This is a genomic window from Aeromonas sp. FDAARGOS 1404, from assembly GCF_019047085.1.
Taxonomy (GTDB): domain Bacteria; phylum Pseudomonadota; class Gammaproteobacteria; order Enterobacterales; family Aeromonadaceae; genus Aeromonas; species Aeromonas veronii.
Window position 1 is genome coordinate 2472501 of record NZ_CP077237.1, and the last position, 57671, is coordinate 2530171.

The 57671-nt window shown below is 60.9% G+C and carries 48 protein-coding genes, 1 tRNA gene and 3 rRNA genes (2 of these 52 cut by a window edge); 36 read left to right on the forward strand and 16 right to left on the reverse strand.

From position 1 onward, the window contains the following. From I6L34_RS11490 to I6L34_RS11540, 11 genes are all read left to right on the forward strand, one after another. Window positions 1–1981 (forward strand): 23S ribosomal RNA (locus I6L34_RS11490); it begins 909 nt to the left of the window's first position. A gap of 109 nt (window positions 1982–2090) precedes the next feature. Next, window positions 2091–2205, forward strand: a 5S ribosomal RNA gene (gene rrf / locus I6L34_RS11495). Window positions 2206–2251: 46 nt separating this feature from the next. After that, window positions 2252–2327: transfer RNA gene (locus tag I6L34_RS11500), tRNA-Thr, on the forward strand. Between the two features lie 27 nt (window positions 2328–2354). Further along, window positions 2355–2469 (forward strand): 5S ribosomal RNA (rrf, locus tag I6L34_RS11505). Between the two features lie 165 nt (window positions 2470–2634). Further along, on the forward strand, window positions 2635–3600 hold the full coding sequence (ebgR, locus tag I6L34_RS11510) for a transcriptional regulator EbgR (protein ID WP_058056272.1): 966 nt from the start codon (window positions 2635–2637) through the stop codon (window positions 3598–3600). 321 nt (window positions 3601–3921) lie between these two features. Beyond that, window positions 3922–6996: a beta-galactosidase subunit alpha gene (gene ebgA, locus I6L34_RS11515; protein ID WP_216954728.1), complete on the forward strand. Its 3075-nt coding sequence runs from the start codon at window positions 3922–3924 to the stop codon at window positions 6994–6996. Further along, window positions 6993–7448, forward strand: a complete 456-nt coding sequence (locus I6L34_RS11520) for a beta-galactosidase subunit beta (RefSeq protein WP_216954729.1) — start codon at window positions 6993–6995, stop codon at window positions 7446–7448. Before ebgA ends, I6L34_RS11520 begins: the two co-directional genes overlap by 4 nt. Before the next feature lie 103 nt (window positions 7449–7551). After that, window positions 7552–8997 (forward strand): amino acid permease, encoded by a 1446-nt coding sequence (locus I6L34_RS11525; protein WP_216954730.1) that lies wholly within the window; start codon window positions 7552–7554, stop codon window positions 8995–8997. 76 nt (window positions 8998–9073) lie between these two features. Then, a complete protein-coding gene (locus tag I6L34_RS11530; protein WP_005342042.1) occupies window positions 9074–9412 on the forward strand; it encodes a tRNA-binding protein in 339 nt (112 codons plus the stop codon). A 166-nt stretch (window positions 9413–9578) separates the two neighbouring features. Further along, window positions 9579–11024: an amino acid permease gene (locus I6L34_RS11535; protein ID WP_216954731.1), complete on the forward strand. Its 1446-nt coding sequence runs from the start codon at window positions 9579–9581 to the stop codon at window positions 11022–11024. Between the two features lie 295 nt (window positions 11025–11319). Beyond that, window positions 11320–12270, forward strand: coding sequence for a bile acid:sodium symporter family protein (locus I6L34_RS11540; protein ID WP_016349038.1), 951 nt, complete (start codon window positions 11320–11322; stop codon window positions 12268–12270). Between the two features lie 79 nt (window positions 12271–12349). Here I6L34_RS11540 and ovoA read toward each other — a convergent pair whose 3' ends face one another. Further along, on the reverse strand, window positions 12350–14500 hold the full coding sequence (ovoA, locus tag I6L34_RS11545; RefSeq protein WP_216954732.1) for a 5-histidylcysteine sulfoxide synthase: 2151 nt from the start codon (window positions 14498–14500) through the stop codon (window positions 12350–12352). A gap of 366 nt (window positions 14501–14866) precedes the next feature. Between ovoA and I6L34_RS11550 the strand changes: the two genes are divergently transcribed. Continuing rightward, complete coding sequence (locus I6L34_RS11550; RefSeq protein ID WP_216954733.1) at window positions 14867–15589, forward strand: head GIN domain-containing protein; 723 nt, start codon at window positions 14867–14869, stop codon at window positions 15587–15589. A 50-nt stretch (window positions 15590–15639) separates the two neighbouring features. On the opposite strand, the gene fghA is transcribed toward I6L34_RS11550, so the two are convergent. Together fghA and I6L34_RS11560 are read right to left on the reverse strand one after the other, a co-directional pair. Then, window positions 15640–16476, reverse strand: a complete 837-nt coding sequence (gene fghA / locus I6L34_RS11555; protein WP_216954734.1) for an S-formylglutathione hydrolase — start codon at window positions 16474–16476, stop codon at window positions 15640–15642. 48 nt (window positions 16477–16524) lie between these two features. Further along, window positions 16525–17652, reverse strand: coding sequence for an S-(hydroxymethyl)glutathione dehydrogenase/class III alcohol dehydrogenase (locus tag I6L34_RS11560; protein ID WP_042072602.1), 1128 nt, complete (start codon window positions 17650–17652; stop codon window positions 16525–16527). A gap of 120 nt (window positions 17653–17772) precedes the next feature. Between I6L34_RS11560 and I6L34_RS11565 the strand changes: the two genes are divergently transcribed. Next, on the forward strand, window positions 17773–18678 hold the full coding sequence (locus tag I6L34_RS11565) for a LysR substrate-binding domain-containing protein (protein WP_216954735.1): 906 nt from the start codon (window positions 17773–17775) through the stop codon (window positions 18676–18678). A 120-nt stretch (window positions 18679–18798) separates the two neighbouring features. Here the strand turns inward: I6L34_RS11565 and I6L34_RS11570 are convergent, their stop codons facing one another. Further along, a complete protein-coding gene (locus I6L34_RS11570) occupies window positions 18799–19662 on the reverse strand; it encodes a YicC/YloC family endoribonuclease (protein WP_005356103.1) in 864 nt (287 codons plus the stop codon). 147 nt (window positions 19663–19809) lie between these two features. On the opposite strand from I6L34_RS11570, the gene rph reads away from it, so the two are divergent. The 9 genes from rph to I6L34_RS11615 all read left to right on the forward strand — a co-directional run bounded on the left by rph (window position 19810) and on the right by I6L34_RS11615 (window position 29288). After that, on the forward strand, window positions 19810–20526 hold the full coding sequence (gene rph, locus I6L34_RS11575) for a ribonuclease PH (protein WP_005339589.1): 717 nt from the start codon (window positions 19810–19812) through the stop codon (window positions 20524–20526). Between the two features lie 75 nt (window positions 20527–20601). After that, window positions 20602–21267, forward strand: a complete 666-nt coding sequence (pyrE, locus tag I6L34_RS11580; protein ID WP_005339591.1) for an orotate phosphoribosyltransferase — start codon at window positions 20602–20604, stop codon at window positions 21265–21267. A 179-nt stretch (window positions 21268–21446) separates the two neighbouring features. Then, window positions 21447–23876 (forward strand): heavy metal translocating P-type ATPase, encoded by a 2430-nt coding sequence (locus I6L34_RS11585; RefSeq protein ID WP_075116068.1) that lies wholly within the window; start codon window positions 21447–21449, stop codon window positions 23874–23876. Further along, the gene (gene cueR, locus I6L34_RS11590; RefSeq protein WP_005356117.1) at window positions 23877–24266 is read left to right on the forward strand and encodes a Cu(I)-responsive transcriptional regulator; all 390 of its coding nucleotides are present in this window, start codon (window positions 23877–23879) and stop codon (window positions 24264–24266) included. 127 nt (window positions 24267–24393) lie between these two features. Beyond that, window positions 24394–25548, forward strand: coding sequence for a GGDEF domain-containing protein (locus I6L34_RS11595; protein ID WP_005339596.1), 1155 nt, complete (start codon window positions 24394–24396; stop codon window positions 25546–25548). A 30-nt stretch (window positions 25549–25578) separates the two neighbouring features. Next, entirely contained in the window at window positions 25579–25842 is a 264-nt protein-coding gene (locus tag I6L34_RS11600; protein ID WP_005339598.1) for a YihD family protein, read from the forward strand. 155 nt (window positions 25843–25997) lie between these two features. Further along, window positions 25998–27449 (forward strand): cytochrome c oxidase accessory protein CcoG, encoded by a 1452-nt coding sequence (ccoG, locus tag I6L34_RS11605; RefSeq protein ID WP_005357450.1) that lies wholly within the window; start codon window positions 25998–26000, stop codon window positions 27447–27449. Window positions 27450–27552: 103 nt separating this feature from the next. After that, a complete protein-coding gene (locus tag I6L34_RS11610) occupies window positions 27553–28542 on the forward strand; it encodes a serine/threonine protein kinase (RefSeq protein WP_216954736.1) in 990 nt (329 codons plus the stop codon). Window positions 28543–28679: 137 nt separating this feature from the next. After that, window positions 28680–29288 (forward strand): thiol:disulfide interchange protein DsbA/DsbL, encoded by a 609-nt coding sequence (locus I6L34_RS11615; RefSeq protein ID WP_005339604.1) that lies wholly within the window; start codon window positions 28680–28682, stop codon window positions 29286–29288. Window positions 29289–29360: 72 nt separating this feature from the next. On the opposite strand, the gene pncB is transcribed toward I6L34_RS11615, so the two are convergent. Further along, complete coding sequence (gene pncB, locus I6L34_RS11620; protein WP_005342020.1) at window positions 29361–30539, reverse strand: nicotinate phosphoribosyltransferase; 1179 nt, start codon at window positions 30537–30539, stop codon at window positions 29361–29363. Window positions 30540–30640: 101 nt separating this feature from the next. Continuing rightward, complete coding sequence (locus tag I6L34_RS11625) at window positions 30641–31276, reverse strand: nicotinamidase (protein WP_005357452.1); 636 nt, start codon at window positions 31274–31276, stop codon at window positions 30641–30643. Between the two features lie 74 nt (window positions 31277–31350). Here I6L34_RS11625 and I6L34_RS11630 point away from each other — a divergent pair, with 74 nt between their 5' ends. Together I6L34_RS11630 and I6L34_RS11635 are read left to right on the forward strand one after the other, a co-directional pair. Further along, window positions 31351–32001: a DNA mismatch repair protein MutT gene (locus I6L34_RS11630; RefSeq protein WP_058056258.1), complete on the forward strand. Its 651-nt coding sequence runs from the start codon at window positions 31351–31353 to the stop codon at window positions 31999–32001. Then, window positions 31998–32513 carry a DUF523 domain-containing protein gene (locus I6L34_RS11635; RefSeq protein WP_216954737.1) on the forward strand — a complete coding sequence of 172 codons (516 nt, stop codon included), beginning with the start codon at window positions 31998–32000 and terminating at the stop codon, window positions 32511–32513. The genes I6L34_RS11630 and I6L34_RS11635 overlap by 4 nt, the downstream gene beginning before the upstream one ends. On the opposite strand, the gene I6L34_RS11640 is transcribed toward I6L34_RS11635, so the two are convergent. The 3 genes from I6L34_RS11640 to I6L34_RS11650 all read right to left on the reverse strand — a co-directional run bounded on the left by I6L34_RS11640 (window position 32429) and on the right by I6L34_RS11650 (window position 35950). Continuing rightward, window positions 32429–33403, reverse strand: a complete 975-nt coding sequence (locus I6L34_RS11640; protein WP_216954738.1) for an acyltransferase — start codon at window positions 33401–33403, stop codon at window positions 32429–32431. The two genes, I6L34_RS11635 and I6L34_RS11640, sit on opposite strands and share 85 nt — an antisense overlap. Before the next feature lie 6 nt (window positions 33404–33409). Further along, on the reverse strand, window positions 33410–34309 hold the full coding sequence (locus I6L34_RS11645) for an acyltransferase (RefSeq protein ID WP_005356150.1): 900 nt from the start codon (window positions 34307–34309) through the stop codon (window positions 33410–33412). Between the two features lie 126 nt (window positions 34310–34435). Continuing rightward, window positions 34436–35950 (reverse strand): YifB family Mg chelatase-like AAA ATPase, encoded by a 1515-nt coding sequence (locus I6L34_RS11650; protein ID WP_058056255.1) that lies wholly within the window; start codon window positions 35948–35950, stop codon window positions 34436–34438. Window positions 35951–36334: 384 nt separating this feature from the next. On the opposite strand from I6L34_RS11650, the gene ilvG reads away from it, so the two are divergent. The 6 genes from ilvG to ompA all read left to right on the forward strand — a co-directional run bounded on the left by ilvG (window position 36335) and on the right by ompA (window position 44119). After that, entirely contained in the window at window positions 36335–37981 is a 1647-nt protein-coding gene (ilvG, locus tag I6L34_RS11655; protein WP_058056254.1) for an acetolactate synthase 2 catalytic subunit, read from the forward strand. Continuing rightward, window positions 37978–38256, forward strand: coding sequence for an acetolactate synthase 2 small subunit (gene ilvM / locus I6L34_RS11660; RefSeq protein ID WP_005342011.1), 279 nt, complete (start codon window positions 37978–37980; stop codon window positions 38254–38256). The genes ilvG and ilvM overlap by 4 nt, the downstream gene beginning before the upstream one ends. A gap of 12 nt (window positions 38257–38268) precedes the next feature. Further along, window positions 38269–39213, forward strand: coding sequence for a branched-chain amino acid transaminase (locus I6L34_RS11665; RefSeq protein ID WP_058056253.1), 945 nt, complete (start codon window positions 38269–38271; stop codon window positions 39211–39213). A gap of 143 nt (window positions 39214–39356) precedes the next feature. Further along, window positions 39357–41198, forward strand: a complete 1842-nt coding sequence (ilvD, locus tag I6L34_RS11670; protein WP_216954739.1) for a dihydroxy-acid dehydratase — start codon at window positions 39357–39359, stop codon at window positions 41196–41198. A 3-nt stretch (window positions 41199–41201) separates the two neighbouring features. Beyond that, the gene (ilvA, locus tag I6L34_RS11675) at window positions 41202–42722 is read left to right on the forward strand and encodes a threonine ammonia-lyase, biosynthetic (RefSeq protein WP_216954740.1); all 1521 of its coding nucleotides are present in this window, start codon (window positions 41202–41204) and stop codon (window positions 42720–42722) included. 302 nt (window positions 42723–43024) lie between these two features. Next, on the forward strand, window positions 43025–44119 hold the full coding sequence (ompA, locus tag I6L34_RS11680; protein WP_058056250.1) for a porin OmpA: 1095 nt from the start codon (window positions 43025–43027) through the stop codon (window positions 44117–44119). Between the two features lie 79 nt (window positions 44120–44198). On the opposite strand, the gene I6L34_RS11685 is transcribed toward ompA, so the two are convergent. The 6 genes from I6L34_RS11685 to I6L34_RS11710 form a co-directional block, all read right to left on the reverse strand. Continuing rightward, window positions 44199–45308 carry a YeeE/YedE thiosulfate transporter family protein gene (locus I6L34_RS11685; protein WP_170872289.1) on the reverse strand — a complete coding sequence of 370 codons (1110 nt, stop codon included), beginning with the start codon at window positions 45306–45308 and terminating at the stop codon, window positions 44199–44201. A gap of 122 nt (window positions 45309–45430) precedes the next feature. Further along, window positions 45431–47050 carry a methyl-accepting chemotaxis protein gene (locus tag I6L34_RS11690; RefSeq protein WP_058058960.1) on the reverse strand — a complete coding sequence of 540 codons (1620 nt, stop codon included), beginning with the start codon at window positions 47048–47050 and terminating at the stop codon, window positions 45431–45433. A 181-nt stretch (window positions 47051–47231) separates the two neighbouring features. After that, complete coding sequence (rarD, locus tag I6L34_RS11695; RefSeq protein ID WP_005356175.1) at window positions 47232–48128, reverse strand: EamA family transporter RarD; 897 nt, start codon at window positions 48126–48128, stop codon at window positions 47232–47234. 125 nt (window positions 48129–48253) lie between these two features. Further along, a complete protein-coding gene (locus I6L34_RS11700) occupies window positions 48254–48424 on the reverse strand; it encodes a hypothetical protein (RefSeq protein WP_005341999.1) in 171 nt (56 codons plus the stop codon). Window positions 48425–48550: 126 nt separating this feature from the next. Next, window positions 48551–50047, reverse strand: coding sequence for an aldehyde dehydrogenase (locus I6L34_RS11705; protein WP_058056246.1), 1497 nt, complete (start codon window positions 50045–50047; stop codon window positions 48551–48553). Between the two features lie 124 nt (window positions 50048–50171). After that, a complete protein-coding gene (locus tag I6L34_RS11710; RefSeq protein ID WP_005339643.1) occupies window positions 50172–50714 on the reverse strand; it encodes a cupin domain-containing protein in 543 nt (180 codons plus the stop codon). Window positions 50715–50900: 186 nt separating this feature from the next. Here I6L34_RS11710 and I6L34_RS11715 point away from each other — a divergent pair, with 186 nt between their 5' ends. The 6 genes from I6L34_RS11715 to I6L34_RS11740 all read left to right on the forward strand — a co-directional run bounded on the left by I6L34_RS11715 (window position 50901) and on the right by I6L34_RS11740 (window position 57492). Beyond that, entirely contained in the window at window positions 50901–52232 is a 1332-nt protein-coding gene (locus tag I6L34_RS11715) for an aspartate aminotransferase family protein (protein WP_058058961.1), read from the forward strand. 81 nt (window positions 52233–52313) lie between these two features. Further along, window positions 52314–53810, forward strand: coding sequence for a CoA-acylating methylmalonate-semialdehyde dehydrogenase (locus tag I6L34_RS11720; protein WP_058058962.1), 1497 nt, complete (start codon window positions 52314–52316; stop codon window positions 53808–53810). Between the two features lie 83 nt (window positions 53811–53893). Beyond that, window positions 53894–54622, forward strand: a complete 729-nt coding sequence (locus tag I6L34_RS11725) for a glutamine amidotransferase (RefSeq protein WP_075116075.1) — start codon at window positions 53894–53896, stop codon at window positions 54620–54622. Window positions 54623–54776: 154 nt separating this feature from the next. After that, a complete protein-coding gene (locus tag I6L34_RS11730) occupies window positions 54777–55748 on the forward strand; it encodes a LysR substrate-binding domain-containing protein (protein ID WP_042012323.1) in 972 nt (323 codons plus the stop codon). A gap of 106 nt (window positions 55749–55854) precedes the next feature. Next, window positions 55855–56694 carry a PfkB family carbohydrate kinase gene (locus I6L34_RS11735; protein ID WP_058058964.1) on the forward strand — a complete coding sequence of 280 codons (840 nt, stop codon included), beginning with the start codon at window positions 55855–55857 and terminating at the stop codon, window positions 56692–56694. 345 nt (window positions 56695–57039) lie between these two features. Further along, a complete protein-coding gene (locus tag I6L34_RS11740; RefSeq protein WP_005339654.1) occupies window positions 57040–57492 on the forward strand; it encodes an Rrf2 family transcriptional regulator in 453 nt (150 codons plus the stop codon). Between the two features lie 72 nt (window positions 57493–57564). On the opposite strand, the gene I6L34_RS11745 is transcribed toward I6L34_RS11740, so the two are convergent. Continuing rightward, window positions 57565–57671: the end of a ferredoxin-type protein NapF gene (locus I6L34_RS11745; RefSeq protein WP_216954741.1), read on the reverse strand. The gene runs 415 nt beyond the window's last position; 107 of the gene's 522 nt are visible here — the last part of the coding sequence; its start codon lies off the right edge, out of view; it ends in the stop codon at window positions 57565–57567.

Sequence of the window (57671 nt, forward strand, 5' to 3'; positions counted from 1 at the left end):
CCAGTAAGTAATATCCGGGAGACACACGGCGGGTGCTAACGTCCGTCGTGAAGAGGGAAACAACCCAGACCGCCGGCTAAGGTCCCAAAGTTCTGGTTAAGTGGGAAACGATGTGGGAAGGCTCAGACAGCTAGGATGTTGGCTTAGAAGCAGCCATCATTTAAAGAAAGCGTAATAGCTCACTAGTCGAGTCGGCCTGCGCGGAAGATGTAACGGGGCTCAAACCAGGCACCGAAGCCGCGGATTCACACTTATGTGTGAGTGGTAGGGGAGCGTTCTGTAAGTCTGCGAAGGTGTATCGAGAGGTATGCTGGAGATATCAGAAGTGCGAATGCTGACGTAAGTAACGATAAAGGGGGTGAAAAGCCTCCTCGCCGGAAGACCAAGGGTTCCTGTCCAACGTTAATCGGGGCAGGGTGAGTCGACCCCTAAGGCGAGGCCGAAAGGCGTAGTCGATGGGAAGCAGGTTAATATTCCTGCACGACTTGTAATTGCGATGGGGGGACGGAGAAGGCTAGGTGGGCCAGGCGACGGTTGTCCTGGTGAAAGTGCGTAGGTGGTGTTTCCAGGCAAATCCGGAGACACAACACTGAGACACGAGACGAACACACTACGGTGTGGAAGCCATTGATGCCCTGCTTCCAGGAAAAGCCTCTAAGCTTCAGATTACAAGTCATCGTACCCCAAACCGACACAGGTGGTCGGGTAGAGAATACCAAGGCGCTTGAGAGAACTCGGGTGAAGGAACTAGGCAAAATAGAACCGTAACTTCGGGAGAAGGTTCGCTCCTGACAGTGAAGTCCCTTGCGGATGGAGCAGTTGGGAGTCGCAGTGACCAGATGGCTGGGACTGTTTATCAAAAACACAGCACTCTGCAAACACGAAAGTGGACGTATAGGGTGTGACACCTGCCCGGTGCCGGAAGGTTAATTGATGGGGTTAGCGCAAGCGAAGCTCTTGATCGAAGCCCCGGTAAACGGCGGCCGTAACTATAACGGTCCTAAGGTAGCGAAATTCCTTGTCGGGTAAGTTCCGACCTGCACGAATGGTGTAACCATGGCCATGCTGTCTCCACCCGAGACTCAGTGAAATCGAATTCGCCGTGAAGATGCGGTGTACCCGCGGCTAGACGGAAAGACCCCGTGAACCTTTACTACAGCTTGGCACTGAACATTGAACCTACATGTGTAGGATAGGTGGGAGGCTTTGAAGGCGTGACGCCAGTTGCGCTGGAGCCGTCCTTGAAATACCACCCTTGTATGTTTGATGTTCTAACGCAGGGCCCTGAATCGGGCTCGCGGACAGTGCCTGGTGGGTAGTTTGACTGGGGCGGTCTCCTCCCAAAGAGTAACGGAGGAGCACGAAGGTTGGCTAATCCTGGTCGGACATCAGGAGGTTAGTGCAATGGCATAAGCCAGCTTAACTGCGAGACGGACAGGTCGAGCAGGTACGAAAGTAGGTCATAGTGATCCGGTGGTTCTGAATGGAAGGGCCATCGCTCAACGGATAAAAGGTACTCCGGGGATAACAGGCTGATACCGCCCAAGAGTTCATATCGACGGCGGTGTTTGGCACCTCGATGTCGGCTCATCACATCCTGGGGCTGAAGTCGGTCCCAAGGGTATGGCTGTTCGCCATTTAAAGTGGTACGCGAGCTGGGTTCAGAACGTCGTGAGACAGTTCGGTCCCTATCTGCCGTGGGCGTTGGATGATTGAAGGGAGTTGCTCCTAGTACGAGAGGACCGGAGTGAACGAACCTCTGGTGTTCGGGTTGTCACGCCAGTGGCACTGCCCGGTAGCTAAGTTCGGAATCGATAACCGCTGAAAGCATCTAAGCGGGAAGCGAGCCCTGAGATGAGTCATCCCTGACCCCTTGAGGGTCCTAAAGGGCCGTTGGAGACCACAACGTTGATAGGTGGGGTGTGTAAGCGCAGTGATGTGTTGAGCTAACCCATACTAATTACCCGTGAGGCTTAACCATACAACACCCAAGAAGTGTTCTAAGGCTTGTAACAGATACCAAGCGAACTACTAATTCAGTGATAATGACCTAGTCGTTATTCACGTCAGCTTTCTAGATTAAGAATTTGCCTGGCGGCCATAGCGCCGTGGAACCACCTGATCCCATGCCGAACTCAGAAGTGAAACGCGGTAGCGCCGATGGTAGTGTGGCATTCGCCATGCGAGAGTAGGACACTGCCAGGCACCCAATTTCAAGATTACGCCCAGCGTGGTCTTTACCGGTTAGTGTGCTGATATGGCTCAGTCGGTAGAGCGCATCCTTGGTAAGGATGAGGTCCCCAGTTCGATTCTGGGTATCAGCACCATTTTCAAGTTAGTTTTAAAAGCTTTTGCCTGACGGCAATAGCGCCGTGGAACCACCTGATCCCATGCCGAACTCAGAAGTGAAACGCGGTAGCGCCGATGGTAGTGTGGCATTCGCCATGCGAGAGTAGGACACTGTCAGGCACCTATTTAGAAGAGGCCTCCCATTCGGGAGGCCTTTTTGCATTTCTGCGTTTAAAAAATCGGCCCTGCTATCGGCATTTTAGTAAAAATGCTGGGCTATCAAGGGATTGCCCGTTACTCTTTAGCCGTTGCCGATTAACACGTGATGCTGCCAGCGAGGTATTGATGGCTACGTTGAAGGAAATTGCACAGGAGGCGGGGGTTTCTCTCGCCACGGTATCCCGGGTACTGAACGAGGATCCCAGCCTGAGCGTCAAGGAAGAGACCAAGCAGCGGATCTTCGAGATTGCCGAACGGCTGGAGTACAAGACCAGCAGCGCCCGCAAGGGGGTACACAAGAGCAAGCTGCACTTTCTGGTGGTCTATGCCTATCCCCAGAGTACCGAGGTCAACGACCCTTACTATCTCGCCATCCGTTATGGTATCGAGACCCAGAGTGCCCGCCTCAATATCGAGCTGACCCATCTCTACAACTGTGGTGAAGGGCGCGAACTGAGCGCCGTGGATGGCATTCTGGTGGTCGGCACCCTCACAGCCGAGCGCCTAGCCCAACTCAGGGCTTGTTCCAGCCAGCTGGTGTTTGTCGACTGCCGTTCACAGGGAGAGTTTGACTCGGTCGATGTGGATCTCGCCCTGATCAGCCAGCAAGTGGTTGATTACTTCATCGCGCAGGGGCATCAGCGCATCGGTTATATCGGTGGCCAGGATGAGAATCCGGATCTGCGTGAATTGGCCTTCCGCGATTATGGCCAGCGGCTGGGGGTGGTGCAGGAGAGCGATCTCTATCGTGGGGACTTCTCCAGCGCTTCCGGCTACCAGTTGGCGAAGGAGATGCTGGCAGGGGATTGGCCCAAGGCGCTGTTCGTTGCCTCCGACTCCATCGCCATTGGCGTGCTGCGTGCCATTCATGAGAAGGGACTGGCGATTCCCCAGCAAATTGAGCTTATCAGCGTCAACGATATTCCAACCGCCAAGTTCACCTTCCCGCCGCTCTCTACAGTGCGGATCCACTCCGAGTTGATGGGCTCCCAGGGAGTCAATCTGTTGGTCGAACGGCTGCGTGACGAGCGTGATATTCCACTTCGGGTGCTGGTGCCGAGCAAGTTGACCCTGCGTGGCACTACTCGCTGATTTTAGTAAAACATTCTGCTTTTTAGTCGCGCCATCTTGCGGTGGTGCGACACCTCTCCCAAGCAAACCTCTTTCCCATATCATCCAGTAACTTCATATCATATTGTTTTATAGTTGATTTTATTGCTAATCAGCCAACTGTTATCAACATCCATGCCACTCATCCATATCTTGCCCTCCTTTATCTCCCGCTTCTGATCTCGCTCACAAAACCATCTGTTCATTGTGATCAGGTTAAAACTTTACCAATCCAAAGCTGATATTTAGTAAATGTTTATCTAGAGTTTACCCAGTTAACGTTGCCTTGTTCCGGGAGGACATGTGAATAACTGGGAAAACGTCCAATTCGTTGGTGAAAACAGGCTGGCCCCGCGCGCCTACTTCTTCTCTTATGCCGACCACGCGCTGGCGGCCACCATGCAGCGCGAGCTGAGCCGCCGTTTTCTGAGCCTTAGCGGCCAGTGGCAGTTCCACTACTTCGACCACCCCCTGCAGGTGCCGGAGGCCTTCTATCACAGCCCCATGAGCGAGTGGGGCCAGATCACCGTGCCCAACATGTGGCAGATGGAAGGACATGGTCAGCTGCAGTACACCGACGAGGGTTTTCCCTTCCCCATTGACGTGCCCTTCGTGCCGACCAACAACCCCACCGGTGCCTATCAGCGCAGCTTCACGCTGAGCCCGGCCTGGGACGGCGAGCAGGTAATCATCAAGTTTGACGGGGTGGAGACCTACTTCGAGGTCTATGTGAACGGCTACTACGTCGGTTTCAGCAAGGGCAGCCGTCTCACCGCCGAGTTCGATATCAGTGCCTACGCCAACATTGGCGAGAACCTGCTGTCAGTGCGGGTGATGCAGTGGGCTGACTCCACCTATATCGAAGATCAGGACATGTGGTGGATGGCGGGGATCTTCCGCGACGTCTATCTGGTGGGCAAACCGGCCGCCCATGTGCAGGACTTCTTCATCCGCACCGTGCTGGCCGATGACAATCAAAGTGCCACCCTGAGCTGCGATATCCAGCTGGAAAATCTGGGGGCGGCAGCCCGTGATCACCGTCTGGTCTGGTCGCTGCTGGATCAGGGCCGCGAGATCGCCAGCGGCTCCCTCGACCATCTCGCCATCGATGGCAAGTGTGACTGCCGCTTCATGCTGGATCTGGCCACCCCCCATCTGTGGAGCGCCGAAGACCCTTACCTCTATCAGCTGCAACTCTCCCTCTACAACGGTCAGGGTGAGCTGCTGGAAGTGATCCCGCAGCGGGTCGGGGTGCGTGAAATCAAGGTCAAGGATGGCCTCTTCTACGTCAACGGCCACTACCTCAAGCTGCACGGGGTGAACCGCCACGACAACGACCACCTCAAGAGCCGCGCGGTCGGCATGGATCGGGTGGAGCGCGATATCGTGCTGATGAAGCAGCACAACCTCAACTCGGTGCGCACCGCCCACTACCCGAATGACCCGCGCTTCTATGAGCTGTGCGACCAGTACGGCCTGTTCGTGATGGCGGAGACCGACGTGGAGACCCACGGTTTTGCCAACGTCGGCGATCTCAGCCGCATCACCGACGATCCCTTCTGGGAGCCGGTGTTCGTGGATCGCATCGAGCGCCACGTGCACGCCCAGAAGAATCACCCCTCCATCATCATCTGGTCGCTCGGCAACGAGTCCGGCTACGGCTGCAACATCAGAGCCATGTACCAGCGCTGCAAGGCGATCGACCCGACCCGGCTGGTGCACTACGAAGAGGATCGCGATGCCGAGGTGGTGGATGTGGTGAGTACCATGTATTCCCGCGTCTCCCAGATGAACTGCTTCGGCGAGTTCCCGATGGAGAAGCCGCGTATCCTCTGCGAATACGCCCACGCCATGGGCAACGGCCCGGGTGGCCTGAGCGAATACCAGCAGGTGTTCGACCGCCATCCCCACATTCAGGGTCACTACATCTGGGAGTGGTGCGATCACGGCATTCTGGATCAGGACGAGCAGGGCCGCCCGGTCTACAAATACGGCGGCGACTATGGCGACTACCCCAACAACTACAACTTCTGCATGGATGGCCTCATCTATCCGGATCAGACCCCGGGGCCTGGCCTGCGTGAATACAAGCAGGTGATCTGCCCGGTCAAGGTGCGGGCACTGGATCTGGCGAGCGGCAAGCTGGCGGTGGAAAACCGCTACTGGTTCTCCACTCTCGACGATATCCGCCTGCTGGTCGAAGTGAAGGCCGAGGGCGAGCTGCTGGCCAGCCAGCAAATCCGGTTGGAAGGGGTTGCTCCCGGAGCCACCACTGAGCTGCAACTCGAGCTGCCATCCCTCGATGGGCGGGAAACCTTCGTCCAGCTGCGGGTCATCAAGGCCACTGCCACCCGTTACAGCGCGGCGGAGCACGAGCTGGGCCAGTACCAATTCCAGCTGAAGGCATCGACTCGCCAGTTGCAGCCCTTTGCCAACCCCAACGCCACTCCGTTGCAGATTGCCGATGAGCGCCTCGCGCTGACCTTGAGCGGCAGCGGCTTTGCCCTGAGTTTCTCGCGCCTCGACGGCAAGCTGGTGAGCTGGCAGCAGGATGGTATCGAGCTGATTGAGCGCTCGCCGCGCCTCACCTTCTTCAAGCCGATGATCGACAACCACAAGCAGGAGTACGAGAGCCTGTGGCACCCGAACCACCTGCAGATCATGCAGGAGCACTTCCGCACTCTGAGCTGGCGTCAGCTGAGTGAGGCGGTCGAGGTGACGGTGGAGAGCCTGATCGCGCCGCCGGTGTTCGACTTCGGTATGCGCTGCCGCTACGTCTACACCCTGAGCCCGAACGGTCAGCTGCATGTAGCGCTGTCCGGTCAGCCCTACGGCGGTTATGACGACATCATCCCCAAGATCGGCTTCGAGCTGGGCATTCGTCAGGATCTCGACCGGGTGCACTACTACGGCATGGGGCCGGGCGAAAACTATCAGGACAGTCGCCAGAGCAACTGGATCGACAGCTTCCTGAGCACAGTCAGCGAGATGTGGGAGCACTACCCCTTCCCGCAGGACAACGGCAACCGCCAGCAGGTGCGTTGGGCGACCCTGACCAACCGTCACGGCGCCGGTCTCTACGTGCGGCCCGATGCCCCCATCAACCTGAGCGTCTGGCCCTACAGCTGGGAGCATATCCACGCGGCGCAGCACATCAACGAGCTGGAGCTCTGCGGTTATCTCACCCTCAATCTGGATCACAAGGTACTGGGGCTGGGTTCCAACTCCTGGGGCTCCGAGGTGCTGGACTCCTGGCGGGTGCGCTTCGAGCCGTTCAGCTTCGGCCTGACCCTGCTGCCCATCGCCCGTGGCAACCTCAATCCGGCTGCGCTGGCCGGGCTCGATCTCACCATCAACGGCGGGAGGAACCTCGCATGATCACCCTGGACAACCTGACCCTGTTCAAAAACATCTACCGGGAGGGCAAGAAGTGGGGCCGCTGCGTGGAGGCCATCAACAACCTGCCGAACCTCAAGCCCGGCATCTGCCACTCCATCGGGGACTCCCTCACCTACCGCTTGCAGGAGGGGGCCAGCCCGGCCACCTCACTGTTCGAGGGGCAGCGCCGCTACTTCGACGTTCACTACTACCTGGAAGGGGAAGAGACGGTGGAGTGGGCAGCCAAGAGCGAGCTGCGGGTCGAGCAGGCTTACGACGACACCACAGACCGCGAGTGGCTGGCCGGCGAGGTGCGCGAGCGCCAGAAAGTCGGCAACGGTCAGGTGGTGATCTTCGAGAACGACGAGGCTTACCGGTTCACAGGCGACAGCCCGGTGCGCAAGGTGATCATCAAGGTCACCGTCGAAGGCGGCTACTTCAAGAACAAATAACAAGCCGCCGGTTCTGCACTGATAAAAGCCGGAAGGGCGGGGCTCACCCTACAAATCATGCCCCGCCCTTTCGCTGAGATAACTACAGGTCTGGAGATGCACCATGTCTGATTCCAAACGCAATACGATAGGCAAGTTTGGTCTGCTGTCGCTCACCTTCGCGGCGGTATTCAGCTTCAACAACGTCATCAACAACAACATCGAGATCGGTCTGGCCTCGGCCCCGATGTTCTTTCTGGCCACCATTTTCTACTTCATTCCGTTTTGCCTGATCATTGCGGAATTTGTGTCACTGAATAAGAACTCCGAAGCGGGGGTGTATGCCTGGGTGAAGAGCTCCCTCGGCGGTCGCTGGGCCTTTATCTCCGCCTACACCTACTGGTTCGTGAACCTCTTCTTCTTCACCTCGCTGCTGCCGCGGGTTATCGCCTACGCCTCCTATGCCTTTCTCGGCTACGAGTACATTCTCACTCCGGTGGCGACCACGGCATTGAGCATGGTGCTGTTTGCCTTTGCCACCTACGTCTCCACCAACGGCGCCAAGATGCTCGGCCCCATCACCTCGGTGACCTCGTCCCTGATGCTGCTGCTGACCCTCTCCTACATTCTGCTGGCGGGTGCGGCACTGGTGGGCGGCGTGCAACCGGCTGACCCCATCACGGTAGAGGCCATGGTCCCCGATTTCAGCTGGGCCTTCCTCGGCATCACCACCTGGATCTTTATGGCAGCCGGTGGCGCCGAGTCGGTGGCGGTCTACGTCAATGACGTGAAAGGTGGCTCCAAGTCCTTCGTGAAGGTGATCATCGTCGCCGGGATCTTTATCGGGGTGCTCTACTCCATTGCATCGCTGTTGATCAACGTGTTCGTCCACAGCGACACCCTGAAATATACCGGCGGTTCGGTGCAGGTGTTCGAGGGGCTGGCAGCCTACTTCGGCCTGCCGGAGATCCTGATGAACCGCTTCGTCGGGCTGGTCTCCTTCACCGCCATGTTCGGTTCCCTGCTGATGTGGACGGCGACCCCGGTGAAGATCTTCTTCTCCGAGATCCCGGCCGGCATCTTCGGCAAGAAAACCGTCGAGCTGAACGAGAACGGCGTGCCCGCCCGTGCAGCCTGGCTCCAGTACCTCATCGTGCTGCCGCTGATGGTGATCCCGACTCTGGGCTCCAACACCGCGCAGGATCTGATGAACACCGTCATCAACATGACCGCTGCCGCCTCCATGTTGCCGCCGCTGTTCATCATGCTGGCCTACCTCAATCTGCGTCTGAAGCTCGACCACCTGCCGCGGGATTTCAGAATGGGGTCGCGCACCACCGGCATCGCCGTGGTCTCGGTGCTGATCGCCATCTTCTCGGTGGGCTTCCTCGCCTCCACCTTCCCGACCGGCGCCGACATCATGACCATCATCTTCTACAACGTCGGCGGGATCGTGATTTTCCTCGGCTTCGCCTGGTGGAAATACAACAGATACGAGGCCTCCCTCAGTGCCGAAGCGCGTGCCAAAGAGGCCCAGCCGACAGCGCAGGTTGCCATGCAGACGCCATAGGCACGGCATTGAATCCCAATCAAACCGGGTGGCCGTTGGCCACCCGCAAACCGTTGAACCAGAAAAGGAAAAGAGAATGAGCGAGACGATCGAGTTTGCCGAATTCAAGCGGGTCGAGATGAAGGTGGGCAAGGTACTGGAGGTGGTGCGTCACCCCGGGGCCGACAAACTCTACATCGTCCAGATCGACGTGGGTGGCGAGCGGCCGCTGCAGACCGTCACCAGTCTGGTGCCTTACTACAGCGAAGAGGAGCTGATGGGCAGCGAGGTGGTGGTGCTGACCAACCTCAAGCCCACCAAGATGCGCGGTGAGCGATCCGAGTGCATGTTGCTGTGCGCCGAGACCCCGGACGAGAGCCAGAGCGTGCTGTTGCAACCGCGGGTGCCGATGGCGCCGGGCACTCCGATCGTCTGAATGGTATTGCGAGCCGGTGCGGGAGACGGTACCGGTTCAGCAACGAGGCCGTGCACGCGGCCCGATCATAACAAGAGAGTAAAGCGCGGGGCCGACAGACCCTTGCCGAACACATCACAGAGTCACTGCGCTCCCCGCCGGGAGCGCGAGTCCACTGGAGGACACCATGTCTGAATCCGTACGCGGCACCATAGGCAAGTTTGCCCTGTTGTCGATGACCTTTGCCGCCGTGTTCAACGTGCGCAACATCGTCAACAACAACATCGAGCTGGGGCTCAGCTCTGCCCCCATCTTCCTGCTGGCGACCATCGTCTACTTCATTCCGTTCGTCTTCATCATCGCCGAGTTCGTCTCGGCCAATAAAAACTCCGAGTCGGGGATGTACGACTGGCTTAAAAAGCCGCTCGGCACCCGGATGGCCTATCTGGGTTCGTTTCTCTACTGGTTCGTGAACCTGTTCTGGTTCGTCTCCCTGCTGCCCAACGTCATCGCCTACGCCTCCTATGCCATGCTGGGCTATGAGTACAGCTTCTCGCCCATGGTCACCTCGATCATCTCCATCGTGCTGTTTGCGGCGGCGACCCACATCTCCACCAAGGGTGCGAGCTGGCTCGGCAAGATTGCGGAGATCGTGGCCTACGGGGTATTTGCCCTGTTCGCCATCTATGTGCTGGGCGCCCTGATGGCCCTGAGTGGCGATCATGTGCCGGCCCAGCCCATCACGCTGGAGGCGATGACTCCCACCGTCAACTGGGCGACGCTGGGCATCATGTGCTGGATCTTCCAGGCGGCGGGTGGTGCCGAGACGGCGGCGGCCTACCTCAATGACGTGAAGGGCGGCCAGAAGTCCTTCATCAAGGTGATCATCAGTGCGGGTATCGTCATCGGTGCCATGTATGCGGTCGGTTCCCTGCTGGTGAACGTGTTCGTGCCGCGCGAGAGCCTCACCTATGCCGGCGGCATGGTGGAGATCTTCACCGGCATGGCGCAGTATTTCGGGCTTTCCGAGGCGCTGGTGGGCCGCTTCGTCGGCGTGGTGCTGTTTATCGCCATGTTCGGCTCCATGATGATGTGGACCTCGGCGCCGGTGAAGATCCACTTCTCCGAGATCCCGCAGGGGGTTTACGGCGAGAAGACCACCCAGCTCAACGAGCACGGCGTGCCGGTGCGCGCCGCCTGGTGGCAGTTTGTCTTCGTGTTCGCGATGCTGGTGGTCAACGGCTTCGGCTCCGAGTCGGTGCAGCAGATGATGAACACTGCCATCAACCTCACCGCCGGTACCGCCATGCTGCCGCCGATCTTCATCATGGTTGCCTACTTCGTGTTCCGCTGGAAACATGACGACACCCCCCGCGACTTCCGCATGGGATCGCGCAAGTTCGGGATGAGCGTGGTGTCGGTGCTGATCGCCATCTTCGTGGTGAGCATGAGCGCCTCCGCCTTCCCGGCCGGGGTGGATCTGGTGCGTGCCTTCTTCATCAACGTCTTTATGACCGCGGTCTTCTCGGCGCTGGCCTACTGGTGGATCTCCCGCTTCGAGAAGCGGCAGGCCCGCAAGCTCGCCGGTAATGAGAAGAAAAGCGGCAGCGGCAAGCTGGCCAGCCAGCGCTGATCGGCTGGGTGAAAAAGCAGAACGGGCGGCCTTGGTCGCCCGTTTTTTTATCCATTTTTAGCCGTTTGGGAGCTGTCAGGGCCGGTTTATCGTCAACTTTTGCTACTCGATATAGCGAAGGCGTTAAGCATTGATGAACAATTATTCGCCGCTCAACTTTGCGCCTCTCCGTTATCGGGGTAAGCTGGAGGTTCGCTTTAGCGGGAGGTGCCAGACATCTCCCGCTCTGTTTCTTGTCCTCCCCAATCCTGACTGTCGCCACGGCTGCAGGATGCCCTTCTGATGGAGACCTTTCGTGCGTCTGGATCCCTTTACTGTTGTGCTGATTGCGGTGGTCACTCTGGCCTCCCTCTTTCCCTGCGAGGGGCAGGTAGCCGTCTGGTTCGGTCTGCTGACCAAGCTGGCGGTGGCGCTCCTGTTCTTCATGCATGGCGCCAAGCTGTCGCGCCAGAACCTGCTGGCAGGCCTCGGCCACTGGCGGCTCCATCTGGTGGTGATGCTCAGCACCTTCGTGCTGTTTCCGCTGCTCGGGCTGCTGCTCACGCCGCTGGTACCGGGCTGGCTGAGCCCGGCCATCTACCTCGGCTTCCTCTATCTCTGCGCCCTGCCTGCCACCGTGCAGTCGGCCATCGCCTTTACCTCGATGGCGGGGGGCAATGTGTCGGCGGCGGTGTGCAGCGCCTCGGCCTCCAGCATCCTCGGTATCTTTCTCTCGCCGGTGCTGGTGGGGATGATGATCCACGTGCAGGGGGAGGGGATCGACACCTGGCACTCCATCCAGTCCATCATGATGCAGCTGATGCTGCCGTTCGTGGTCGGCCACCTGTCGCGTCCGCTCATCGGTCGCTGGGTCGACAGCCACCGTCCGCTCATCGGCAAGCTGGATCAGAGCTCCATTCTGCTGGTGGTCTACGTCGCCTTCAGCGAAGCGGTGGTGCAGGGGATTTGGCACCAAGTAGGTTGGTACGATCTGGCCAGTATCGTGCTGCTGAGCTGCGTCTTGCTGGCGCTGGTGCTCTGCTGGAACGTCTGGATCAGCCGCCGCCTCGGCTTCGACAAGGCGGACGAGATCACCATCGTTTTCTGCGGCTCGAAAAAGAGTCTGGCCAACGGGGTGCCGATGGCCAACGTCATGTTCCCCGCCGCTAGCGTCGGTGTCATGGTCTTGCCGCTGATGATCTTCCACCAGATCCAGCTGATGGTCTGCGCCGTACTGGCGCGCCGCTATCACGAGCAGGGGCATTGATACTCGCGCCGTTTTGATTGCCATAACAAGAGGGAGGCCCGTTGGCCTCCCTCTTCTCATCTGCATGTCGACCGGCGGATTAGCGTTTGCGCCAGACAGTCAGCTGCGCCACCGTGTGCTGGTATTTACGGGCGGTCTCGCGGATGACGAAAGGCACATCCCGCGGCGGGCAGTGCTCCTCGAACTCCGCCGCCAGCAGCCGTTGCAGCGCCTGATAGGTGGTGAGCGCCTCGCCGTTTTCGCGAATGCCGCCGAGCCAGTTGGCGGGCGGGGTATATTCCGCCAGCCAGGTATAGGGGCTGGTGAGCACCAGCAGGCCACCGCTGCGCAGCCGGGGAGCTATGTCCCGCAGGAAGCGGGCGGGCTCCCGCAACCGATCGATCAGGTTGGAGGCGAGCACCAGATCGTAGTGGTCATATTTGGGCTTGAGGTTGCAGGCATCCCCCTGACTGAAGTGGATGCGCTCAGCCTGACTCGCCCCCAGCCCGTGGCTCGACAGGCGCGCCTCGCAATACTCCACTAGTTCACCCTCCAGCGGAATGGCGTAGCGGAAGCTGTCCTGACTGGCGAGGGCCAGCGCCACATCGATGAAGCGGGCTGAGTAGTCCACCCCGTCCACATGCTGGAAGTGGCGGGCCAGTTCGAAGCTGGCACGGCCGGTAGCGCAGCCGATATCCAGCGCCCGCTGGTGGTTGCTGCAGAGCTCGCCAGCAAGATCAGCAAGCGTCTTGGCGTAGTTGGCGACCCCGAAGTGGCTCGGGCCGTACTGGAAGTCGAGGTACTGAGCGACCAGCGTGTCGGTTTCATAAGGATTCACGATAACGGGTTCCTGATAACGGGAGACCAGATAGCGGAAACCCGCATGCTGGAAGAAGTGACGCCGGAAGGCGTAACGGGATGATTTGAGCGCTTCGTTGCCCGTGCTGATCCAGCTGCCGCCCTTGATCAGGGTGTGCTTGCCATCAAAGGTGGGGGTAGAGAAGTCGTCGTAGAGCGGGTGGATTTTAAAGCCGTCGAAGCCATCGATGGCGGTGCTGGTCCACTGCCAGACATTGCCCACCAGATCGAAGAACTCCCCTTGCGGGCAGGCATCCACCGGGCAGGAGGAGGCAAAACGGGCCAGATTGATATTGCCGGGGGCCTGTGTCCAGTCCGGCTGATCGCCGGGTAGCTGCTCGCGCAGCAGCATCCATTCTGCCTCGCTCGGCAGCTGGATGGGGAGTCCGGTCTGGGCCGCCTTCCAGCGGCAGAAGGCGGCCGCCTCCAGCTGGTTTACCTCCACCGGCCAGTCCCAGGGCATGGCGACCTGCTCGGTCATCAGCCGCAACTGCAATTGCCCGGGCTCGGCAGGATTACCCACCCAGAAGGTGGGCATCTGCGCCCTGGCGTACTGGCACCAGCCCCATCCCTCCTCATCCCACCACTGTTGCTGGCCGTAGCCGCCCGCCTGGACGAAGGCGAGGTACTCGGCATTGCTCACCAGCATGCGGCTGGCCTGAAACGGGGCCAGCTCGATATGGCGCTCGCCATATTCGTTGTCCCAGCCGTAGGTGGCGTCCTGCTTGCCAAGGCGCACCTTGCCGCCTGCCACCGGCAGCAGACTGTTGGCGGGCACCTGATCAATGCGGTGGCGGGTTTCGGTACAGGCGGGCCAATAAGGCTGCGGTCGCACCCAGGCGAGCGGCAACTGGCGGATCAACACGCTGGAGGTCTCGAGGTGGATGCGCTCGTGCTCTATCCCCATCAGGATCACCCAGGCCGGGCTTTGCCAGTCGATGGGCAGGGTGAGCGGCATCTGGCGAATGAAATCGCACACCAGCGAACGGACTTTGGCCCGATAGCTGCGCAGCTCGCTGACCTTGGGCCAGTCGTAGTGGGTCTCGTCCAGATCGTCCCAGCTCATCTCGTCCACCCCGATGGCGACCATGGCCTCGATGCGGGCATCCAGCCGCTGGTCGATCAGGCGTGCCGCCAGCAGCTTGTTGATAAAGAAGGCGGCGGTGTGGCCGTAGTAGAAGATGAGCGGGTGGCGCAGCGGGATCGCCTTGTTGAACCAGGCCCGCTCATCGGCCAGACAGTCGAACAGCGAGTCGTAGAGATCGAAGGTCTGGCAGAAGTAGGCGAGCAGCTCGCGCCGTTTCTGCTCGGGATCGCTGCCGGTCAGCAGCGGGGTGCGAGTCGGTTCCGGCAGACCGGTGGCGGTGGCATAGAGAGGGCTTGCTTGGGTCACGCTCTGGCTCCTTGTTGGCAGTGAAGACTGACAAGACAGTGGTAATGACATTACCGCAATGGAGAGCTTGGTACGCACGAAGTACCACTATTGGCTCAACAGACCGGCAGGGCAATTAAAAACTTCCACGGGCTGTCAGCATAGTGACCGGCAGGACGACCCGCCAATCAGCCACGATCATATCCGTTCGAGAATGGTTATTTTCACCAAAATATGGTCTAAATGGCTCTCTAAATTCTTCACTCTGTTCTGGGTGAAATAGTTATTTCCTTTTGAATCATCATGTTAATTTTTGGCTCACGCTTTGCAGAGCATGAAAACCAATTGGCCCTGGATGGCCAACACATAAAAAGGAGGAGAGTAGCGATGAAATGGATGATGGTTGTCATGTTGATGGTTGGGCTCAGTGGGTGTCACTGGCTGGATCAGACCAGAGTGACCGGCGCGGGGGCTGTGGTCGAGCGCCAGCAGGCGCTTGGTGACGGGGTGACCCGGGTGCTGGCGGGGGTGCCTGCCACCCTCCATCTGGTTGCGGGGGAGCCGCGCGGTATCCTGATCAAGGGGCAGGAGAACCTGCTGCCCTATCTGGTGCTGACCGAGAGCGGTGACAAGCTGGAGATCGAGGTGAAGGAGGGTTACCGGCTCGAGCCTACCGAGCCGCTGGAGCTGACCATCACCTTGCCTGTGCTGAACGAACTGGCATTGGCCGGGACCGGCAACGGCGATCTGAGCGGTTTCAAGGGGGATGAGCTGGTGCTATCGGTGGCCGGTACCGGTGACATCGTCGCCAGTCAGCTGGAGCTGAAACGGCTGGAAGGGAATATCGCAGGCACCGGCAGTCTGGAGCTGGGCAGCGGTTCGGCACAGGCCATCGAGCTGAACATTGCCGGATCTGGTGATGTGCTCGGGAGCGAGATGCGCGGCAACGAGGTAGAGGTCAATATCGCCGGCAGCGGTGATGTGGCGGTGCGGGCGCAGGAGACGCTGAAAGTCGGCATCGCCGGTTCAGGCAACATCGCCTACTGGGGCGATCCCAAGGTAGAGCAGCAGATCGCAGGCTCCGGCGGCGTGACCCGAGCGGGCAGCTGATATCAACCGATCACCACAACTGAAACAGGCCCGCAACGGGCCTGTGTTGATCAGAGGTGGCGGGCGTGAAATCGCAGGTGCGCCTCGATAAAGCTCGCCACGAAGTAGTAGCTGTGGTCATAGCCCTCGTGGCGGTTGAGCTCCAGCGGCCACTCCTTGCTGGCGGCCACTTCGGCCAGCGCATCGATATGCAGTTGCTCGGCGAGGAAGGGATCGTCCAGCCCCACATCCACCAGGGTGGGCAGCGGCGTGACCGGCTGGTGGCGCAGCAGCTGGCAGGCATCCCACTCCTGCCACAACAGCGGATTGCTGCCGAGGTAGGCGCCGAGCGCCTTCTGGCCCCAGGGGCAGCGGCTCGGGTGACAGATCGGGCTGAACGCCGAGACCGAGCGGTAGCGACCCGGCTCCCGCAACGCGGCGATCAGCGCCCCGTGACCCCCCATGGAGTGGCCGCTGATGGCGCGGCGGGTCGAGACCGGGAAGTGGGTCTCTATCACATCGGGCAGCTCGCGGGTGACGTAGTCATACATCTGGTAGTGCGCCTGCCAGGGGCTCTGGCTGGCATTGACGTAAAAGCCTGCGCCCATGCCGAGGTCATAACCGGGATCGTCTGCCACGCCGTCGCCGCGGGGGCTGGTATCCGGCGCTACCAGGGCGATGCCGAGCTCGGCGGCGATGCGGTGTGCCCCCGCCTTCTGCATGAAGTTCTCATCGGTGCAGGTGAGGCCGCTGAGCCAGTAGAGCACCGGTACCTTCTGGCCGGTGAGGGCCTGAGGCGGCAGATAGATGGCAAAATTCATCTCGCAGCCGAGCACGCTGGCGTGGTGGCGATAGCGCTTGTGCCAGCCGCCGAAGCTCTTGTTGCTGCTGATAATCTCCAGATTCATCGAAGGACTCCTGCACCCCGCCCACGAAGGTGGGCGGGGCGATCATGCTCAGTAGTGGATGACGGTGCGGATGCTCTTGCCTTCGTGCATCAGATCGAACGCCTCGTTGATCTGCTCAAGCGGCATGGTGTGGGTGATGAAGTCGTCCAGCTTGAACTCACCCTGCATGTAGCGCTGCACATAGCTCGGCAGCTCGCTGCGACCGCGCACGCCGCCGAAGGCGCTGCCGCGCCAGACCCGGCCGGTGACCAGCTGGAACGGACGGGTGCTGATCTCCTGGCCCGCACCGGCCACGCCGATAATGACGGATTCGCCCCAGCCCTTGTGGCAGCACTCCAGCGCCGCGCGCATCACCTTGACGTTGCCGATGCACTCGAAGGAGAAGTCGACGCCGCCATCGGTCAGCTCGACGATCACCTCCTGAATCGGTTTGTCGTAATCGTTAGGGTTGATGCAGTCGGTGGCGCCCAGCTTGCGGGCCAGCTCGAACTTGCTCTCGTTGATATCGATGGCGATGATGCGACCGGCCTTGGCCAGACGGGCACCGATCACTGCCGAGAGGCCGATGCCGCCCAGCCCGAAGATGGCGACGCTCTCACCCTCTTTCACCTTGGCGGTGTTCATCACGGCGCCGATGCCGGTGGTGACGCCGCAACCGAGCAGGCACACCTCCTCCAGCGGGGCGGCAGGGTCCACCTTGGCGATGGAGATCTCCGGCAGTACCGTGTATTCGCTGAAGGTGGAGGTGCCCATGTAGTGATAGATGGGCTGGCCATCTTTCGAGAAGCGAGTGGTGCCGTCCGGCATCAGCCCCTTGCCCTGGGTGGCGCGGATCTTCTGGCAGAGGTTGGTCTTGCCGGATTTGCAGAACTTGCACTCGCCGCACTCGGGGGTGTAGAGCGGGATCACGTGATCGCCGACTTTGACGCTGGTGACCCCTTCGCCCACCGATTCGACGATGCCGCCTCCCTCGTGGCCGAGAATACAGGGGAAGACCCCTTCCGGATCCTCACCGGAGAGGGTGAAGGCATCGGTGTGGCAGACGCCGGTCGCGACGATGCGCACCCGCACCTCGCCCGCTTGCGGTGGCATGACTTCCACTTCTTCGATGGAGAGGGGCTGACCCGGGCCCCAGGCGATGGCGGCCTTACACTTGATGCTTTGAACCTGTGCCATGAATGACATCCTTCTTGTTGAGCAGGGTGAACAGAGATGAGTTCGGACAGTCAGTGTAGTTTCCCGCCGATTTGGTGATAATGAGGGCAAATCTCAAATCACTTTTACACATAGGTAATAATGTTCGGCTGGGAAGGGATCTGTGAATTTGTCAGCGTGGCGGAGCAGGGGGGCTTTACTCCGGCGGCACGCAAGCTGGGAGTATCGGTGGCGCAAGTGAGCCGTCAGGTGGCGCAGCTGGAGGACAGGCTGCAGGCCAAGCTGCTGCTGCGCACCACCCGTCAGGTGCGGCTCACCGAGCTTGGCGAGATCTACTATCGCCACTGTCGTCAGCTGCTCGACAACCTCTACGAGGCGGAGCTGGCGGTAGGGCGCCATCAGGCGGTACCGCAAGGGTCGCTGCGCATCACGGCCCCCGTCTCCTACGGCGAGAGCCGCATCGCCCCGCTGGTGAATGACTTCATGGTGCGCTTCCCCCAGCTGGAGGTGACCCTCAACCTCACCAACCAGCTGCTGGATCTGGTGCATGAAGGCTACGATCTGGCGCTGCGGCTAGGTCATCTCAAGGATTCGACGCTGGTGGCGCGCAAGCTGGCGCAGCGGGTGCCCTATGTTTGCGCCTCACCGGCTTACACCGCTCGCCACGGCATGCCCAACAGCCTCTCCGAGCTGACCCGCCACACCTGTCTGGTGGGCAACAGCGACGAGTGGCACTTCACCCTGGATGGCCGCCCTCACAGCGTGCGGGTGCGCGGCCTGTTCCAGTGCAACAGTGGCCATGCCCTGCTGGATGCGGCGCTCAAGGGGATCGGCATCATCCAGCTGCCGGACTACTACGTGAGCGACCATCTGGCCCGAGGCGAATTGATCGAGCTGCTGCCCGAACTGCGGGCCCCGGCGGAGGGGATCTGGGCTCTCTATCCCCATAACCGCCACCTCTCCCCCAAGGTGCGGCTGCTGGTGGACTATCTGGCCGAGCGGCTGAGCGACCCTCACCAACCAGCACTGGTGATGCCGATAGGCTAGGGCTCTCCCCAGCCGTTGACTCACCGGCGGCGGGCGACAGGTGCGATGGCCTGAAAATAAAAGAGCCCTTGAGGAATCAAGGGCTCTTTTGCAGGTAACAACCGGATAGTCAGCGACCCATCATTCGATGTTCTGGATTTGCTCGCGCATCTGCTCGATGAGGACTTTCAGCTCGACGGCGGACTGGGTCACTTCGGCGTTGATCGACTTTGAACCAAGCGTGTTCGACTCGCGGTTGAACTCCTGCATCATAAAGTCGAGACGACGGCCGCAGGCGCCACCCTTCTTCATGATCTTGTTGGTCTCGCTGATGTGCATCTCCAGACGATCCAGCTCTTCGGCCACGTCGATCTTCTGGGCCAGCAGCACGATCTCCTGCTCGATGCGGGCCGGATCCAGCTCGACCTTGGCTTCGGCCAGACGGTCGGTGAGCTTCTGGCGCTGCCACTCGATGATCTGTGGCAGGTGTTCGCGCACCTTCTTCACTTCCACCTGAATACCGGCCAGACGCTGCTCGATCAGCGCCTTGAGGTTGGCCCCTTCGCTGGCGCGGGAGGCGAGGAAATCTTCCATTGTCTGGTCAAAACCGCCGAGCAGCTCGGTGGCGACCGCGTCCATATCCTGCTCGGCGGCGGCCATGACGCCCGGCCAACGCAGTACGTCGACCGGATTGAGTTGGCCCTGACCCGCCTCTTTCATTACCCAGCTGGCGCTGTCGATGATGAGCTTGGCCAGCTCTTCATTGATGTGCAGCTGGCTGGCGGCGGCCTGAGCAGCCTCGAAACGCAGGTTGCACTCCACCTTGCCGCGCTGCAGTTTGGCGCGGAAACGCTCACGCAGTACCGGTTCCAGGCTGCGCAGTTGCTCCGGCAGGCGAATGTAGGTTTCCAGATAGCGCTGGTTGACCGAACGAATTTCCCAAACGGCTGTGCCCCAGTCGCCCTTGAATTCCTTGCGGGCGTAGGCGGTCATGCTGTGAATCATTGATTGTTCCGGGCTTGATGAAGTGTGCGGCCAGTATACTCAGCCCGGCCCTGCTCGTCAGCCGATGCCGTGGTTTTAGCGGCTGATATTTGGGGCGGGATCACTTATAATCCCCCGCCAATTTGAGCCAGCCCAGAGGTCCGTTCCATGTCACGTCCAAGCGATCGCAGTGCCGCGCAACTTCGCCCGGTTACCATTACCCGCAATTTCACCAAACATGCAGAAGGCTCAGTGCTGGTGGAGTTCGGTAACACTCGCGTGCTCTGCACCGCCAGCGTCGACACCAGCGTGCCGCGCTTCCTGAAAGGGAAGAATCAGGGCTGGGTGACTGCCGAATACGGCATGCTGCCGCGCTCCACCCACTCCCGGATGAACCGCGAAGCGGCCTCCGGCAAGCAGAGTGGCCGTACTCTGGAGATCTCCCGTCTGATCGCCCGCTCCCTGCGCGCCGCGGTAGACCTGACTGCGCTGGGCGAGCACTCCATCACCGTTGACTGTGACGTGCTGCAAGCCGATGGCGGTACTCGCACCGCTTCCATTACCGGTGCCTGCGTGGCGCTGGTGGATGCGCTGAACTGGATGGTCGAGAAGGGCATGATCAAGCAGAGCCCGCTCAAGCAGATGATCGCCGCCGTCTCCGTCGGCATGTATCAGGGCGAAGCCATCTGCGATCTGGAGTACATCGAAGACTCCGCCGCCGAGACCGACATGAACGTGGTGATGACCGAAGATGGTCGCATCATCGAGGTGCAGGGCACCGCGGAGGCCGAGCCCTTCACCCATGAAGAGTTGCTGGAGATGCTGGCGCTCGCCAAGGGCGGCATCGCCGACATCATTGCGCTGCAGAAGCAGTCGCTCTCCTGATTTTAAAAACGCGGCATTGACCGCGTTTTTTTATACCCCCACACAAGACAACGACAAGCCAAGCAAGGAGCCAGAATGAAAGCCTACCAGCGTCAATTTATCGAGTTCGCCCTGGAGAAACAGGTCCTCAAATTCGGTGAATTTACCCTGAAATCCGGTCGTAAAAGCCCCTACTTCTTCAACGCCGGTCTGTTCAACAGCGGCCGCGATCTGGCCCGTCTCGGCCGCTTCTATGCCGCCGCCCTGATGGATGCCGGTATCGAGTTCGATGTGCTGTTTGGCCCGGCCTACAAGGGGATCCCCATCGCCTCCGCCACTGCCGTGCAACTGGTGGAGCAGCACGACGTGGACGTGCCCTGGTGCTTCAACCGCAAGGAAGCCAAGGATCACGGCGAGGGCGGCAATCTGGTGGGCAGCCCGCTCAAGGGTCGCATCATGCTGGTGGATGACGTTATCACCGCTGGCACCGCCATCCGTGAATCCATGGATCTGATCCAGGCCAACGGTGCCTCGCTGGCGGGCGTGCTGATCGCGCTGGACCGTCAGGAGAAGGGCAAGGGCGAGCTCTCCGCCATTCAGGAGGTGGAGCGTGACTACGGCGCTCACATCATCGCCATCATCCAGATGAGCGACCTGATCGCTTATTTGGAAGAAAAGCTGGAAGAGAAGCAGGCCGAACAGCCGGAGCTGGCTGAGCAACTGGTTGCCATGAAGGCTTACCGCGCCCAATACGGTATCTGAGTTCCGCTCACACCTCGCAATAGCTGAATGCGGCGCCCGTTTGTTCTCTGGCAGCAAACGGGCGCAGTTTTTTTCATCTGCAAAAAGTGGATCATGTGGCTTGAGCTTGCCCTTACAGTAAAGGTTAGGGTTTGCAAGTCGGCGTTTTGTGGTGCCGACGGGTTCCGGGGAGGAACAACATGACCACTCATCTTCAATCACCCATTCATCTGCAGTTGCCGCTCAGCGGCATGAGCTGCGCCAACTGCGCAGGCCGCATCACGACCGCCCTCAACAAGCTCGACGGGGTATCGGCCACCGTCAACTTCGCGCTGGAGCAGGCGGCCATCGAGTTGGCCAGCCCCGATCGCCTGTCTGCGGTGCTCGACAGCATCAAGAGTCAGGGTTACGACTACGGCAGCGAGACCTTTTTGTTTCAAATTACCGGTATGACTTGTGCCGGTTGTTCGGCTCGACTGAACAAGATGCTGGCGGCGCTGCCTGGCGTTATCTCCGCCGAGGTCAACTTCTCCATCGAACAGGCCCGGATTGTGCTGGTCCCCGGGATGCAGACTCCGGCCGCTTTGCGTGAGCAGATCGAGGCACTCGGTTTTGGCGCCCAGCTGGCACAAGGCTCGGCCAGCGGCCGTCGCCAGCAGTTGCTGGAGAGGGAAGCGCAGGAGGCGGCGACTGCCCGTCAGGCGCAAACCCGGGTCATCGTCTCGGCTTTGCTGACCTTGCCGCTGCTGGTGGGGATGCTGGCCATGGCCGGACTGTTCCCCTGGCATCTGCCCGCCTGGCTCGAGTTGGTGCTCGCCACCCCGGTGCAGTTCTGGATCGGGGCCCGTTTCTATCGCGGCGCCTGGCTCGCCATCAAGAACCGCGCAGCCAATATGGATGTTCTGGTGGCCACCGGCACCAGCGCCGCCTACTTCTACAGCCTCTATCTGTTGTTGACGCTGGGGATGGCTGCCAGCGGCAAGATCTACTTCGAAGCGAGCGCCATCATCATCACCCTGATTTCTCTCGGCAAGTTGCTGGAGGCACGGGCCAGACGCAGCACCCAGTCCGCCATTCGTGAACTGATGGCGCTGCGGCCGGAAACCGCCACCGTCTGGCGTGGTGAGAGCTGGCAGAGCGTCGCCATCGACGAGGTGCTGCGCGGCGATCGGCTGCGGGTGCTGGTGGGTGAGCGGGTGCCGGTGGATGGCAAGATCCTGAGCGGCGCCAGCGAACTGGACGAGTCGATCCTCACCGGCGAGAGCCTGCCAGTGCCGCGCAGTGTGGGCGGCAAGGTGCTGGGCGGCGCCATAAACCGCTCCGGCGTGCTGGAGATCGAAGCCACGACCGTGGGGGAGGACTCCAGCCTCAACAAGATCATCGCATTGGTGGAGAGTGCCCAGATGGGCAAGGCCCCGCTGCAGCAGCTGGTGGACAAGGTCTCCGCCGTGTTCGTGCCGGTGGTGATGACCATCGCCCTCTTTACCCTGCTGGTGTGGTACGCCATCAGCAACGACTTCGGTCAGGCCCTGCTGGCGGCTGTGGCGGTGCTGGTGATCGCCTGCCCCTGTGCACTTGGGCTGGCCACACCGGCGGCCATCGTCACCGGTACCGGCGTCGCGGCGCGCCACGGCATTCTGATCAAGGATGTGGATACCCTGCAGAAGGCCCACGCCATCAAGGCGCTGATCTTCGACAAGACCGGCACGCTCACTCAAGGCAAACCGGTACTGGCCAGCTGGAGCGGCAATGACGAGCAGTTGCATCTGGCCGCCGCCCTGCAGCAGGCGAGCGAACACCCGCTGGCGCTGGCGATGCGCGAGGCGGTCGGCAGCGGGGTGGCACTGCCTCAGCCGGAGGTGGTCGAGGTGCGGGTCGGTGCCGGTATTGTCGGTCAGGTAGCGGGTCACACAGTCGCCATCGGTAATGGCTCCCTGCTGGCCCAGCTCGGCATTGAACCGCCGCAACAGGATGAACAAGCCGCCGATGGGGCGACCCGGGTTTGGGTTGCCATCGACGGTGCTGTGGTTGGTATCGCTGCTTTGGCCGATACCCTGCGCCCCGAGAGCCCGGAAGCCATCGCCACCCTGCGCCAGCGCGGCATCGCCAGCTGGCTGGTGAGCGGCGATGCACCGGCGCCGGTGGCCCATATTGCCGCCAAGCTGGGGCTGGACGGGGCCTTTGACTCCGTGCTGCCAGCGGGCAAGGTGGAGAAAGTGGAGGCGCTGCGGGCGCAAACCCGCGGGCTGGTGGCTATGGTGGGGGACGGGGTGAACGATGCCCCGGCACTGGCCGCGGCGGACGTCGGCATCGCCATGGGCTCCGGCTCCGATGTGGCGATGGAGACAGCTTCCATCACCCTGATGCGCTCCGACCCGCGGCTGGTGGCCGACGCCATCGATATCTCGGCGGCGACCTGGCGCACTATCCAGCAGAATCTGTTCTGGGCCTTCGTGTTCAACATCATCGGCATTCCGCTGGCGGCGCTGGGCTACCTGAGCCCCGAGCTGGCGGGGGCGGCCATGGCCCTGAGCAGCATCACTGTTTTGAGCAATTCCCTGTTATTGAAACGCTGGCAGCCCAGGGCGGCGCACGGGCCAGCATCCAACCCGATCAGTAAGGAGGCATAAATGAACATCAGCAAGGTTGCCAAGGCCACTGGGCTGACCGCCAAGACCATCCGTTATTACGAGAGCATTGGCCTCATCACTGCCCCGGTACGCAGTGACAACGGCTATCGCAGTTACACCGAGGGGGCGCTGCGCGAGCTGCGTTTCGTCAAGCGGGCGCGGGAGACCGGCTTCAATCTGGAGGAGTGTCAGGAGCTGCTGGCGCTCTACCGTGACGAACACAGAACCAGCGCCCAGGTGAAGAAGCTGGCGCAGGAGAAGATCGTCGATCTGCGTGCTCGCATCGCCGGGCTGCAGGCCATGCTTACCTCTCTGGAAGGGTTGGTTTGCTGCTGCCACGGGGATGAAAATCCCGAGTGCCCGATCCTCGACGAATTGGAGAAGGGGTGAGCAAGGACTCACCTGCCAGCGCAGAAGAAATCGTTATTGATTGATTAACTTCTTAATAAGCGGCGCTTTATTGTTGCGGGTCAGGGGGTAATGGTAGACTGCTCGGCTCTTGTACAGGAGTACTCAGTTGACCCAGAGTGTGACACGCCAGGTTAAGCAGGCCATTATGGCCCAGCTCTATACCCATGCATCGTTCAGTCTCCCCTGTTTGGGCGTGTTGGCATTTGGCTGGAGTCTGCTGTTTCACGACTATCTACCCGCCATCGAAGCGCTCGGTTGGCTGGCAGGCACTTTCCTGTGGCTGCTGGGTCGGGGCTGGCACCTGCGCTGGCGCCGAGCCCGCCTGCACCAGACGCCGTTGCCGGTGCTGGAGCGGGAGCTCTTTATCGGAGCCACCATCACCTCCATCATCTGGGCCCTCGGGGTGCTGCTCTACATGGACAAGCTGCCCGATACCTACCGGGCCGCCATGATGATGCTCTCCAGCCTCATTCTTACCGGCAGCGCCATCATGCTGTTTGGCAGCCGCCGTACCCTCTATGGTTCCGCCCTGCCGCTGGGTATGGCGATGCTGTTCGAGCTGGGCAATGGCAACGAGCAGGAGCGGATCGTCTCCTGCATGCTGGCGGGCTATCTTTTTGTCTTTCTGCCGACCCTGCTGCGCCGGATGCGGCGGGATCAGATCGCCTCGCTCCACCACCGCTTTTCCAACGCCGAGCTGGTGGCCGAGCTGAAGGCGGTCTCCGAGCATTTGCGTCTCACCTCCCGCCTCGACGGCCTGACCGGCATCGCCAACCGCGCCCATCTCGACGACTCTCTGGAGCGGGCCTGGCGGCGCTGCCATCGCGCCCGGGCGCCGCTGTCGCTGGTGCTGGTGGATGTGGATTACTTCAAGCAGTTCAACGATCTCTACGGCCATCAGCTGGGGGATGACTGCCTGCAACAGGTGGCGGGCTTGCTGGCCGAGGTGGAGCGGCGCGAGGACGATCTGGCGGCCCGTTACGGGGGCGAAGAGTTTGCCTTGCTGCTGCCCTGCACCGGCATGCAGGGGGCATTGCAGGTGGCGGACAATGTGCGGCAGGCGCTCAAGGAGCTGGCCATCCCGCACCAGAAGTCACTGGTCTCCGGTCGGGTCACATGTAGTTTTGGTGTTGCGACACTGATACCGGACAACAGCATGAAAATCGCCGATTTGATCCAAAAAGCGGATGCGGCCCTGTATCAGGCCAAGCATAATGGGCGGGATCGAATCGAAGTAGCCTTGATGGGTAAGGTTGCCTGAATTTAACGTGACAGATTAAAGAGGTTGTCTATGCAATGTCATCGTATCGAAGAGCTGCTGGAGTTGTTGCAGCCTGCCTGGATCAAGGAACAGGATCTCAGCCTGGTACAGTTTGTTGCCAAACTGGCCCAAGAAGCGGGATTTGAAGGGCCTCTGTCCGAGCTGACCGACGACATGCTGATCTATCACCTCAAGATGCGGGAATCCGACAAGCAGGCGATGATCCCCGGTCTGGCCAAGGATCATGTGCCCGATTTCAAAGAGGCGCTGCTCAAGGCTCGCGGAATCAAGTGAATCTTTAGCGGAAGCGCATCACCTCGTGGTGATGCGCTTTTTTGTTGCCGAAAATTGCGATCCAACCCCAACATTAGATACATCTAATCCACACAATTAGCATGCTGTTTAAGATATAATCCGCTCCATAACAAATAAGGGAGCGATGTCTTGCAATGGCCGACCACGATAAAATCGATATCAAGGACGTCACCGACAAGGGCGTAACCGGGACCTTCAACCCCAATACGTTCAAAGCCAGCGACGACAGATTCAACCCGGGCAACCGCATCTATGTGCGGGCCCAGAAAGGGTATTGGCAGCGGATGCGCAAGGCCATGGGCTGGTTCTTTGTGGCGCTGTTCGTGCTGCTGCCCTGGCTGCGTTACGACGGGCGACAGGCGGTGCTGTTCGACCTTGGTCACCAGCAGTTCCATATCTTTGGCGCCACCATCTGGCCGCAGGATCTTACCCTGCTCGCCTGGCTCTTCATGATCGCCGCCTTCGGACTCTTCTTTATTACCACCTTCCTCGGTCGGGTCTGGTGTGGCTATCTCTGCCCGCAGACGGTCTGGACCTTCATGTTCATCTGGTTTGAAGAGAAGCTGGAAGGGCCCGCCAACAAACGGCGCAAGCTGGACGAGGCGCCCTGGAGCGGCGAGAAGCTGGCCCGCAAGGGAGCCAAGCATCTGGCCTGGCTGGCGATCTCGCTGGTGACCGGCCTGACCTTCGTCGCCTACTTCCAGGATGTAACTGAACTGGTGCCGGACCTCTTCACCCTGCAGGCCAGCGGATGGGTGCTGTTCTGGGTGATCTTCTTCACCATCATCACCTACGGCAACGCGGGTTGGATGCGTGCCATCATGTGTATCCACATGTGCCCCTATGCCCGCTTCCAGTCCGCCATGTTCGACAAGGACACCTTCATCGTCGGCTATGACACCAAGCGTGGCGAGACCCGTGGCGCCCGCTCCCGCAAGGCGGATCCCAAGGCGATGGGGTTGGGTGACTGTATCGACTGCGATCTCTGCGTGCAGGTCTGCCCGACCGGTATCGATATCCGCGATGGCCTGCAGTACGAGTGCATCAACTGTGGCGCCTGCGTCGATGCCTGCGACCAGACCATGGAGCGGATGGGTTACCCGAAAGGGCTCATCAGCTACACCACCGAGCACAAGCTGGCCAACGACTCCACCCATGTGGCGCGGCCCAAGCTGATTGGTTACGGGCTGGTGATGGCGGTGATGCTGGGGGTATTTGTCTACAACGCCATGTCCATCATGCCGATGGGGCTCGATATCCTGCGGGATCGCAACCAGCTGTTCCGCGAAAACAGCGAGGGGCTGATTGAGAACACCTACACCCTCAAGATCCTCAACAAGACCCTGCAGTCCCAGACCTACCAGCTGGATGTGGAGGGCTTGCCCGAGTATCAGTGGTTCGGCCCCCGTGAAGTGACCCTGAAGGCGGGCGAGATCTACACCCTGCCGGTCAGTCTGGCGGTCGATCCCTACAACCTGAAGCGGCCGGCGCTGGATATCCAGTTCGTGCTGAAACGGGAAGGGGCAGCGCCCGATGACAGCAAGGGCAATCTGCGCCAGGGCAGCAAGTTTATCAGCCGGTTGTAACTGCGTGTGGCTGCGGGCGGGGCGTGACACCAGTCCGGTCACCAGCGAGCACGGCAATGCCGGTCAGTAGTGATAGAATGGGGCGCAACGGCGCCCCTTTCTTATGGTGGATGACATGCGTTTCAACTATTCCGACCTCAATCCCGACCTCATCATGGATGCGCTCGATCTCAGTGGCCTGCGGCTCGACTCCGGCCTTATCGAGCTCAACAGCTACGAAAACCGGGTCTACCAGTTTCAGGATGAGGATCGTCGTCGCTTTGTGGTGAAGTTCTACCGTCCCGGCCGCTGGAGCCGGGCCCAGATCCTCGAGGAGCACGAGTTTGCCACCCGTCTCGCCGAGGCGGAGATCCCGGTCGCCGCGCCGCTCGCCTTCGCGGGCGAGACCCTGCTGGAGCACGAGGGCTACCCCTTTGCTATCTGGCAGAGCGTCGGTGGCCGCCAGTTCGAGGTGGATAACCTCGACCAGCTGGAGTGGGTGGGGCGTTTCCTCGGTCGCATTCATCAGATCGGCGCCAGCAAGCCGTTTCATCATCGGGTGCGGCTCGATGTGGAGAGCATGTTGCACGAACCGCGTCAGCTGCTGGCGTCTGGCGAGTGGCTGCCAAGCGGGCTGGCGAAGCAATTCTTCGGGGTACTCGACGAGCTGATCAAGCATGTGAGCGACGCCATGACCCTGGATGTGGCGCAGATCTCCCTGCATGGCGACTGCCACCCGGGCAACATCCTGTGGCGCGATGGCCCCATGTTTGTCGATCTCGATGATTGCCGCACCGGCCCCGCGATTCAGGATCTCTGGATGATGCTCAGCGGCGAGCGCCACGAGCAGCAGATCCAGCTCGACACCCTGCTGGCGGGCTACGAGGAGTTTATGGAGTTCGACTCGCGGGAGCTGGCGCTGATCGAGCCGCTGCGAGCGATGCGCATCGTTCACTACATGGCGTGGCTGGCGCGGCGCTGGGAAGATCCCGCCTTCCCCCGTCACTTCCCCTGGTTCAATACCGATCACTACTGGCGTCAACAGATAGCGACACTGCACGATCAGCTGGAGGCACTCAAGGCGCCGCCGTTGAGTCTGATGCCAAACTGGTGAAATAGAAGGGATCTTGCGCGGCAAGGGGGACTCGATCTCCGGCCCTGACCATTGACGTCAGCATGGCGAAACAATAGGCTTGGCACTGCTTCGGTTCGCCGGGCGTGCCTCACAGTGATCCCTTAACAGGAAACATCATGAAAAAAGTTCTATTTTTCCTTGCTGCCATGCTGATGATCCCCATGGTTCACGCCGCCCCCGAGTTCAAGGAAGGCGTCAACTACGATGTGGTCAAACAGACTGGCAGTGCCCAGCCGGAAGTGATGGAGTTTTTCTCCTACTACTGCCCGCACTGCGCTACCTTCGAACCGATCGTTGAACAGTTGAAGGCCGGGTTGCCAGAGGGTGTGCCCCTCAAGAAGAACCCGGTTGCTTTCCTCGGTCGCGAGATGGGCCCCGAGATGCAGCGTGCCTATGCCGTTGCCAGCCTGCTAAATGCCGAAGCCAAGCTGACTCCGGCCATCTTCACCAAGATCCACACCCAACGTCAGCCGCCGATGAGCCGTGACGATGTGAAGAAGATCTTCGTGGACAACGGCGTACCGGCTGAAGAGTTCGACGGTGCCGTCGACAGCTTCGCCGTCTCTGGCATGGTCTCCCAGTTCGATCGCAACACCGAGAGCTACAACATTCGCGGTGTACCGGCTTTCCTGGTGAACGGCAAGTACATGGTGAAGATTGAATCCATCACCTCTCAAGAGCAGTTCAACAAGCTGGTGCAGTTCCTGCTGGCCAAGAAAGACTGATACCCCTTGAGTCGATAAAAAAGCCCGCCGGTGCGAACCGGCGGGCTTTTTGTTTTCTGGTGTTCGGGAAGATCAGACCCCGACGTGGAACGCCTGTTTGAGGTTGCGGATAAACTCCGCATCCCGGCAGAGGGTCTTGCCCGGGCTGTCGGAGATCTTGGCAACCGGGCCGCCATTGCACTCGATCAGCTTGAAGACGATGTTCATCGGGCTGACGCCGGGCAGATCGCAGGTGAGCTTGGTGCCGATGCCGAAGCTGGTGTTGATGCGGCCGCGGAAGTGGCGGAACAGCTGCACCGCTTTGTCGAGGTTGAGCCCGTCGGAGAAGACCAGGGTCTTGTCGGTGGGGTCGATGCCGAGCCGCTGATAGTGGCTGATCGCCTTCTCGCCCCACACCACGGGATCGCCGGAGTCGTGACGCAAGCCCTGGTAGCTGCTGGCCAGCTCGAAGTCGAAGTCCCGCAGGAAGGCATCCATGGTGATGCAGTCGGTCAGGGCGATGCCGAGATGGTCGGTGAACTCGTCCAGCCAGCTGGTGAGGGCAGCGCGCTGGCTGTGCTCCAGCGGGAAGCCGAGCTGCTGGTGCGCCTGAAACCACTCATGGGCCTGGGTGCCGACCGCGGGCAGCTTGTACTTCTGGGCCAGCATGTAGTTGCTGGTGCCGCGAAACGCCGGCAGCCGCTCCTTGAGGCGACCCACTACCGCATCCTGTACCGCGTGGGAGAAGCGGCGGCGGGTGCCGAAGTCGATGAGGTTGAACTCGCTCATCTCGTCGCTGCTCAGCTCCTTCTCCAGCTTGTCGATCTTCTGATCGAGCCGCTCCAGCGCATGGCTGACGCCGAACTGGGGATAGCGGAAGCGGTTGCGCATCTCGCTGATGATGGCGAGCACCGGGATCTCCCACAGGATCACATCCTGCCAGGGGCCCTCGACCCGCACATTGATGCGGCCATCCTGCTCGAACACCTTGAGCAGGGAGGCGTCGAGCGGCTTGCGACGCAGGTGGTCGAGGTAGTCAGGAGTGAAGAAGGGACGCTCGGCCAGAAAATCGAGCTCTGGCCTGGTCAGTCGCAGGGAACCGGCGAGGCGCAGTTGCTCCTCGATCTGCCCCATCATGGGCAGCAGATCCTCTTCATTGCGGCTGTGAAACTCGGCTACCACCTCGGCATCCGGATAGCGATGGAACACCGCCTGCTGCATATGCAGCTTGTAGGCATCGGTGTCGAGCAGGCTGGTGAGGATTGGAGGCATATCAGGCTCCTCGCAGACTGGTGAGCACGATGGTGCTCCCCTGCCGCATATGTAACGTGCAGGCATCGGTGTCGAGCAGGCTGGTAAGAATCGGTGGCATATCAGGCGTCCAGCAGGCGTTGTACATCGATCAGGGTCTGGGCCAGTTCGGCGCCAGCCTCAATCATCTGGGTGTGGGCGCTGGCAACCGTCGCGGGCGCGATGCCACGGCAGGCATCGAGATGGACGATCACCCGGAAACCGGCGCGACGCAGTTGCAGTACGCTGGTTTTGACACAGTAGTCGGTGGCGAGGCCGCCGACCAGTACGGTATCGACCTTGCGGGCTTGCAGGAATTCGATGAGTCCGGTGCTGCGCCGTTCGGCCAGGTCGTGGAAGCAGGTGCCGTAGGGATGCAGATCAGGCTCGACCCCCTTCCAGACGAAGAAGTCATAGTCGATGGGGGCGGGCAGGCCGTCGAGCAGCTCGAAGCCCTTGCTACCCGGCACGCAGTGCACCGGCCAGGTGAGGTCTGCGTTGGGCAGATCCAGCGGCAGCAGCATGCCGGCGGGGTCAGAAACGGCCCAGTCGGCATTGGCAGGGTGAGAGTCCTTGCTGCCGATCCGCAGCGTGGCGAGGGTGGCCTGAGCGTTTAGCGCAGCCACAATATCATCACCGCCCGCAACGGGCAGTTCGTTCGGGCAGAGGGGGGTAAAGCCCTTCTGCGCATCAATATCCAGGCTGGCGACGGTTCCCATGATTGGCTCCTGCACATACTATTCGTGTGATATTATCTACCAAACATTAATGGAAGGCGAGCAGGGCGATCGGCATGCTGAGAATGAGTCTGGATATGGTGGTGCTGCGGTTGCATGAGGAGCGGCTCGAGCTGCTGCTCGAGACCCGCGATCGCCCCCCCTTTGCCCACTGCTGGCAACTGCCTGCGCTGCGCATCGACGAGACCCGGGATCGGGATCTCGATGCCGCCCAGCGCCGTCTGCTGGCGGAATGGGGGCTCGGTCACTGCTACAGCGAGCAGGTCTGCACCCTCGGCAATCTGGAACGGGATCCCCGCGGCTGGTCCACGACCCTGGTCTATCTCTGTCTGGTGGATCCGGAAGTGGAGGCGATCCACGGCTGCTGGCATCCACTCGCCAACCTGCCGGGGCTGAGCCTCGCCTTCGACCATGTCCAGCTTATCGCCAAGGGGCTGGAGCGGCTGCGGATCAAGAGCCGCTACAGCACCCTGCCGCTGCAACTGCTGGGGCCCGAGTTCACCCTATCCGAGGTGCAGCGCGCCTTCGAAATCATCCTGCAAACACCCATGAATACGGCGGCATTTCGCAAGCGGATCCATCGCGCCGACATTCTGGTGGATACCGGCCGCAAGCGCACTGGCAAACAGCGCCCCGCCATTCTCTATCAGCTGGAGAGCCCCTGCTGCGTGATGTTCGATCAGGTGATGCATGGAGCGGAAGCATGAGTGAGACCGGCGTGCACAAGGTGCTGGTGAGTGCCTGCTTGCTTGGTCAGCCGGTGCGTTACGACGGTCAGAGCAAGGGGATTGTCAGCGACTGGCTGAGTGAGCTGGGTGCCGAGGGGCGGGTGCTGGCCTTCTGCCCCGAAGTGGCTGGCGGTTTGCCGACCCCACGCCCCCCTGCCGAGCGACAGGGCGAGCTGGTAGTGACGGCGAGCGGGCTGGATGTGACTGAAGAGTTTGATCGCGGCGCCGAGCTGGCGTTGGCTATTTGTCAGGCGCAGGGCATTCGCTTCGCCCTGCTGAAAGAGGGGAGCCCCTCATGTGGTAGCGGCCGTATCTATAACGGCCGCTTCGAAGGTGTTTCTGTGGAGGGCGAGGGCAAGACCACTGCCCTGCTGCGCCGCCACGGGATTGCAGTCTTTTCCGAAGATCAGTTGGCCGAGTTGGCCGAGTTGGCCTCGGCACTCTCTTTGGATTCCTCCCCGGATTTGGCGGCAACTGGCAGCGGTGACTGACCGCTCTGCCACCCCTCCAGCACCTCGTCCTTCTCCTGCCAGCGCTGGTTTAGCCACTCCTGAAAACCGCGCTTGAACTGCTTGTCGTTGAAGTAATCTCCAATCAGCTGCTCATTCACCGGCAGCTCCTCAATCCGCACCTGAATGCGTTTTACCCGCCCCATCAGGAAGTCCTTGAACGGGGTCTCGGCGTTGTCCGGATAGCGGATGGTGACGTTGATCAGGCTGTCGAACTGCTCGCCCATGGCCGCCAGTGTAAAGGCCAGTCCTGCCGCCTTGGGCGGCATCAGGTGACGATAGCGGGAGCGGGCCGCATCCCGTTTCTGCTCGGTGAAGCGGGTTCCTTCCACGAAGTTGATGACGGTAGTGGGGATGTGGCGAAACTTCTCGCAGGCGTTGCGGGTGGTCTCGATATCCTTGCCGCGCAGATGGGGATTTCTTAACAGAAACTCTCTCGAATAGCGGCGCATAAAGGGCATATCGAGCCCCCAGCAGGCGAGCCCCAGCAGCGGGATGTAGATGAGCTCGTGCTTCATGAAGAACTTGGGCACCGGCAACCTATCCCTGAACAGGTGACCGAGCACCACGATATCGGTCCAGCTCATATGGTTGCTGATGATGAGATACCAGCCATCTTTGCGCAGCTTGGTATTGTCCTCCACCTGCCAGTCAATACGGGTGGTGAGGCGGATCACCAGCGCATTGCAGGCTAGCCACAGTCTCATGAAGCGGTTGTTGAGGCGGCTGCAGGCGCGGCCAAAGGCCGGGATCGGCAGTACTAGTTTGGCCAGCGACACCAGCAGGATCAGGCTGGCGCACAAGGCGGTGAAAAGGATGGTCAGGCCTGCGCTGATGATCAGCACCAGCGGGCCGGGAAGCAGGGATAGCATGAATGTTTACTGCGCCTTGGTTGCCAGCAGTTGGCTCAGGGTCTGGTCCTTTTCGTGCCAGATCCCGTTCAACCACTGTTGAAACTCTTGTTGGAACTCGGGGTCATTGAAGTAATCCCCCACCAGCTTGCGGTCGATCGGCAAATAGCGGACCTGAACCTTGATTTGCCCGACCCGGCCACACATGAAGTCCCAGTAGCTGGGGATGCCGTCCGGATAGGCGATGGTGACATCCACCAGTTGATGCAACTGGTCACCCATGGCTGCCAGGGTAAAGGCGATGCCGCCTGCTTTCGGTTGGAGCAGGTGACGATAGGGCGAACCCTGCTTCTGATGTTTGCCCTTGGTGAAGCGGGTGCCTTCGACGAAGTTCATCACACTCACTGGAATGTGGCGGAACCTGGCACAGGCTTTACGGGTTGTTTCAATGTCTTTTCCCTTCAGATGGGGATGTTTTTCCAGAAATTTCCTGGAATATCGCCGCATGAAGGGGAAGTCGAGCGCCCACCATGCCAGACCGAGAAAAGGTACCCAAATAAGCTCTTTCTTGAGGAAAAACTTCAGGAAGGGGATTTTTTGGTTAAAAACCCGCTGCAATACCAGTATGTCGACCCAGGATTGATGGTTGGCAATCACCATATACCACTCATTCCTGCGCCCTTTGTCCACTCCGACCACCTCGAAAGGGGTTTTGATGATGGTTTTCTGGATCAGATTGTTGAAACCGATCCAGCAGCTGGCACAGCCATCGAGCAGCCAGTTGCAGAGGGTGCGCCACCCCTTGAGGGGGAGCAGGAGCTTGAGCAGACCCAGCGAGAAGATGGGGACAAACCAGAAGAGGGTGTTGAAAAAATAGAGCAGGGTGGAGAGGCTGCCGCGCAGTCGCTCTGTCAGCTTGTTGGGCATGAGTCGGGTCCGTCTTGCTGTCGATAAAGGGCCATCAAGTGGTCAGATCTGTGGCCATAATATCAGCCGATTGCCCGTGAGACCATTCAGAGCCGTTACGGGGTTGGACTCACCCTTTCCCTTCTGTCAGCTGCTGCGCAATCGCGACAGCAGCCTGTCCATGGCGCGATAACCGAGCGCCTCGATAAGATGCTCCTTGCCGATGGCGGATTGCTCGGCCAGATCGGCGATGGTGCGTGACACCCGCAGGATGCGATGCCAGGCCCGGATGCTGAGCCCCAGCTTCTGGATGGCGTTCTCCAAAAATTCGGCATCTTGCGGTGATAAGCGGCAAATATCCTCTATCTCACGGCTATCCAGCAGGTTGTTGAGTTTGCCGTTACGGCTCAGCATGCGCTCTCGCGCCGCCAGTACCCGATCGCGGATCTGCTGGCTCGATTCCCCTCGCTCCGCCTTGCCGGTCAGGCTCCCCTTGGGCAGCAGCGGCACCTCCACCGTCAGGTCGAAGCGATCGAGAAAAGGGCCGGAGAGCTTGCCGAGGTAGCGCAAGATCTGATCCGGGCTGGAGCGGGTCTGGCCGTCGCCATAGTGGCCACAGGGGCTGGGATTCATGGCGCCCACCAGCTGGAAGCGGGCGGGAAAATCGACCTGGCGGGCGGCCCGGCTGATGGTGATGTGGCCCGTCTCCAGCGGTTCACGCAGGGAGTCGAGCACCTTGCGCTCGAATTCGGGCAATTCATCCAAAAACAGCACCCCGTTGTGGGCCAACGAAATTTCGCCGGGGCGCGGGTGGCTGCCACCGCCCACCAGCGCCACGGCGGAGGCGCTGTGGTGGGGCGTGCGATAGGGTCTGTGGTGCCAGTGGCCGGCGCGTGGGGTGAGGCCACCGATGGAGTGGATGGCGGCGGTCTGCTGCGCCTCCTGCTCGCTCAGTGGCGGCAGAATGCCGGGCAATCGGCTCGCTAACATGCTCTTGCCGGTGCCAGGCGGGCCGATAAACAGCAGGTTGTGGCTGCCGGCGGCGGCGATCTCCAGCGCCCGCTTGGCCTGTGACTGGCCGATCACATCCTGCAGATCCGGCACATCGGGCAGGCTCTCCGCGCTTTGGGGATCCGGCTGCGGCAGTTCGTACTGACCGGCCAGCCAAGCTGTGACGGCCAGCAGCTGATGGGCGGTGCGCACCTCGGCATCCTGAATGAGGGAAGCTTCGGGGCCGTTCTCCCGCGGTACCAGCAGGGTGCGCCCCGCATCCCGGCAGGCGAGCACGGCGGGCAGCACCCCGAGCACGGGGCGAATTTCGCCGGTCAGGGCCAACTCCCCCAAAAATTCGTGATCGAGCAGGTATTTTGCGGGTATTTGTTTGGAAGCAGCGAGAATGCCGATAGCGATGGCCAGATCGAAGCGGCCCCCCTCCTTGGGCAGGTCGGCGGGGGCCAGATTGACGGTGATGTGTTTGCTCGGGAACTCGAAGTTGCCGTTGAGCAGGGCACTGCGGACCCGATCCCGCGACTCCTTCACCGAGGTTTCCGGCAGGCCGACCATGTTGAAGGCGGGCAGGCCGTTGGAGAGGTGAACTTCCACTGTAACTTGCGGGGCCGCGATCCCGAGGCTGGCACGGCTATAAACCACAGCTAATGACATAAATCCCGTCCTTGAGTTGATATATGTTCTGACTAACTGCTTGTTGTTGGTTTTTTATTCCAGAGTTCCGGCTGAGGAATAGCCAAAATCAGTGGGTTGTCACAGAAAAAAGGCTTGCCCAATAAAAATCACCGTGCTAGTTCTAATAGCCATTCGCGGTAGACACCGCCCCAATTTCACAGGATTTCCGGTTGTAACTATGAACATGGCCTCCCGTTTCGTCAGCATTATTGTGGTCCTAGTGGTGATTATTATCTCACCGCTCGGGGCTCGTTTAGCTGCACGGAACAAGGGATAGACCCACCACCGGACAGAACGAAACAAGCGACCCCCGAGCCTCACAGCCCGGGGGTTTTTTTTCGACCAAAGGACAGGATTTTCCACATGAACGGCGCGCAGTTTTTGGTACAGGCTCTCAAGAAACAGGGTGTGACCCAGGTGTTTGGTTACCCGGGCGGGGCCATCATGCCGGTCTACGATGCCCTGTATGACGGTGGTCTGGCCCATCAGCTCTGCCGCCACGAGCAGGGCGCCGCCATGGCGGCGGTCGGTTATGCCCGTGCCTCCGGTCAGGTGGGGGTCTGTATCGCTACCTCCGGCCCCGGCGCCACCAATCTGGTAACCGGTCTGGCGGAGGCGCTGCTCGATTCGGTGCCGCTGGTGGCCATCAGCGGTCAGGTGCCCTGTTCTGCCATCGGCACCGATGCATTTCAGGAGGTCGACGTGCTCGGCATGTCTCTCTCCTGCACCAAGCACTCCTTTATGGTGACTGATGCCGCCGATCTGGGGCGTGTACTGGCAGAGGCTTTCGCTATCGCCACCGAAGGTCGCCCCGGCCCTGTGCTGATCGATCTCCCCAAGGATGTGCAGTTGGCCGCCGTGCCTGCCCAGAGCCCGCTGTTTGCAGTGGAAGAGTCGGAGGTGCTCAACCCCTCGGAGTTGGCCGCAGCCCATTCCCTTATCGCTGCCGCCGAGCGCCCGGTGCTTTACGTCGGTGGCGGGGTGGGCATGGCCAATGCCGAGCAGCAACTGCGCGACTTTGCCGCCGCAACCGGTATACCTGCGGTCACCACCCTCAAGGGGATCGGCGCGCTCGACCCCGATAGCCCCGTTTATCTGGGCATGCTCGGCATGCACGGCACCAAGGCGGCCAACTATGCGGTGCAGCAGTGCGACTTACTGCTGGTGGTGGGTGCCCGTTTCGATGATCGGGTGACCGGCAAGCTGGAGGAGTTCGCCCCCGAAGCCAAGGTGATCCATCTCGATGTAGATGCCGCCGAGTTCGGCAAGCGCCGCGCCGCCGAGGTGGGTATCACCACGGATCTCAAGCAGGTGCTGCCCCGCCTCGCCATGACTCTCGACATCGCCCCTTGGCGTGAACACTGCGCCGCCATGGCCCGCGAATATGCGTTTCGCTACGACCATCTGGGGCAGGCCATCTATGCGCCGGCCCTGCTCAAGCAGCTCTCCGCCCGGCTGCCGGAGAGCAGCGTGGTGGCCTGCGACGTGGGTCAGCACCAGATGTGGGTAGCCCAACACATGCGCTTCACCAGCCCGCGCAACCACCTCTCCAGCGCCGGCCTCGGCACCATGGGCTTTGGTCTGCCCGCCGCCATCGGCGCCAAGATGTCGCGCCCGGAGGATGAAGTGGTGCTGGTGAGCGGTGACGGCTCTTTCATGATGAATGTGCAGGAGCTTGGCACCATCCGCCGCGCCCAGCTCAAGGTGAAGATGGTGCTGCTGGATAATCAGCGTCTCGGCATGGTGCGCCAGTGGCAGGAACTGTTCTTCGACGGCCGCTATAGCGAGACCATCCTCTCCGACAACCCCGATTTCGTCGCCCTGGCTGCCGCTTTCGGCATTCCGGGCGAGACCATCACATGCAAGGAGCAGATAGCCGGCGCCCTCGATCGCCTGCTGGCAAGCGAGAGTGCCTACCTGCTGCATGTGGCTATTTCAGAGGAAGAAAACGTCTGGCCCCTGGTTCCGCCGGGAGTCGCCAACCACCAGATGATGGAGCAACGCCCATGAACCCGCACACCCTTGCCCAGCCAGCATTTGCACAGCACACCCTGCATATCCATGCCCAGCCCAGACCCGAAGTGATGGAGCGGGTGTTGCGGGTGGTGCGCCACCGCGGCTTCAATCTCTGCGCCTTGAATATGGAGCAGGATTGCCAACAGCTGCGGATCACGGTTACTGTCGAGTCGGTGCGTCCCATCCAGCAGTTGTGGAGCCAGCTGGTGAAGCTGGTGGACGTCTCCCGGGTCGATGCACTGGAACAGCAACCCCGGATCAGAGCTTAAGGAGCAAAGCCAATGTCACAGCCTTCCCAATCCGCCACTCACCCGCAATACATCTGGTTCAACGGCAAACTGGTGCCCTGGCAGGATGCCCAGGTACATGTGATGAGTCACGCCCTGCACTACGGCTCCTCGGTGTTCGAGGGTGTGCGTGCCTACGATTCCCCCAAAGGCACCTGCATTTTTCGTTTGCAGGAGCACACCCGCCGCCTGTTCGACTCCGCCAAGATCTACTGGATGGACATCCCCTACAGCGAGTCCGACGTGAATGAAGCCTGCCGCACCGTGGTGCGCGAGAACGGCCTGAAGAGCGGCTACCTGCGCCCGCTGGCCTTTGTCGGCAACGTGGGGCTAGGGCTGCATCCACCGCTGGATGCCAAGGCCGACCTGATGGTGGCCGCCCTGCCGTGGGGTGCCTATCTGGGGGAAGAGGGGCTGAAAAACGGGGTGGATGTCTGCGTCACCTCCTGGAACCGACTCGCTCCCAACACTATTCCCACCGGCGCCAAGGCGGGCGGCAACTATTTGTCATCCCAGCTGATCAGCCGCGAAGCCAAGCGCAACGGCTTCGCCGAGGGGCTGGCGCTGGATGTGAACGGCTACCTGAGCGAAGGGGCGGGGGAGAACCTGTTCCTGGTGAAGAACGGCGTGCTGTTTACCCCGCCCGCTACCGCTGCCATCCTGCCCGGCATCACCCGTGACACCATCATGACGCTCGCGCGTGACTTGGGTTACGAGGTGCGTGAGCAGGCGCTGCCCCGCGAGGCGCTCTATGTCGCAGACGAGATCTTCATGACCGGCACCGCCGCCGAGGTGACCCCGGTGCGCTCCGTTGATCGAATGAAGGTGGGCGCTGGCAGCCGTGGCCCGGTGACCGAGCAGCTGCAGAACGCCTTCTTCGGCCTGTTCAATGGCAAGACCGAAGACAAGTGGGGCTGGCTGACCCCAGTCAACGACTGATGAGAGAGGGGAGGCGTCATGCCTCCCCGAGTCGCTTCCGGTGAGCGCTTCCCAGAGGAGTCTTCACCAGGATCGATTCTGATCCACTCGTATCATCACCGCATAACGCATCGAGCCCATATGGGCATTCAGGGAGTAGAGACATGCCGAAGTTGAGATCCGCCACCACCACCCACGGACGTAACATGGCCGGGGCCCGTGCCCTGTGGCGTGCCACCGGAATGACCGATCAGGATTTCGGCAAACCCATCATCGCCGTGGTCAACTCCTTCACCCAGTTCGTACCGGGCCACGTCCACCTCAAGGATCTGGGCCAGCTGGTGGCGCGCGAGATCGAAGCCGCCGGCGGCGTCGCCAAGGAGTTCAACACCATCGCCGTGGATGACGGCATCGCCATGGGCCACGGTGGCATGCTTTACTCCCTGCCATCGCGAGAGCTGATTGCCGACTCGGTGGAGTACATGGTCAACGCCCACTGCGCCGACGCCATGGTCTGTATCTCCAACTGCGACAAGATCACCCCGGGGATGCTGATGGCTGCCCTGCGCATCAATATCCCGGTGATCTTCGTCTCCGGCGGCCCGATGGAAGCGGGCAAGACCAAGCTCTCCGACCAGATCATCAAGCTGGATCTGGTGGACGCCATGATCCAGGGCGCCGACCCCAAGGTGTCGGATTCCCAGAGCGAACAGGTTGAGCGCAGTGCCTGCCCTACTTGCGGCTCCTGCTCCGGCATGTTTACCGCCAACTCCATGAACTGCCTGACCGAGGCGCTCGGCCTCTCCCAGCCGGGCAATGGCTCCATGCTGGCGACTCACGCCGATCGCGAGCAGCTGTTCAAGCTGGCGGGTCAGCGCATTGTGACCCTAGCCAAACGCTGGTATGAGCAGGATGACGAGACCGCCCTGCCGCGCAATATCGCCACCAAGGCGGCGTTCGAGAACGCCATGGCGCTCGATATCGCCATGGGCGGCTCCACCAATACCGTGCTGCACCTGCTGGCGGCGGCGCAGGAGGCGGGCGTCGACTTCACCATGGCCGATATCGACCGCATGTCCCGCAAGGTGCCCCAGCTCTGCAAGGTTGCGCCCTCCACCCAGAAGTACCATATGGAAGATGTGCACCGCGCCGGTGGCGTGGTCGCCATTCTGGGTCAGCTGGAAAAAGCGGGTTTGGTGCATGGCGATACCCGTACTGTGCTGGGCTGCACCCTCGTCGAACAGCTCGATGAATATGACGTCAGCCGCCAGCCGAGTCAGGAGGTGGTGGACTTCTACCGCGCCGGTCCGGCCGGCATTCGCACCACCAAGGCGTTCAGTCAGGATTGCCGCTGGCCGGAGCTGGATCTGGACAGAGCCGAAGGGTGCATCCGCTCGCTGGACAACGCCTACAGCCAGGAGGGCGGCCTCGCCGTGCTTTCCGGCAACCTCGCGATCAACGGCGCCATCGTCAAGACTGCCGGGGTGGATGAGGAGAACCTCACTTTCCGTGGCCCGGCCCGGGTATTCGAGAGTCAGGAGAGCGCGGTGAACGGTATCCTCGACGGCACAGTGAAAGCGGGCGAGGTGGTGGTGATCCGCTACGAAGGGCCGAAAGGGGGCCCGGGCATGCAGGAGATGCTCTACCCCACCACTTATCTCAAGTCCATGGGGCTCGGCAAGGCGTGCGCCCTCATCACCGATGGTCGCTTCTCCGGCGGAACTTCGGGTCTCTCCATCGGCCACGTCTCGCCGGAGGCCGCTTCCGGCGGCACCATAGGTCTGGTGGAGGATGGCGACATCATCAGCATCAACATCCCGGCCCGCAGCATGGTGCTGGAGGTGGCTGACAGCGTGCTTGCTACCCGCCGCGTCGCCGTGGAAGCCCGTGGCTGGAAGCCGCTCGATCGTCAGCGTCAGGTCTCCTTTGCCCTGCGCGCCTATGCCATGTTCGCCACCAGCGCCGATAAAGGCGCGGTGCGCGATCGCTCAATGCTGGGGGAATAAATCATGGTCTCTGCGGCGGATTATCTACGCAAGGTGTTGCTCTCCCCCGTCTATGAGGCGGCGCGGGTCACCCCCTTGCAAACCCTGAAGAAACTCTCCGAGCGGCTCGGCAACCACGTCAGCCTGAAGCGGGAGGATCTCCAACCGGTCCACTCCTTCAAGCTGCGCGGTGCCTACCACAAGATCGCCACCCTGACCGAGGAGCAGAAAGCGCGCGGCGTCATCGCCGCCTCTGCTGGCAACCACGCGCAGGGGGTCGCCCTCTCGGCCGCCAAGCTCGGTATCAAGGCGATCATCGTGATGCCCAAGACCACGCCGGACATCAAGATCGACGCGGTGCGCCGGCAGGGAGGCAACGTCATGCTGTTTGGCAACAGCTTCGACGAGGCCTACGGCGAGAGCCGCCGCCTCGCCACGCTGGAGGGCTATACCCTGATCCCGCCGTTTGACGACGTCGAGGTGATCGCCGGGCAGGGCACCATCGGCAAGGAGCTGCTGGAGCAGGATACCCACCTCACCCATGTCTTCGTGCCGGTGGGCGGTGGCGGCTTGGCCGCCGGGGTGGCGGTCTATATCAAGCAGTTGCTGCCGGATGTGAAGGTGATCGGGGTGGAGGCGGAGGGGTCCGCCTGTCTCAAGGCTGCCATGGCAGCGGGCGAGCCGGTCAATCTGGAGCGGGTCTCGCTGTTTGCGGACGGGGTGGCGGTCAAGCGCATCGGCGAAGAGACCTTCCGCCTGTGCAACCAGTATCTGGACGAGGTGGTGACCGTCTCCAACGACCAGATCTGCGCCGCGCTGAAAGATATCTTCGATGACTGCCGCGCCATCGCCGAGCCGTCGGGTGCCCTGTCGCTAGCTGGCCTCAAGGCCTACAGCGAGCGGGAGCAGGTCAGGGGTGGCCGGATGGCGGCCATTCTCTCCGGTGCCAACGTCAACTTCCACAGCCTGCGCTACGTGTCGGAGCGCTGCGAGATCGGCGAGAAGCGCGAGGGCATGCTGGCGGTGACCATCCCCGAGCGCAAGGGGGCCTTCCTCGACTTCTGCCGTCAGCTCGGGCCGCGCATGGTGACCGAGTTCAACTACCGCTATGCCGATGCCGAGCAGGCGTCGCTGTTCGTCTCGGTGCGCCTCACCGGCGGTGATGAGGAGCTGGGCCAGATCATCGATCAGCTCGGCGGCAACGGCTACCCGGTGGTCAACATGACCGAGAGCGAACTGGCCAAGAATCATGTGCGCTACATGATTGGCGGCCGCCCGGCCCGGCCCCTCGGTGAACGTCTCTACAGCTTCAAGTTTCCGGAGCAGCCTGGTGCCCTGATGCGTTTCCTCGAGACCCTGGGCTGTCGCTGGAACATCAGCCTGTTCCACTACCGCAACCACGGTGCCGACTACGGCCGGGTGCTCTGCGCCTTCGAGCTGCCGGACGAGGACGTGGCCGCCTTCCACGACTACCTGCGGGAGATTGGCTACCGTTGGAAAGAGGTGAGTGACGACCCCGCCTACCGGCTGTTTCTGGCCAGTTGAGCAAGGGGGGCTTCAACAACTCATCAGGAGGGAGGCGTTATGCCTCCCTTTTCTATTGCTGCGTGTGGATAGGTCCACTCCGTACGACGCAACGTCATGGTTTAACTGGCAAAACAGTGTGAATAGGTACACAGGTGATTTTTACGCCGGATATTGCTGGCAAGCTCACACTCCTGATGGCTTGGTCATTTGAGGCTGCGTTCGGATGGGATACCCTGAATAGCGGAGAGGCCGCCTGACGGCTTCACACAGGGAAAGTGCGCACTCAGGCGCCCATAACGACTTATTGCAGAGGCGAAAATATGAATAAATCCATGCTTGCCGTATTGGTCAGTGGTTTGCTGGCGGCCGGAGCCGTGCAGGCCGCCGCTCAGGACAATACCTGGTATGTCGGTGGCAAGGCCGGTTGGTCCAATTACTATGGCGTTGACCACAACCAGTATGCCGAGTCGATTGCCCAGACGCTGGGTAATACCAGCGAGAACACGGATGATCTGGGTCTGGGCCTGTTCGCCGGTTACCAGCTCAACCCCAACCTGGGTTTCGAGCTGGGTTATGACTGGCTTGGCAAATACGACACCACTTCGGGCACTGGCGCCAATACCCTCAATACCGAAGCCAAGAGCCAGATGATTCAGGCCACCATGAAGATCAGCTTCCCGGCAACAAATGTGCTCGATCTTTATGGTCGACTGGGCGGTGCTTATGCCTGGACGGATAGCGAGATCAGCTTCGCCAATAGCAGCGAGACCGGCAAAAAGCATGGCGCCGCCTTCGTTGGTGCGCTGGGTGCCGAATATGCCATCGATCGTGACTGGGCCGCCCGTCTGGAGTACCAGTACACCACGCCGCTGGGAGATGCCTCTCTCGATCGCTCCGGTATCGAGATGGATAACGGCCTGATTTCGTTCGGGATGCTCTATCGCTTCGGTCAGCAAGGTGGCGAGGTCGTAGCACCGGCTCCCGCTCCGGCCGCCGAACCGGCACCTGTAGCCGTGGTTGAGCCCAAGACCTTCAGTCTGAGTTCCGATGTGCTGTTCGAGTTCAACAAGGCGACCCTGAAACCGGCTGCCAATCAGGCGCTCGATGCCCTGTTCAGCCAGATTGTGGCGGCCAATCCGAAAGATGGCGTCGCAACTGTCATCGGTTATACCGACCGCATCGGCTCCGACAACTACAACCTGGCCCTCTCCGAGAAGCGTGCCCAGAGCGTGGCCAGCTATCTGGTATCCAAAGGCTTGTATGCCGACAAGGTTCGGGTCGAGGGGCGTGGCAAGGCCAATCCGGTCACTGGCAACAGCTGTGCCAGCCGCTCCAAGCAGGAGCTGATCGCCTGTCTGGCACCGGATCGCCGGGTAGAAATCCATCTGGAAGGGGTCTCCCAGCCTGTCCAATAAGCAGAGCAACGGGATCGATAAATGTAAAAACGGGAGGCTTGGCCTCCCGTTTCTTATGGGGTGTTTACGATGTCGTGCCTCAGAGCCCGAACAGCGGGCGCAGGCGAATGCCGATCAGGCTGCCCGCGAGGGCCATCAGCATCCAGACCCAGCCGTGCAGGCTGCCAGAGGCGGTGCCATCGAAGAAGCCGCCGAGGTTGCAGGCGGCGTACATGGCGCCCATCCCCATCAGCAGACCGCCGATGATTGAGGCCAGACTGTTGCCGAGTCGCATCGGGGCGAAGTTGCCGCCACCGCTCAAACAGCGCGCCAGCATGGCCCCCAGAATGCCGAGCCAGAACATGCCGACCATGGGATTGATGAAGAGTGGCTGGGCCAGCTTGGGGTTGCCCTCGAACAGGCCGAACAGGGAGGCGCCGCGCAGTGCCATGTCATAGACGGCGCCGGTGATGGTCCAGGCCGAGCCGTGCAGGGCGACCACGGACGAGTTGAGCAGAGCTATGATGATGCCGCCGGTCAGCACGGTGAAACGGCCATCGCGCCAGAACAGATTGCCGCCGCTGAAGAGGGGCTTGAGTTCGCCGGTACGCTTGAGTTCGCTGTTGCGAAACAGCAGGAATAGCGCGGCGACTAGCGCCAGGTTGAGCAGCATGCCGCTCCAGATATTGCCGGTCAAATCCTTGGCCAGCACCACATGGCTGGAGAAGGTGGCCTCCAGTTCGGGGCGGAACTGGTTGCTGATAAGGGTGCCGATGCCGTAGCAGATCAGCACCAGCCAGAAGCGGGGTTGTCCCTCGCCGCAGCAATAAAGAGTGCCGGTGGCACAGACGCCAGCCAGCTGCATGCCGATGCCGAACAGGAAGGCTCCGACGATGAAGGGAATGCCGATAGCCATCACGTTACCCACCATGGCATCGCCAAACAGGGCGTGGCTAAAGGAGAGGAAGGTGGTGAACAGCAGAATCTCGATGGCGATGGTGAGCAGGTGAACCCGTACGTAGTAGCTGTTGCGTTTGGTCAGCATTTCGCGCCAACCGAATACGATGCCGAAGCGACTGAAGGAGAGGGTGAAGCCGAAGCCGAATCCGATCAGGGCCATCAGAGCCCATTTCATACCAAAAGTATTGCCAAGCCAGATTAACGCTCCCCCCGCGATTGCCACGATGGGGAGCGACCATTTTCGAGTCATGTCAGTTGATCCTTGCAGTTGGTTTTTAGAGGGGCGGATCCTATTCCCTCATGGAGTCTAATGCTACCCATTTAACCAGTGCAGAGAAAAAGAGGAGCGCTGACTCCCGTCAGCGCCGGGGATCAATGGCGGGTGGTGTCGAGATGGAAGTGGTGAGTCTGTCTGGTCAGGATGCGGGCGTGCTGGGCGACCATGGTCGCCTCTTCGGCGGCCTGACTAGCGCTCTGGTTGGCCTCGGCCGCCAACCGCGACATCTCGCCGACCTGATGGTGGATCCCTTGTATCAGCCGGGTCTCATCGCTCATCAACTGATCGACCTGAGCGATGCGCTGGTTGATCTCCTCGCAGCTCTGCGCGATCCGGGCGACGCTCTGGCGCGCTGTCATCGTATGAGTGACCGCCTGTTCGACCCGGGCCAGCTCGGTATCCATCTCGCTGGCGGCGCGCAGGCTGACATCCTGGATCTTGCCGATGATGGTGTTGATCTCGGTGGTGGCGCTGCCGGTGCGGGTCGCCAGCGAGCGTACTTCATCGGCCACCACGGCAAAACCGCGTCCCTGTTCGCCTGCCCGCGCCGCTTCAATGGCCGCGTTCAGCGCCAGCAGATTGGTCTGCTCCGCAATATCGTGAATGGCGCCCGCCAGCCCGGCAATCTGCTGCGAGAGGCCAGCCAGATCCGAAATGGTATGGGAGACCTGCTTCACTCCCGTGACTTGCTCCCCGATCACCTGTTCCACGGTGTGGATGGCGAGTGTCGCCTCTTGTGCCCGCTCTGCTGACTGCAGGGTTTGCTCCCCCACCTGATGCAGCTGGCTACCCGCCTGTTCAATGGAGTGGGTGAGCTGTTCGATGGCCTGTTCGATATGGTGGGCCGCCCCGACCTGTGCCTGACTGTCATCGGTGTGCCGTTGTGCCATGGCGGTCAGGCTGGTGGCGCGATCATCCAGCGTACTGGCGCTGCGCTGCAGCGACTCCACCAGGGTTGCCAGCTGGTCACGCATGGCCCCGATCTGGCGGATCAGCTCGCCGATGGCGTCGAGGCCCGGCTCTGGCATGGGGCGGTTCAACTCCCCTTCGGCGATGGCGGCGGTGGCCTTGCCAGCGGCCAGCAGCCGCTGTTGGGTGGGGCGTCCCAGCCAGAAGATGAGCCCAGCCCCCAGCAGTGCGGCGCACAACAGCAGTCCGTAGCAGAGTCGGGTGGTGTTGGCGAGATGGGCCATCTGCTCGGCTGCATACTCGTTGCCGCGGATGACGGTGGCGTCCACCCCTAGCCGGTGGGCGTTATAGAGGGTGTGCAGGCGCGTCGCAATCGTGCCCGCCTGTGCCAGATCCCCCGCCTTTATGGCGGGGACAAACCTGTCGTTGAGCAACTGCCAGAACAGCTCCCCCTGCACTTTTTGCTCCCCCAGCAGCAGCTCCCTGAGGGGCTCGTTCAGGCTGCTCTCTTGCCAGAAGCGGTTGCGGCTCTCGAACTCTTGCTGCAGCCGGGCGAGGGTTTGCAGCAGGGCCTCCCGCTCCTCCGGTTTGGCATGGAGCAGGGTGTAGACCTGCAACTGGGATTCGATGAGGTAGAGGGGCGGCGGCAGAATATCGGCTACCACATCCTTCCCCTGTCCCATCTGATCGGCTGCGCTCCGGACCGAATAAAGCCCAAAAAAGCTGATGGAGATCAGCGTGATAATGACCATGATCCCCAGAATCTGACCAAAAAGCAGGGATCTGTCGTGAATGTGCTTGAGCATGTTGCCTCCATTCGGCTCCGTTCCATGGATAGCATAGCTCTCTGGCGGGATAGTGAGACTCGGGTGTGGTCTGTTGATGGTCAGTCGGCTCTGGAGAAGGGGGAGTAGCAGTCTGAAAACCGCCGGTGGCACGAAAAAGAACCCCGGCTGATGAGCCGGGGTCGATGGTGGTGAGGCGGTGTCAGGTCCGGCTTGGCGCGGCTTTGCCGCTGCGCAGCCCATCCAGACTGAACAGCACCAGCGCGCTCCAGATGCAGGCAAAGGTGAGCAGTTTGTCCATCGCCAGCGCTTCCCCATAGAGGGTGACCGCGAGGATGAACATCAGGCTGGGGCCTATGTACTGGAAGAAGCCCAGGGTGGAGAGCTTGAGCCTGGTTGCGGCGGCGGTGAAGCAAAGCAGGGGGGCCGTGGTGACGGCGCCTGCGGCGATCAGCAGCAGGTTGAGGTGCCAGTCGTTCTGGGTGAGATGGCTGGTGGGGCTGTCGGCAAAGCCCCACAGATAGATGGCCGCTGGCGGCAGCATGATCATGGTTTCGATCAGCAGACCGGTGAGGGCATCGAGGGCCAGTTTTTTGCGCACCAGCCCATAGATGGCAAAGCTCGACGCCAGCACCAGCGCAATCCAGGGCAAGGAGCCAAAGGCGATAAGCTGGATCGCCACGCCGGCAAAGGCCAGAGCCACCGCCCACCACTGCAGGCGGCGCAGCTTCTCGCTCAGAAACACCATTCCCAGCAGCACGTTGAACAGCGGGTTGATGTAGTAGCCGAGGCTGGCATCCAGCATATGGCCGTTGTTGATGGCCCAGATGAACAGCAGCCAGTTGCCGCCGACGGTAACCGAGGTAAACGCCAGGGTGAGCAACACTTTTGGCTGGCGCAGCACAGCCTGCACCTTGTGCCACTGGCGCCCTGCCAGGGTGAGTACCATCAGCAGCACACAGGACCAGATCATCCGGTGGGTCAGGATCTCGGCGGCCGGAACGGCAGAGATGGTCTTGAAATAGATGGGGGCTATGCCCCAAAGGGTATAGGCGCACAGGGCGTAGATGACGCCCTGACGCTGGATCTGTTGTGGCATGCGGATGACCTTTACTGAAGTGTTGGATGCGTGAAAACATCGCAAAAAATCAGTGTAGCGATCCTTTTGCGGGGAAAGAAGCGAATAAACGACGTTTGAGGGAAAGGAGGTGTGTTGCTGGTCGGTCAGCCTTTACCGCGGCGGATCTTGTCGACGTCCATCAACAGCCACAACATCAGGGCGATGGCGGAGATCCAGGGGCCCCAGGTCACGTAGGCCTCGCCGTGCCCCAGCACGAAGAACAGCAGGGGCAAACCGATCACCAGAAAAAGTACGCTTCCCAGAAAAAATAGCATTTTTGTCTTTATATTTAACATGTTGGCTTTTTTATCATTATAAGGATTGAGCCCGGTGATGGAAGGCCAAAAATGCAAAAGGGGGATTTCTCCCCCTTTTTGATCCGATAGTGCTGCTTTGTCGTGTTATTCCAGCTGAATCCAGGTGCTTTTCAGCTCGGTGTACTTCTCCAGCGCATGAAGTGACTTGTCGCGGCCGTTGCCGGACTGTTTGAAGCCGCCAAATGGCATGGTCATGTCACCACCGTCCCAGTTGTTGACGAACACGGTGCCAGCGCGCAGGGCGCGGGAGCCTTTCACCGCCTTGTTGAGATCCGCCGTCCAGATCGCCGCCGCCAGCCCATAGTCGGTATCGTTGCCGAGCGCAATGGCCTCTTCCAGGGTATCGAAGCCGGTCACTGCCAGCACAGGGCCGAAGATCTCCTCGCGGAAGATGCGCATTTGCGGGGTCACGTCGTCAAAGATGGTGGGTTCGATATAGAAGCCGCCACTCTCCATATTGGTGCGGTTGCCCCCCAGCAGCAGCTTGGCCTCCTCCTGCTTGCCAATCTCGATATAGCGCAGCACCTGCTCCATCTGGATGTGATCCACCATGGCGCCAATACGGGTCGCAGGGTCGAGCGGGTTGCTCGAGATCCACTCGCGGGCATGGGCCAGCAGTCGCTCCATAAATTGTGGCTTGATGCTGTTTTGCACCAGCAGGCGAGAGGCGGCGGTACACACCTCGCCCTGGTTGTAGAAGATGGCGCCAGCGGCGCTCTTGGCCGCGGCGTCCAGATCCGGTGCGTCGGCCAGTATGATGTTGGGGCTCTTGCCGCCGCACTCCATAAAGGCGCGCTTGAGGTTGGACTTGCCGGAGCACTCCACCAGATGTTTGCCGATCTTGGTGGAGCCGGTGAAGGTGATGCAATCCACATCCATATGCATGGCCAGCGCCTCGCCCACGGTATGGCCAAAGCCCGGCAGCACGTTGAACACGCCGTCCGGAATACCCGCCTCCTTGGCCAGACCTGCGATACGCAGGGCGGTCAGGGGGGATTTCTCGGAAGGCTTGAGAATGACCGAGTTGCCGGTAGCGAGCGCCGGGCCGAGCTTCCAGCAGGCCATCACCAGCGGGAAGTTCCAGGGCACGATGGCGGCAACCACCCCGAGCGCTTCGCGGGTCACCAGCGCCAGGGCGGATTCTTCGACCGGGGCGACCTGATCGTAGATCTTGTCGATCGCTTCGGCGTTCCAGGCGATACAGTTGGCGGCGGCGGGGGCGTCATAGCCCATGGCATCGCCGATGGGTTTGCCCATATCCAGCGACTCCAGCAGCGCCAGCTCAACCTTGTTGAGGCGCATCAGCTCGGCGAAACGCTGCATGATCTGTTTGCGCTGTTTCGGCGGCAGGCCGCTCCAACGCTTGTCGTTGAAGGCGTCACGGGCAGCCTGCACCGCCAGTTCGGCATCGGCGGAATCGCAGGCCGCCACCTTGGTCAGCAGCTTGCCGTTGGCCGGGTTGATGCAATCGAAGGTGGCGCCATTGACGGCATCCCGATAGCTGCCGTTGATAAAGGCTTGCGAGGGCAGGGTCAGATGGGCGGCCTTGTGTTGCCACTGGGCCAGGGTCAGGTCACTCATGTTCACTCCTTGAACCGGCAAAAGTCAGTTTCCGCGTATCAATATGCTAAACATCCTGCCGCTTGTAAATCCACCTTGTAACAATTCATTAAACATTGCCCCCCTGCCGATGCGCCTCTGAATGTCAGAAACTGGCGGGGGTGTTGGCCGAAATCAGCACGCACTCCTGTTCGCCACTATTGCGAAAACGGTGGGGGGTGCGGCTGTCGAAGTAGTAGCCATCCCCGGCGCCCAGCAGGTAGATCTGCTCGCCCACGGTCACTTCAACTTCGCCCTTGATGACGATGCCGCACTCTTCACCCTCGTGGCTCAGCATGTCGTCGCCGGTGTCGGCGCCCGGTGGCAGCACCTCCTGCAACATGCCGATGGCGCGGTTGGCGCGGCTGTGCCCGACCAGCCGGTAGCTGATGGGATGCGTGCCGAGATCCGGCATATCGGCGGCGCGGAAGATCACTTCGGTGCCCATTTCAGTCTCTTCGGTGAAGAAGCTGGCCAGCGACATGGGGATGCCTTCCAGCACCTTGCGCAGGGAGGCGACAGAGGGGCTCACCTGATTTTTCTCGATCTGGGAGATAAATCCGTTGGTCACACCGGAGCGCTTGGCCAGCTCGCGCTGGGAGAGGGCTGCCTTGGTGCGAACCGCCTTGAGGCGGTGACCGATATCCATCTATAGACACTCCTTGACTGTTTACTATTATTAAAATTGTGTTAAATATCTTATACCACCCTGCTGATGCGTCTAGCTAGGGGTGGCACCAGACAGGGCGATAACGGGCCCTTTTTTATGGATTCAGGTGTTTAATTTAATAGGCATTGGCCGACAGTTGCTAAACACCTTAAGGATGAGGTGACCATGAAACCGATCAGCGACATCAATACGCCCTCCGACATGTCCGCCTTCTGGATGCCGTTCACCGCCAACCAGCAGTTCAAGGCGGCGCCGCGTATCCTGAAGTCGGCAGAGGGGATGTATTATCACTCAGAGGATGGCCGCAAGATACTGGATGGCACAGCCGGACTCTGGTGTTGCAACGCGGGCCATGGTCGGCGCGAGATTGCCGAGGCGGTCTCCCAGCAGATTTCCCACCTCGATTTTGCCCCCACTTTCCAGATGGGCCACCCGCTGCCGTTCGAGCTAGCCAACCGGCTGGTGGAGATCGCTCCCAAGGGGTTTGGCCATGTCTTCTACACCAACTCGGGTTCCGAGTCGGTCGATACCGCGCTGAAAATCGCGCTGGCCTGGCAGCGGGCTCGCGGTCAGGGCACCCGCACCCGGCTGATTGGTCGCGAGCGTGGCTATCACGGGGTCGGCTTTGGCGGTATCTCGGTAGGGGGCATTCCCGGCAACCGCAAGTGGTTCGGCTCCCTGCTGACCGGGGTGGATCATCTGCCCCATACCCTCAACATCGCCAAAAACGCCTTCACCAAAGGGCTGCCCGAGGAGGATGTGGCGCTGGCCGACGAGCTGGAGAAGATCGTCTTTCTGCACGATGCCAGCAATATCGCGGCGGTGATCGTCGAACCCATCGCTGGCAGTACCGGCGTGCTGATGCCCCCCAAAGGCTACCTCAAGCGGCTGCGGGAGATCTGTACCAAGCATGGCATCCTGCTGATTTTTGACGAGGTGATCACCGGTTTCGGCCGCCTCGGTTCCCCCTTCGCCGCGCAGGAGTTCGATGTCATTCCCGACATGATCACCTGCGCCAAGGGGCTCACCAATGGCGCCATCCCCATGGGGGCGGTGCTGGTGCAGAAGCACATTTATGACGACATGATGGCGGCAGGCAAGGGGGCCATCGAGCTGTTCCACGGCTACACCTACTCCGGCCATCCGGTGGCTGCGGCTGCGGGGCTCGCGACCCTCGAGATCTATCGCAACGAGAACCTGCTCAGCCGCGCCGCCGATCTGGCGGGCTACTGGGAGGAGGCGGCCCATTCGCTGAAGGGCTGCAAGCATGTGAAGGATGTACGCAACTACGGGCTGGTGGCGGGTATCGAGCTGGAATCGATGCCGGATGCACCGGGCAAACGCGCCTACGAGGTGTTCGTGCGTTGCTTCGAGAAGGGGGCATTGATCCGGGTGACCGGCGATATCATCGCCCTGTCGCCACCCCTTATCATCGAGCGCAGCCAGATCGACGATCTCTTCACCCTGCTGCAGGGTGTGTTGCAGGCACAACCCTAACCCATTTGATGGCCCCGCACTGGCGGGGCCTTGCGCTGTCTTGCTCGGCGCAATTACCACATCAGTTATCACGGAGGATACATGACATACAGGGTCAGCAACTTCATCAACGGCCAGCTGCAGGAGAGTGGCAGCGAGCGCCAAGGGGCCATTTTCAATCCCGCCTGCGGCAAGCAGCAGGGAAGCGTCGGGCTGTCGAGCGCCGCCGAGTGTCAGGAGGCGATCGCCATCGCCGAGCGCGCCTTTGCCGACTGGTCGCAAACTCCGCCGCTGGTGCGGGCCCGGGTCTTTTTCCGCTTCAAGGAGTTGATGGAGCAGCACAGGGACGAGTTGGCCCAGCTCATCAGCCGCGAGCATGGCAAGGTCTTCTCCGATGCGCAGGGGGAGTTGACCCGCGGGCTGGAGGTGGTGGAGTTTGCCTGCGGCATTCCCCATCTGCTCAAGGGGGAGCACTCCCTCAACGTCGGTCGCGGGGTAGACAGCTACTCCATGATGCAGCCGGTAGGAGTCTGCGCCGGTATCACCCCGTTCAACTTCCCGGCCATGGTGCCGCTCTGGATGTTCCCGGTCGCCATCGCCTGCGGCAACACCTTTATCCTCAAACCCTCCGAGAAGGATCCCTCCCTCTCGCTGCGGATGGCCGAGCTGCTCAAGGAGGCCGGTCTGCCTGACGGCGTGCTCAACGTGGTGAACGGTGACAAGGAGGTGGTGGATGTGCTGCTGACTGATCCGCGGGTCGGTGCCGTGTCGTTTGTCGGCTCCACCCCCATCGCCCAGTACATCTATGCCACCGCCTCGGCCCACGGCAAGCGAGTGCAGGCGCTGGGCGGTGCCAAGAACCACATGGTGGTGATGCCAGATGCTGATCTCGATCAGGCGGTCTCCGCCCTGATGGGGGCTGCTTATGGGGCAGCGGGCGAGCGCTGCATGGCGATCTCGGTAGCTGTGGTGGTGGGTGACGAGACCGCCGATGCCTTGGTGGCCAAACTGACGCCGCTGGTGGAAAAACTGCGGGTGGGCCCGGGGCTGGGCCAGAGCCCGGAGAACGAGATGGGGCCGCTCATCAGCAAGGAGCATCTGGCCAAGGTGCGTGGCTACGTGGATCAGGGGGTGGCCGAAGGGGCCGCGCTGCGGGTCGATGGTCGCACGCTGAGCCACGACGAGGGTTACTTTATCGGGGGCTGCCTGTTTGACCAGGTGACCCCCGAGATGCGTATCTACCGCGAGGAGATCTTCGGCCCTGTGCTCTCCATCGTACGGGTGCCGGACTACGAGACGGCGCTGCGCCTCATCAACGAGCACGAGTACGGCAACGGCACCGCCATCTTTACCTGCGACGGTGACACCGCGCGGGACTTCACGGCGCGGGTGCAGGTCGGTATGGTAGGGGTGAACGTTCCCATTCCGGTGCCGATGGCGTTTCACAGCTTTGGCGGCTGGAAGCGCTCCATCTTCGGGCCGCTCAACATGCACGGGCCGGACGGGGTTCGCTTCTATACCCGGATGAAGACGGTGACGGCGCGCTGGCCCCAGAGCCTGCGCAGTGGTGCCGAGTTCTCCATGCCGACCATGAAGTGACGCGCTGGCGCGTGTTCATGGCCTAACCTCTTGCCCCCGCCGGTCAATGATTGGCGGGGGCGAACTCTGTAAAGGAACAACAGATGCGATTGGGAATTCTCGATTGTGACCGGCTCGATCCCGATCTGGCGGATCGTTTTGGCCCCGTTTACTCCGAGATGTTTATCAGGGGCTTTGCGGCCCTAGCCCCCGAACTGGAATTTCGGGTCTGGTCTGCCCTTGATGGGGAGTTGCCGGAGGATCTGCACGAGTGCGATGCCTGGCTCATCACAGGCTCGCGCCACGACGCCTATAGCGATATCCCCTGGATTCAGGCACTGCGGGCATGGATCCGCCAGGCGCACGATGCCGACATCAAGCTGGCCGGTGTCTGCTTCGGTCATCAGGTGATCGCCCAGGCGCTGGGCGGCGAGGTGGTGAAGTCTACCAAGGGGTGGGGGCTGGGAGTGTCGGTGCACCCCATGCTGGCAGATGAGCCCTGGATGGCGCCGGCGCGGGATCAGATCCGCATTCTGGCCAGCCATCAGGATCAGGTGGCCTTGCTGCCGCCGGGGGCAACCCGGCTGGCGGGCAACGATTTTTGCCCCAACTTCATGTTTTTGCAGGGTGATCACATCGTCGCCATTCAGGGACATCCGGAGTTCTCGGTGGAGTACAACCGGGCGCTGATCGAGCGGCGCCGTGGCCTGTTACCCGACGAGCGCTACCAGAGCAGCCTCTCCTCGCTGGAGGGAGAGGTGGATTCGGCGACCATGATGCAGTGGCTGCTGCAGTTTCTGGGGATCCTGCCGCTGCGGGCTGGCGCGGCCTGAGCCCGGTTTGTCAGCCACCCCTTCGGATGCTAGATTTTGTAGCAAAATGAAGGATCAAGCGCTGAGATGTCGGGATCGGATGGTACACTGGCCGCCCTTTGTGGCGGCCTGTTTGTCTAGCGTGATCGCCGCACCAGCTTGAGAGGGTGAAGCCTTGAAACTACAGCAATTGAAGTACTTGATCGCGATCCGGGACCACAACCTCAACGTCTCGGTGGCGTCCGATGCGCTCTATACCAGCCAGCCCGGGGTCAGCAAGCAGATCGGCCTGCTGGAGAGCGAGCTGGGAGTGCGGATCTTCGAGCGCCGTGGCAAGCATCTGCACCGCATCACCCCGGTGGGTGAGGAGATCATCAAGTGTGCCGAGGCGATGCTCAATATCGAGAGCAAGATCAAGGCGATCTCCCGCGAGTATCTGGACCCGACCGTGGGCACCCTCAATATTCACACCACCCACACCATCGCCCGCTACCTGTTGCCCAAGTCGGTCACCTACTTCACCAAGAAGTATCCCAAGATCTCGTTCCACCTCCATCCGGTAATGTCGGCGAGCAAGGAGCAGATCAGCAAGGGCTACTCCGATTTCTCCATCGTTGCCCACGAGATTGGCTTCGACAAGGAGCTGATCGCGCTGCCCGCCTACCTCTGGACCCTCTCGCTGGTGGTGCCGCAGGATCACCCGCTGGCCAAGGTGAAGAAGCCGACCCTGGAGCAGCTCTGTCACTACCCGATCCTCAGCTACGAGAGTGGCGCCACTGGTCGTCAGGTGCAGGACGAGGTATTCCATGCCGCCGGTCTCACCCCGAGTTACTACATGACGGTGATGGACGCCGGGGTGATCAAGCGCTACGTGGAGCTGGGCTTTGGCATCGGCATCATCTCCTCGCTGGTGGCCAACGACACCGACAGCCCCGGGCTGGTCTCCATCAATCTGGAGCACCTGTTCAAACCCTGTCCGGCGCAGATCTGCTTCAGCAAGAGTATTCTGTTGCAGAACTATATGTATGACTTTATCAGCTCCTTCTCGCCCCACCTCACCAAAGAGGTGATCCAGAGCGTGATGCAGCAGCCGAGTCAGGCGCGCATCGACGAGCTGCTGGCCGGGGTGGAGCTGCCCATCTATTGATCCCGATCGGATTCCCGATCGCTGCCGGTTGTCTCTTCTGTCAGGCTGGGCTCTACTCGGGGTTCAGCCTGTCTCTTTTGGGCTATCTCCATCGTCCGAGGTCTCTATGTCCCGCATTCTGCTGCTTGCCAATCTCAACTGTGATCATGTGCTCTCCCTCTCCGAACCGCTGGTAGCGGGGGCCCGGCTGCAATATGTGGATCAGGGGCGCAGGCTGGGAGGCGGCGCGGCCAACACCGGCATCGGGCTGGTGTGGGCGGGCCACGAGGTGACCATTGCTTCCCGTATCGGGCTGGACGAGACCGGCGACTGGCTGCTGGAGCAGGCGGCCGGTTACGGGCTGGATTGCAGCCATGTCGAGCGCTTCGGCGGCGAGACTGGCGAGCTGCTCATTCTGGTGGACTCCACTGGCGAGCGCACCATACTGCGCCGCCCACGGCGCCCCGATCTGCCCGGCGATCTGCCGCTTGAGGGGGTGGATTGCCTCTATGTGAACTATCCCGGCACCGCTATCATCAGCTACATGCGCCAGATGCTCGGCAAGAGCTTCGTGGTGGCCCAGTATCCCAAGGGCGGCCAAGCGCGCCGCCCCAGTCATGTGCTGGTGGCCTCCAGCTCCGATCTCGGCGAGGTGAGCGACCCCTGGCAACATGCCCGCCAGCTGGCGGGGGAGCAGCTCGAATGGCTGGTGTTGACCGAAGGCAAGGCGGGGGCGGTCGCCATCCATGGTGACGAGCAGATCCGGGTCGCCGCCCGGCCAGTATCTGTGGTCGATACCACGGGGGCGGGAGATGCTTTCGCCGGCGGATTGATCCACGGGCTGGCGCGAGGCATGGCGATCAAGGATGCGTTGCAGTGTGCGGTGGACTGGGGCGCGTTTGCCGTCGCCTCCGAGAGTTCCATCCCCTCGGTCGCGCTGAAAAACTGGCTGAAACAACCCCACTGAACCACCTCCTTGACTGTCGATTGAGGGGCGGTTCGCAGGCCATATGGCTGCTGGTCGAAGGGGCTTGGTAAGGGGAACTATTCGGGAGATTTACCTGCCATAAAGCGGGCAAACGCCGGACTAACCCGGCAAGTTTGCGATCAATCAAAGAAAGTGTCGATTTATGTGCATCTTCATCGACACCCGGTTGTGCTGCTCTTAACCTGTCACTCCGCAACTCAGATTAAGAGACAGGCCCCCCTCTGGCGAGCCAATGGGCAAACAGAGGCAAACCGGTTGTCTCCTGCCTCTTAGCTCAATGTTGTCGTCCTGATTCCTGGCTTGTAGTAAGAGGCAAGTGCGACCATGCAACTGACACGATTTACCGACTACGCCCTGCGTACCCTGACCTTCCTGGCGGTTCAGCCGGGGGATCGTCTGTCGACCATTACCGAAGTGGCCGATACCTTCGGCATCTCTCGCAACCACGTGGTCAAAATCGTGCACCAGCTTGGCATCAAGGGGTACATCGAGACGGTACGCGGCAAGCACGGTGGTATTCGCCTCGGTCGCTCGGCGGTCTCCATCAATTTACGGGATGTGGTGATGGACATGGAGCATGTGCTCTGTCCGGTAGACTGCAAGCGCGAGAACTGCCGTCTCTCCGGTGGCTGCCGCATTCAGGGCATTTTGCGCCGCGCCATGAACGCCTTCCTCGAAGTGCTGGGTGAGTACACCCTGGCCGATGCGGTGCGCGATCCCAACCGTCTCTGCCACCTGCTGGGTATCGAGCAAGAGACTATTGTGACCATGGCCTGACGGGGCGTGGAATATTGAACAAGATGTAAAAGGGGCCAGATGGCCCCTTTTGCTTTTGTAAGCAGGTGGTTTTTAGCGACTGCCCGGCTGGCGGATCAGGGTGATGGCGCCGTGCAGACAGGCGAGGCCGCAGGCACCGCAGCCATTGCAGGCATCCATATTGACGTTGATGCCATCGG

Coding starts and splice junctions, on each gene's coding strand:
- ebgR (WP_058056272.1), top strand. CDS start 2,635: ATGGCTACGTTGAAGGAAATTGCACAGGAGGCGGGGGTTTCTCTCGCC.
- I6L34_RS11520 (WP_216954729.1), top strand. CDS start 6,993: ATGATCACCCTGGACAACCTGACCCTGTTCAAAAACATCTACCGGGAG.
- I6L34_RS11525 (WP_216954730.1), top strand. CDS start 7,552: ATGTCTGATTCCAAACGCAATACGATAGGCAAGTTTGGTCTGCTGTCG.
- I6L34_RS11530 (WP_005342042.1), top strand. CDS start 9,074: ATGAGCGAGACGATCGAGTTTGCCGAATTCAAGCGGGTCGAGATGAAG.
- I6L34_RS11535 (WP_216954731.1), top strand. CDS start 9,579: ATGTCTGAATCCGTACGCGGCACCATAGGCAAGTTTGCCCTGTTGTCG.
- I6L34_RS11550 (WP_216954733.1), top strand. CDS start 14,867: ATGAAATGGATGATGGTTGTCATGTTGATGGTTGGGCTCAGTGGGTGT.
- fghA (WP_216954734.1), bottom strand. CDS start 16,476: ATGAATCTGGAGATTATCAGCAGCAACAAGAGCTTCGGCGGCTGGCAC.
- I6L34_RS11560 (WP_042072602.1), bottom strand. CDS start 17,652: ATGGCACAGGTTCAAAGCATCAAGTGTAAGGCCGCCATCGCCTGGGGC.
- I6L34_RS11565 (WP_216954735.1), top strand. CDS start 17,773: ATGTTCGGCTGGGAAGGGATCTGTGAATTTGTCAGCGTGGCGGAGCAG.
- I6L34_RS11570 (WP_005356103.1), bottom strand. CDS start 19,662: ATGATTCACAGCATGACCGCCTACGCCCGCAAGGAATTCAAGGGCGAC.
- rph (WP_005339589.1), top strand. CDS start 19,810: ATGTCACGTCCAAGCGATCGCAGTGCCGCGCAACTTCGCCCGGTTACC.
- pyrE (WP_005339591.1), top strand. CDS start 20,602: ATGAAAGCCTACCAGCGTCAATTTATCGAGTTCGCCCTGGAGAAACAG.
- I6L34_RS11585 (WP_075116068.1), top strand. CDS start 21,447: ATGACCACTCATCTTCAATCACCCATTCATCTGCAGTTGCCGCTCAGC.
- cueR (WP_005356117.1), top strand. CDS start 23,877: ATGAACATCAGCAAGGTTGCCAAGGCCACTGGGCTGACCGCCAAGACC.
- I6L34_RS11600 (WP_005339598.1), top strand. CDS start 25,579: ATGCAATGTCATCGTATCGAAGAGCTGCTGGAGTTGTTGCAGCCTGCC.
- ccoG (WP_005357450.1), top strand. CDS start 25,998: ATGGCCGACCACGATAAAATCGATATCAAGGACGTCACCGACAAGGGC.
- I6L34_RS11610 (WP_216954736.1), top strand. CDS start 27,553: ATGGTGGATGACATGCGTTTCAACTATTCCGACCTCAATCCCGACCTC.
- I6L34_RS11615 (WP_005339604.1), top strand. CDS start 28,680: ATGAAAAAAGTTCTATTTTTCCTTGCTGCCATGCTGATGATCCCCATG.
- pncB (WP_005342020.1), bottom strand. CDS start 30,539: ATGCCTCCAATCCTCACCAGCCTGCTCGACACCGATGCCTACAAGCTG.
- I6L34_RS11625 (WP_005357452.1), bottom strand. CDS start 31,276: ATGGGAACCGTCGCCAGCCTGGATATTGATGCGCAGAAGGGCTTTACC.
- I6L34_RS11630 (WP_058056258.1), top strand. CDS start 31,351: ATGCTGAGAATGAGTCTGGATATGGTGGTGCTGCGGTTGCATGAGGAG.
- I6L34_RS11635 (WP_216954737.1), top strand. CDS start 31,998: ATGAGTGAGACCGGCGTGCACAAGGTGCTGGTGAGTGCCTGCTTGCTT.
- I6L34_RS11640 (WP_216954738.1), bottom strand. CDS start 33,403: ATGCTATCCCTGCTTCCCGGCCCGCTGGTGCTGATCATCAGCGCAGGC.
- I6L34_RS11645 (WP_005356150.1), bottom strand. CDS start 34,309: ATGCCCAACAAGCTGACAGAGCGACTGCGCGGCAGCCTCTCCACCCTG.
- I6L34_RS11650 (WP_058056255.1), bottom strand. CDS start 35,950: ATGTCATTAGCTGTGGTTTATAGCCGTGCCAGCCTCGGGATCGCGGCC.
- ilvG (WP_058056254.1), top strand. CDS start 36,335: ATGAACGGCGCGCAGTTTTTGGTACAGGCTCTCAAGAAACAGGGTGTG.
- ilvM (WP_005342011.1), top strand. CDS start 37,978: ATGAACCCGCACACCCTTGCCCAGCCAGCATTTGCACAGCACACCCTG.
- I6L34_RS11665 (WP_058056253.1), top strand. CDS start 38,269: ATGTCACAGCCTTCCCAATCCGCCACTCACCCGCAATACATCTGGTTC.
- ilvD (WP_216954739.1), top strand. CDS start 39,357: ATGCCGAAGTTGAGATCCGCCACCACCACCCACGGACGTAACATGGCC.
- ilvA (WP_216954740.1), top strand. CDS start 41,202: ATGGTCTCTGCGGCGGATTATCTACGCAAGGTGTTGCTCTCCCCCGTC.
- ompA (WP_058056250.1), top strand. CDS start 43,025: ATGAATAAATCCATGCTTGCCGTATTGGTCAGTGGTTTGCTGGCGGCC.
- I6L34_RS11685 (WP_170872289.1), bottom strand. CDS start 45,308: ATGACTCGAAAATGGTCGCTCCCCATCGTGGCAATCGCGGGGGGAGCG.
- I6L34_RS11690 (WP_058058960.1), bottom strand. CDS start 47,050: ATGCTCAAGCACATTCACGACAGATCCCTGCTTTTTGGTCAGATTCTG.
- rarD (WP_005356175.1), bottom strand. CDS start 48,128: ATGCCACAACAGATCCAGCGTCAGGGCGTCATCTACGCCCTGTGCGCC.
- I6L34_RS11700 (WP_005341999.1), bottom strand. CDS start 48,424: ATGCTATTTTTTCTGGGAAGCGTACTTTTTCTGGTGATCGGTTTGCCC.
- I6L34_RS11705 (WP_058056246.1), bottom strand. CDS start 50,047: ATGAGTGACCTGACCCTGGCCCAGTGGCAACACAAGGCCGCCCATCTG.
- I6L34_RS11710 (WP_005339643.1), bottom strand. CDS start 50,714: ATGGATATCGGTCACCGCCTCAAGGCGGTTCGCACCAAGGCAGCCCTC.
- I6L34_RS11715 (WP_058058961.1), top strand. CDS start 50,901: ATGAAACCGATCAGCGACATCAATACGCCCTCCGACATGTCCGCCTTC.
- I6L34_RS11720 (WP_058058962.1), top strand. CDS start 52,314: ATGACATACAGGGTCAGCAACTTCATCAACGGCCAGCTGCAGGAGAGT.
- I6L34_RS11725 (WP_075116075.1), top strand. CDS start 53,894: ATGCGATTGGGAATTCTCGATTGTGACCGGCTCGATCCCGATCTGGCG.
- I6L34_RS11735 (WP_058058964.1), top strand. CDS start 55,855: ATGTCCCGCATTCTGCTGCTTGCCAATCTCAACTGTGATCATGTGCTC.
- I6L34_RS11740 (WP_005339654.1), top strand. CDS start 57,040: ATGCAACTGACACGATTTACCGACTACGCCCTGCGTACCCTGACCTTC.